Here is a 54347-nt window from a genome sequence, read left to right as displayed (position 1 = left end):
TCGCCAGATCGACCGGCGCGTAGAGATCGGGGTAGGCAAATTCCTCGACCACGTCGGAACCGACGATGCCAAGCTGTGCCGCGCCGTGCGCAACGAAGGTCGCCACATCGAAAGCGCGGACGCGGATCAGCCGCATGTCGCTGCCTTCGCAGGCGAAGGACAGGGCGCGGTTGCCCTTGTCATGAAAGCCCGCTTCGGGAACCACCCCGGCGCGGGCCATCAGCGGCAGCGCCTCATCGAGGATGCGGCCCTTGGGTACGGCGAAGGTCAGCGCGTCTGGCATAGCGCGCCGCCCTTACGGTGCGGGGCCAAAAAGGGCAAGGAGCCGTGCTGAATTTCCTTGTGCGGCGCAGCAAAAAAGCGCAGCAAGTTCGCATCTGCAGCAATAAGCAGGAGGAACCAGCGATGGCGGAGAAATACCAGTTCATCGACATCAACGCGAGCGGCGAGGGGATCGTCGCTGCGGCATTCGACAACCAGGTGGCCTATTGTACCGCCTCGGGCGCGGACCGGACCGCACGGATCTGCGCTGCGCTGCGTGACCTGATCGAGCGGGGCGAAGGCGGTGCGGTACTGGACCGGGTCCGCGCTTGGGAGGGGGCGCCGCTGGCTGATGCCCTGCCTTTGCGTGTGGCGGGCGGACTGCATTCGCTGCATCTGAAAGGGACCCAGCCAGCGCTTGCTGCGATCTATACCGGGCAGCGCGGGGTGGACGATGCCGCAATCGTCGCCGAAGCGCTTCACCGGCATGAGGCGGAATTGCTGCCCTGGCTCGATGGTCCGCCGCAGACCAATGAAGCGGGGCGCTCAGCCAATTTCATCGCCGCGATGCTGTGGCTGGCCGACAAGGGCCTGCCGCCGCGGTTCGAGTGCCTCGAGATTGGATCGAGCGCCGGGATCAACCTGATGCTCGATCGCTATCACTATGACCTGGGCGGGGTGCAGGTCGGGCCGGAGCCGGGGGCCATCCGGTTTGCGCCGGAATGGCAGGGCGATGCACCGCCTGCTCGCGAGATAGAGATCGTCTCGACCAAGGGCTGCGACGTCGCGCCGGTTGATCTGGCCGATCCCGAGAAGGCGCTTCGGCTCAAGGCCTACATCTGGCCCGAGCACACCGTCCGGTTCGAACGGATCGAGGCCGCAATTGCTGAAGCGACGAAACAACCGCCCGATCTCGCCCATATGAACGCGGCCGATTTTGTCGATGCCGAAATGGCGAAGCCGCAGGCCGAAGGCACAACACGGGTGCTGATGCATTCGATCGTCTGGCAATATGTGCCGGCCGATCAACAGGCCCGGGTCATCGCCGCGATGGAGGCCGCTGGCGCGCACGCCACGCCTGAGCGGCCGCTGGCCTGGATCGCGCTAGAAGCCAACCGTGTGTTGCACGTCCACGAAATGGTGGTGCGTTACTGGCCGGGCGGCGATGCGGGCGAGATCGTAACCCGCGCGCATCCCCACGGCGCGTGGATCGCATGGGGCGGCAGCGAGCGGACGGTTTAGGGCTGCGCCTGTTTCGCCGCCTCGCGGGCCAGACGACGGGCGCGGCGCACTTCCAGACGGTTGCGCAGAAACCGGCCCAGCCACCAGTTTCGCTGTTCCATCCGCTCCATCCAGCCGCCGTGGAAGCTGCCCCATTCCCAGACGGCGATCAACGCGAACATCAGAACGGTTGCGGCGTAGAACACCAGTCCTGGCGGGTGCGCCAGCCAGCCCCACAGCGCGATCGGCACCAATGCGCTCAAGCCATAAACGTGGGATGCCGGGTACCAGGGATTGCCGCTGGAGATGCGCTTGAACCCGGCCAGCCCCGCGATGAACAGCACGGTTCCCGACAGCACGATCGCCAGCAGCTCGCCATGAAGCGGTTCGAGCGGATGGGCGAGGACCAGTTCATCCGCGACGGCCAGGATCACGATCCCCGCCACGATCGGGATGTGCCAATAGGTAAAGGCCTGCCGTCCGATCAGGCCGGGGACGGCGTGGTTTTCGATGTGCCTTGCGCCGCGCCGCGCACCCATGTCGAAATAGAGCCACCACATCGCGAACGAGCCGACAAAGGCGGTCACGAGCGCCGCGTCGAGCCCCGGCTGGGGCGGGGCGGCGGAATAGGTCGCGCCCGAGATGATCAGCCCTTCGCCCAGCGCGATGATGATGAACAGCGCGCAGCGCTCCGACATGTGGGTGCCCGAAATCAGCCAGTCTGCGGCGCTCGACCGGCTCATCCCCGGGACCCAGAGGAAGGTCATCGGCGCCGCATATTCTATGCCCAGCGCAGCCAGCCACAGCCACAGCTGCAAGGTTGGGTCGCCGATCAGGGCTCCGCCAAGCCAGAACGGTGCTGCCGTCAGGAACCAGATCGCGGCGCGCAGCATGTTGCGGCCCTGGCCGGCAACTTCGCGCTCCATCGCCCAGGAGACGAACAGGCACCGGCCGATCTGGATCGTGCAATAGGATGCGGCGAACAGCAAAGCGCCATCGCCGAAACCGTGCGGGATCGCGGCCGACATTGCCATGCTGAGCAGCATCAACGCGCCGATCAGCAGGCGCACCTCGCCCTTGTCGGGATCGACCCAGTTGGTCGCCCAGGTGGTCCACATCCAGGCCCACCACACCGCCGCGAACATCACCGCAGTGCGCAGCGCGCCCAGCGGGGTCAGTTCGGCCAGCAGGTAGTGCGAGACCTGGGTGATCGCGAAGACGAAGATCAGATCGAAGAACAGCTCAAGATTGGTGACCGGAGCATGGCCGCCGCCGTGGTTGCGGAGCAGCGACCGGCGCTGCTTCGCTTCGGCAGCAGCAATCGCCGCGCCGATCCCGGGGCGGGGGCGGTCAGGCTGTGCGGCCAAGAAACTCCTCCATCGCGGCGTTGACTGCCTCGGGCGCTTCCCATTGGACGAAGTGGCCCGATCCCGGAACGCGGGTGACGGTGAGGTCATCGATCAGCTCGTCCATTCCGTCGAGGTTTTCGGGCGGCAAGGCATGATCGTCCATCGCCCAGATCACCAGCGTCGGAATTTTCAACTTGGGGATCGCTACCGGCTTCCACCCGTCTGGAATCACGTAAGGCGCGTCCATCTCCAACACTTCCATCGGGCTGGCCCGATACCAGTTGAGCATGGCAATCGCGGCTTCGCGGTTTTGCCAGTCCTCCAGCAGCGCGGCCCGCTCCTCGGGCTCCATCTTCGGGTTTTCGGGCGTTTCGCCAAAGGCCTTGAGCAAGACCCCGCCAAGCCCGAACTGCTCGACCAACGCGTCGCTGGCCGGATCGCGGAAAATCCGGAAATACTGGCTCGCCGCGCGCTGAACCGGGTTGGTGTAGAGCAGCCTGGGGAAGATCACTGGGTGCGGAGCATTGGCGATCACCGCGCGGGTGACCCGTCCGGTGCCCTGGCCCATCAAGGCCACGCCCCAGGCGATCGCGCCGCCCCAATCGTGGCCCACCACCGTGAAGTCCTTCACGTCAAGCGCGGCCGCGAGCAGGAAGATGTCGCCGATCAGCTTGTCGGGGGTGTAGTTCTCCACCCCCTGCGGCTTTGACGAACCGCGATAGCCGCGCTGATCGGGGGCGATGCAGCGGAACCGGTCCGAAAAATGCGCGATCTGGTGGCGCCAGGTGCGGTGGCTGTCGGGAAAGCCGTGGAGGAAGATCAGCACCGGCGCGTCGCGCGGGCCTTCGTCCTGCACGTCGAGCTCGATCCCGTTGCCGAGTTTTACGCGCCGCATCACTCAGCCCCTTCGTTCATCCGCTGGACGTAGCCAGCCGCCATGAACGCGCCAATCTGGTCAAGCAGAGCGTCGGGCGTGCGGCGCGCTTCGCCCATTGCTTTTTCGGCACCCTCGGCAACGATGATCTCGCGGTTGCCAGCCAGCATCTCGTCGATCATCTGGGCTACTGCAATTCCAGGCGGGATCCCGTTATCGATCGCCTTGTCCGAAACGCCGCGCTTCGATCCATCGCTGGTCAAGGCGTTGCGTGACACGTCGGTGGCGACCGAGCCGGGGTAGATGTTGTGGACCTGCAGGCCAAGGTGCGCGACCTCGGCGCGCAAGGCATCGGCATAGCCAGCGATCCCGAACTTGGCGGCGCAATAGGCAGTGCGCATCGGCACCCCGACCTTGCCGGCGATCGAGCTGATCATCGCGATCCGGCCCGAGCCACGCGCGACCATCCGCGGCAGCACCGCCTGGGTCAGCGCGATCGGCGCGAGCAGATCGACCCCGATAATCCGTTCGTAGACGTCAAAGGACGTATCCTGCGCCAGGCTTCGCTGCGAAATTCCGGCGTTGTTGACCAGCAGGTCGATCCCGCCGGACCAGGCCCAGGCCTTTTCGGCCGCTGGAGCAATTGCTGCAATGTCGGTGCTTTCAAATGGCAGGACCAGTGCTTCGCCGCAGTCCTTCGCAACTGCCTTCAGCGCCTCGACGTTGCGCCCTGACAGGACCAGCCGCGCGCCTTGCTTGGCCAATGCCCGCGCCAAAGCCGCGCCAATTCCCGATGACGCGCCGGTGATCCACGCGGCCTGTCCTGCAAAACTCATCATTCTCTCCCTGTATCGCTGTTGGTCAGCGGAACTTGCGGGAGCGGGATGAACTCATCCTCGTCCCCCGGTACTGTGGCGAAGCGCCCGGCCCGCCAATCGTCCTTGGCCTGGTTGATCCGCTCGCGGCTGGACGAGACGAAGTTCCACCACACATGGCGCGGGCTGTCCAGCGGCGCCCCGCCGAGCAGCATGACGCGCGCGCCGGTCCCGCTGGCCAGGCGCATCGCCTTGCCAGGGGCGAGCACGGCGAGTTCGTAAAGGCCCAGTGCCAGGCCATCGACACTGGCCTCGCCGCCGATCAGCATCAGCGCGCGTTCGTCGGCCTCGGGATCGATCGGGATCGTTCCGCCGGGGGCAAGGGTGATTTCGGCATAGATCGTCGGCGAATGCTGGGTGGTCGGCGCGGTCCGGCCCCACAGGTTGCCCAAAATCACTCGCGCCGAGGCGCAGCCGTCCTCGACCAGCGGCAGGTCGGTGACCGCCTCGAATGCCGGCGCGATTTCCTCTTTGCCGTCGGGCAGCGCCAGCCAGGTCTGCATTCCATAGATCGGCTTTTCGCGGACACGCTCCGAAGGCAGTCCGCGCTCGGAATGGACGATTCCACTTCCGGCGGTCATCAGGTTGACCTGCCCGGGGCGGATCGTGGCGAAAGTGCCCAGACTGTCACGGTGATCGATCGCCCCTTCGAGCAGCCAGGTCACCGTGGCGATCCCGATGTGCGGATGCGGCCGGACATCCATTGCCACGCCGGGAGGGAGCAGTGCCGGGCCAAACTGGTCGACGAACACGAATGGCCCGACCATAACCCTGCGCGGGCTGGGCAGTACCCGCCGGACCTGGAATGCGCCGAGGTCATGGGTGACCGGCTGGATGGTTTGGAGCAGGCTCATGCGGCGTCAACTTTTGCGAGTATGTCGAGAATCTCTTCCGGAAAAATGACTTCGTGCCAGCTGGCCAGCTCGTCGCGGGTGAACCATCGGTGCGTCTGCATTACGGCGAGTTCGTGCGCGGTATGACCGGCGGTGTCGATGAATTTGTCTGTTACCCGAATGGCGAAATAGGCCTCGTCAGCAGACACGGGCTCTCCGTCAAAGGTCAGGAAATCATTGCTGCGCCGCGCGATGATTGGACCTGGTTCAAGCGCCAGCCCGGTCTCTTCCAAAAGCTCGCGCCGCGCGGCAACCTCGAATTCCTCGTCGCCATCGCATTCTCCGCCGGGCGTGGCCCACAGTGGCGGACGGTCGCTCGGCGTGAAGCGGAACAGCAAGAGTGACTTGTCCTCAGCAAGCAGAAGGATTCGGGCCGCACGCCGGATCCGCCGGGAGGCCGCCGGCTCGCTCATTCGCCCGGTGCCTTTGCCTTGACCGCCAGGGCGTGGACCCGCTGGCCGGGGATGTCGCCCAGCGCGCGATTGACCATGCGCTGGCGTTCGAGCCGCGAGATTTCGGAAAAGGCAGCGCTTTCGATTTCGACGGTGAAGTGGCTTTCGCCCGAGCCGTCATCGCCGCTGTGGCCGCTGTGTTTGGCGCTGTCGTTGATCACGGCGAGGTGGGTGGGGGCGAAGGCGGCAGAAAGCAGACGCTCGATTTCGTCGGCGATTTTGGGGGCGGGGGATGTGGTCATGGGTTCCATTCTAGCCGAACAATCGCCATGTGGAAGCGGTGAAGAACGATCGCTTTCATGGACGGGTCGGCCGGGGCGACCGGCGCTGCGAGCGGCCCGGCTGCCCCGAGGTCGGGGAATTCCGCGCGCCCGGGCCGCGCGGATCGAGCTTTGACGGACCGGGAGACTATCACTGGTTCTGCCTCGACCACGTCCGCGAATTCAACTCCGGCTATGACTGGTTCGAAGGGATGAGCGCGGAAGAGATCATCCGCGCCCAGCACCCTATTCACGGCTGGGACCGTCAGACCCGGGCCTTTTCCCCCACCGCCGGGATTGACGCCGCACCACGCTGGGCCGATTTCACCGATCCGCTTGAAGCGATCAGCCAGCGCGCCCGGGTGCGCAAACCGGCGCAGCGCGAAGACGGCCGGGCAGTGACGCCTGACGAGCGCCGCGCCCTCGACGTACTGGGACTGGGGATTGATGCCAGCCGTCACGATCTGCGCAGTCGATACTCGCAACTGGTCCGCAAGTACCACCCCGATCGCAACGGCGGGGACCGCAGCTTCGAGACGCGGTTGCAGGAAGTGGTCGAGTCTTACCAGCTGCTAAGGCGCGCTGCAGCCTTCGCCTAAGCCCTTGCCATGTTCCGTCATCCAGGCGCTCTGACTCCCCTCCCCAGCGGGGAGGGGGATGCAGCCGCTGCTTGATGTGAAACGCGAACGACGCTCACCCGGCTTCGCACAGTTCCTTGAACTGATCGGCCATGATCCCCCAGCCTTCGTCAAAGCCCATCTCCTTGTGGTGGGCCATGCTCTCCGATGTCCAGTGCCGGGCCCGGCCGGTATAGCGGGTGCCGCTGCCTTCGGGCGCGATTTCCCAGATGCCGAGCATGAAGGGTCCGGCCGGCTTGAGATCACCTTCGATCGCGTCGGTCACCGCAATCCGGCGGCCTTCGTCCCAGGCAAGGATAAAGCCGGGATGTTCGTTCTTTTCGCCGTTGGGGCCGTGCATGGTGGTGTGGGTGCGCCCGCCCGGCGCACGGCTGCCCCAATCCACCTCGGCGCGCCACGGCTTGGGGCACCACCATTCGTTGGTCCGCTCGGTCAGGACCTTCCAGACCTTGTCGGGCGCGGCATCAATCAGGCGGGTGACGGACAGTTCGTACATGCAAAATCCTCTGTTCAATCGCGGTCGGGCGCACCGAGCGGGAAGTAGTGGCGGAACGGGCGGGCATCTTCAACACAGCGGGCGATGGGTGGCAAGGCCAGCAGATGAGCGCGCCAGGCGGTCAGCCGGGCGAGATCGGCCGGGATGCGATGGACCCAGTCGGCATAGAACAGGCTTGGCGCGGCGGCGCATTCGATCAGCGTGACGTGATCCGGGCGGTCATAGTTTTCCAGCCATGTGTCGAGCCAGCGATAGGACCGGTCGAGCCGCTGTTCCACGCTGCTGCGGGTTTCAGGACCCAGCGCGCCGAGCCGGATCGCCTCGGCGACGCTTTCCTGCATCACACCCATGACATAGTTGTCAAACACCCGGTCGAGCATCCGCACTTGCACGGCTTCCGCCGGGTCTTCCGGCAGGAGCGGGGAAGGGCCGGGTTGGTGGATCTGGAGATGCTCGATGATCGCGGTCGCCTCGAACACCTCTTTGTCACCATCGACCAACACCGGAAACTTGCCAGAGGGGCTTGCCGCCTGAACGAAGGCATCGTCATCGGCATTTACCCCGCCGACCTGCCGGAACTCGAACGGCGTGGCGTTGGCATAGAGTGGGATCAGCGCCTTCCAGGTGTAGCTGGAAAAGGGGTGGCCGTAGAGCTTGAGCACCGGCCTATCCTGCCCGCGCCGCTTCGATCGCAGCGTGGTCGATCTTGCCCATCGTCATCATCGCCTCGAACACGCGGGCGCGGACTGCGGGATCGGGATCGGCCATGCCCTGTGTGAGTACCTTGGGGGTGATCTGCCAGTTGAGGCCCCACTTGTCCTTGCACCAGCCACAGGCGCTTTCCGCGCCGCCATTGCCAACAATCGCGTCCCAGTAACGGTCGGTTTCCTCCTGACTGTCGGTGCCGACCTGAAAGCTGAAGGCTTCGGTATGAGGGAAGATCGGCCCGCCGTTCAGCCCGATGCATTTCAGGCTGAGCACGGTGAATTCGACTGTCAGCGGATCGCCTGCTTTGCCGCCCGGGAAATCGCCGGGCGCGCGGTGGATGGCGCCTAGGCTGCTGTCCGGGAAGGTGGCGGCATAAAACCGTGCCGCTTCCTCGGCAGCGCCGTCATACCACAGGCACAAGGTTACGTCGGTCATTTGCGCATCTCCTGGATCAGGTCGTTGTCGATCCCCTTGGCTTCCTTGTAGGCGTCGCGCGCCTGGAGCCGTTCGGCGTAGGCGACGAAGGCCTGGCGCGGCGGGATCGAGCCAAAGGTGAGGCCCCAGTCAATCTGACTGCCGACATAAACATCGGCCATGGTAAAGCGGTTCCCGCAGACGTACGCGTTGAGATCGAAATGGGCTTCAAGCGTATCGAGCACCCGATCGAAACTGCCGAAGCCGACCATGGCTTCGCGGTCTTTGGGCACTTCCCAGCCCATTGATCGACCTACGATTGCCTGCTCCAATGGACCGGCGGCGAAGAACATCCAGCGGTAGTAATCGGCCAGTTCAGCTTCGCTTGGCAGCAGCCCGGCTTCGGGATGAACCTCGCCGAGATAGGCGCAGATCGCCGCGCATTCAGTCACGATCCGCTCTCCGGATTCAGTGCGATGGATCAGCGTCGGCACCTTGCCCATCGGATTGGCGCGGACGAGCTCTGCCGGCTTTGATGTCCAGTCGACAAGTATTTGGTCATAAGCCGCACCGACTTCATGCAGCGCCCAGCGCGCAATCTGGCCGCGGCTCATTGGATTGGTGAAAAAGGTGTAGGCGGCCACGGCGATACTCCCGGTCGAATTGGAACAAATACGGAACTTGGCCGATCAATTTGCGCTGGTCAAGCTTGGCTACGCGCCGCCGACCAGGCTGAAAAACGCTCCTTGCGGATCGATCCCCTGGACGATCCAGCTGCCGCCGGGGACTTCCATCGGTCCGTTGATCACCTGTCCGCCGCCAGCCTCGATCAGCGGCCTGGCAGCAGCGATGCTGGGCACCCAGAAATAGTGATTCCAGAACGGGGCCGGGGTCTGCGGCATGGCCGGCATGATCGCTCCGACAGTCACGCCGTCATGCGCGATGAACTGGTATTTCCCCATCGGGCCCATATCCATCGGTTCGGGAAGCGACCAGCCGAACAGGCCGGTGTAAAACCCCAGTTCGCGCGGGGCATCGCCGGCCAGCAGTTCGTTCCAGCCGCAATGGCCGCAGTTGATCTCAGCCTGGAACGCAGTGCTTTCGCCGCCGCCAGGGGGCGGGGTAGGGGTTATGACATAGAACGGTGCGCCGCCCGGATCGGCGACCATTGCAATCCGCCCGGCCATCGGCACATCGTTCGGCGGCATCAGCGTCTTCCCGCCAGCGGCCTCGATCGCGGTGACTGTGGCATCGCAATCATCGACGCCGATATAACCGACCCAGCAAGGCCGCGCGCCGTGCGCGGTCATATCCTCGGTCAGCGCCAGAACGCCGCTGACCATTGCCTGGTCCGGTGCAGCGATGAAACCGTAGTTGCCGGTTTCGGGCGTACCAGGAGACATCGTCCAGCCAATGATCGGCTCGTAGAAAGCCTTGGCCGCTGCCGGGTCGGCGGTCATCAGTTCGTACCAGATCCAGCTGCCTTGAAGAGTGCTCGTCGCCTTGCTCCTTATGCCGTGATATCGACCAGTCCCGAAAAACCGCCGAAAATCATGTGCTTTCCGTCCATTGGTCCTTGGATTCCCTGCATGCGCGGATCGGTTTCCAGCCTCGCCCAACCGGCATCACGGGTCGCCTTGTCCGGCCATTCGACAATCCCGACGCAGACTGTACGGCCTTCTCCGGCAGCAACGGCGCGGTAAAGATCGGTGACCTTGCCGTGGGGGACGTCCTCACCCCAACCATCGATCAGGCGCAGCGCCCCGTATTCCAGAAAGATTTGATCGGCGCTGGTCGCAAAGTCGGTCAGGGCCTGCTTGTCGTCCGATGCGACCGTGTAGATTGCGATGTCGAAGAAGCTCATGGCGCAGTCTCCTCTGCAGCGCCGCCCACTGCGGACGGATCCATCCAGAACGGTTCCCAGATGTGACCATCGGGATCGGCGATGGTGCGCTGGTACATGAAGCCATGGTCCTCGGGCGGATTGACGTCCGCTGCGCCGCCGGCGGCCGCTCCAGCCTCGACCAGGCGGGTAACTTCGGCCTTTTCACCGCAGGTGATTGCCAGCGAAACCTCGCTCGAACCCGGCGGGCAGATCGGACGGGTGGTAAAGGTCCGCCATTTGGCGTGAGTCAGGATCATCACATGGATCGTCTCGGACAGAACCATGCAGGCCCCCTCTTCGTTGGAGAAGGCAGGGTTGTGGGTGAAACCCAGCGCTTCATAGAATGCACGGGCGCAGGGCAGATCGGCCACCGGCAGGTTGACGAAGATCATTTGAGTCATGGTTGGTCCGTCTTTCCGAACAGCATCGAGACATATCGCTTGAGATGGGCAACTGAGTCCCGCGCGCGCGCCGGATCGTTCTGGGCCTTGGCCAGAATGAAGGCGCCCTGCAGCACGGCCTGGACATGATAGGCCAGGCTCAGCGCGTCGATCTGCGCGCCATGTTGTTCAACCGCAGCCTGGATGTCCTCGGCCAGCCGTTCGGCATAGGCACCGATGCTGGCCTGGCAGGCCTTTCGGATCGGCTGGTTGGTCAGATAGGCTTCCTGCACCATCGTTCCGACGAAACAGGTGAAATCCTCGACCGGGCCCTCGATCATCGCCAGCCGGAAATCGATATGCGCCAGCAGCCGGTCAAGCGGATCGGGCAGCCGGGTCCATTCCGGCAGGGTGAAGATGTGTTCTTCGGCCCGCGCGGTCCAGGCATTGGCCGCGGCAACGCCCAATGCCTCCTTCGAAGGGAAGTGGTGAAAGAACGCGCCCTTGGTCACCCCGGCGGCTCCGCACAGCTCGTCAACCGAGGTGGCGGCATAGCCCTTGGCCCGCACAGTCTGGTGCGCGGCGGCGATCAACCGGTCACGGGCAGTGGTGCCCAGGGCAGGGCGACTCGTGGACATGGCATCATCATACCGACCAGTTGGTATGGTGCAAGTCCGCTTCACACGGCCGGTCCTTCAGCCTGCACCGCCCGACTGACTTAACCGCGCGGTTGAAATAGTCGCGGTTTGGCGCGCAAAGGCAGTTGCAGCCGTGCGCCCGCGCGTATAGTCGGTTCCCGCGATGACCGACAAAACAGCCCTGAGCGACACTTCGAACCAGACCGTCCTGCCCGCGCCCGACACCGAGGTGAGCGTGCGCGAGCTTTTCGGGATCGATATCGACATGAAGGTTCCGGCCTTTAGCCAGCCGGACGAGCGTACGCCCGATGTGGACGGCGCCTATGTGTTCGATCCGGATACGACGCTTGCGATTCTGGCTGGCTTTGCCTTCAACCGCCGGGTGATCGTCCAGGGCTATCACGGTACCGGCAAGTCGACACACATTGAGCAGGTCGCGGCCCGGCTCAACTGGCCGACTGTTCGCATCAACCTCGACGCCCATATCAGCCGGATCGATCTGGTCGGCCGCGATGCGATCGTGCTGCGCGACGGGCTACAGGTAACCGAATTCCGCGAAGGGCTGCTGCCCTGGGCGCTGCAGCACCCGGTCGCGCTGGTTTTCGACGAGTACGATGCCGGCCGCCCCGACGTGATGTTTGTGATCCAGCGCGTGCTGGAAACCGAAGGAAAGCTGACCCTGCTCGATCAGAACCGGGTGATCCGTCCGGACAAGAACTTCCGCCTGTTTGCCACCGCCAATACGGTCGGTCTCGGCGATACCAGCGGGCTCTATCACGGCACCCAGGCGATCAACCAGGCGCAGATGGACCGCTGGAACATAGTCGTTCAGCTCAACTACCTGCCCGCACAGGTCGAAAGCGAGATCGTGCTGGCCAAGACCGAAGGCGCCTCCGCCGAAATGGTCGCCAACATGGTCAAGGTCGCCGATCTGACCCGCCAGGGCTTCATCAACGGCGATATCAGCACCGTGATGAGCCCGCGCACCGTGATCACCTGGGCGCAGAACACCGCGATCTTCAAGGACCCCGGCTTCGCCTTCCGCCTCTCGTTCCTCAACAAGTGCGACGAGACCGAGCGGATGCTGGTGGCGGAGTACTACCAGCGCGTGTTCGGAACCGAACTGCCGGAAAGCGTTGTCGGGAAGGGGTAATTCCTCCCCGACGCTGCGCGTCAGGGAGGATATCTCGCTTACGGCGTGACCAGGTACTTCTCGCCCGTGCGCCGCGCGTTGTACATGCTCACTGCATCCTTTGTGAGCATGTCTTCGAGGTTGCCCTTCCTGGCATAATGGCTGGCGAAGGTGGTGGTCAGGTCCTTCATCACCCGCGCGCGCATCCGGCCGACCACTTCCATCCCGGCTTTCATCATGAACGGGGTCAGCAGCCAGCCGGCGAGGTCCCAGGTCAGGCCGAAGGCGCGGTTGAGGATCGTCGGGCCGAGATCGAGCGCGCCATAGATGTAGACCTTCTTCGGCTCCGATGAGCCATAGCGGCTGAAGGCGGCGCCGCGGCTGGCGGCGGCTTCCATCGCAGTCAGGATCTGCCCGGCGAGCGTGCCGCCGCCGATCGGATCGAACCCGATCATCGCCTTGGTCTCCGCAATTGCGTCGATCAGCCTGGGCATGAAATCGGCGTCGGTCATGTTGAGCACGTGGGTTGCGCCAAGGTCCTTGAGCAGCTTCACCTGCTCGTCGCTGCGGACGATGTTGACCAGCGGAATGTTGTCCTCAAGGCAGATCTTGACCAGCATCTGGCCGAGGTTCGATGCGGCGGCAGCGTGGACGATCCCGGTGAAGCCTTCCAGCTTCATCGTTTCGGTAAAACCCAGCGCGGTCATCGGGTTGACGAACGAACTTGCGGCCTGTTCCGCAGTTACGCTGTCATCGACGGCAAAAGCCATCTGCGCTTCGGCGATTGCGTAGCTGCCATAGGCGGTGCCGGGAACGCAGGCGATCCGCTTGCCCATCAGGTGTTCCGCGCCTGCGCCTGCCGCGACCACGGTGCCGGCTGCTTCGTTGCCTGCCGGCATCGCCATGCCGTGCCGCGCCTTCATCGCGCGGGTGGCGTTGTCGGGCATCTTCGCCACGACCTTGCCGGGCGAGTAAACCGCGTTTTCGGTATCGGCGCTGGCGAACAGCAGGCCGAGGTCCGAAGGATTGATCGGGCTGGCTTCAACCTTGATCAGCACCTGGCCGGTCTTGGGATCATCCCAGGTCTTGTCGTTGAGCTGGAGGGTCAGCGTGCCGTCCGCGTCGAGCTGGGTGGTGAGCTGCTTGCCGGTGAATGCCATTGGTTGTCTCCCGATTCTGTTTCGGAATGCAACCTAGTGCGTCATTCGCCGGGGTAAAGCGCGCGAACGAAATAAAGCCCTTCGCTGGGTGCATTGAGGCCCAATGCGGCGCGGTCGCGCGCGGCCAGCGCCTCGCCCACTTGCTCCTCGCGCCAGCGGCCCATACCGACCAGCGTGAGGCAGCCGACCATCGAACGGACCTGGTGATGCAGGAACGAACGCGCGGCGGCGCGGATGTGGACTTCCTCGCCCACGCGCTCGGCGCTCAGCAGGTCGAGCGTCTTTTCCGCGCTTTGTGCCTGGCAATGGACCGAGCGGAAGGTGGTGAAGTCGTGGTGCCCGACCAGCGCCTGTGCCGCGCGGTGCATCGCTTCGGCGTCGAGCGGCTGGGCAACCTGCCAGGCGCGATTGGCATCGAGTGTCAGCGGCGCGCGGCGATTTGCGATCCGGTACAGGTATTCGCGGCCGATGCACGAAAACCGCGCATGCCAGTCATCCGCCACGGCCTCGCAGGCCAGCACCGCGATCGGATCGGGGCGCAGGTGGTGGTTGAGCGCTTCCATCAGCCGGAACGCGTCGATTGCCTTCGTGATATCGACATGAACCCGCATCCCCAGCGCATGAACCCCGGCATCGGTCCGCCCGGCGGCGTGGAGCGTGACCGTCTCCCCCGTGGTGGCACGCACCGCTTCCTCCACCGCTTGTTGCACCGATGGCCCATGGGCTTGCCGCTGCAAGCCCATGAACGGTGTGCCGTCGAATTCGAGGGTAAGGGCAAAACGGGTCAAGCGAGTGCGGCCCCCGCGCCAATTGCCCAGCCGCGCAGCAGGTCCTGCGTCGCCATTGCCGGGCGGCCAGCCCGCTGCACCCAAGTGGGTCGGAGCGCGCCGATAGCGCAAGCGACGGTCAGCTGGTCATCCAGTACTTCACCTGGTTTGCCGCTGCCTGCGGCGATCTCGGCAGCAAGGACCTTGCAGCGCTCGCCTTCGAACTCGAACCAGGCCCCCGGCGCGGGGGCAAAGGCGCGAACCTGGCGTTCGGCCTGTCCGGCGCTCTGGCTCCAGTCGATCCGGGTCTCGGCCTTGTCGATCTTGTGGGCATAGGTGACGCCCTCTTCCGGCTGCACCTGCGGCGCATGGCCGGGCAGGTCGGCCAGGACTTCAACCATCAGGTTGCCGCCAAGCTCGGCCAGTTCCTCGGTCAATTCGCCCGTAGTCTTGCCGACCACCGGCGTCTTCACCTCGGCCAGCATCGGCCCGGTATCGAGGCCCTTTTCCATCTGCATGATGGTGACGCCGGTCCATTCATCGCCCGCCAGGATCGCCCGCTGGATCGGGGCCGCGCCGCGCCAGCGCGGGAGCAGGCTGGCATGCACATTAAGGCAGCCCAGGCGCGGCGCATCGAGCACCGTCTGAGGCAGGATCAGGCCATAGGCAGCGACGACTGCCACATCGGCGTTCAGCGTTGCAAATGCCTCCTGCTCGTCCGTGCCCTTCAGGCTGGCCGGATGGCGCACTTCGATCCCCAGCGCCACGGCTGCCTTGTGTACCGGGGTAGGGGTCAGTTCCTTGCCGCGGCGGCCGCCGGGGCGGGGGGGCTGGGTATAGGCGGCGACCACATCATGCCCCGCCGCGACCAGCGCCTTCAGCGCCGGAACGGCAAAATCAGGGGTTCCCATGAAGATCACGCGCAAAGTCAATTTCCGTCCGTCCTGAGCTTATCGAAGGACTGTCCTTACTTTCAACGTTGGAAAAGAAAAGGACAGGGCTTCGACAAGCTCAGCCTGAGCGGTTAGAGAGCGTTATGGCTTCCTCGGAAATCGAAGCACTGACCCAGGCGCTGTCGCGCTTGCCGGGCCTTGGCCCGCGTTCGGCGCGGCGCGCGGTGCTGTGGCTGATCAAGCGGCGCGAGACTTCGCTGGTTGGTTTGCTCGAGGCGCTGGAGGCGGTGCGGGCCGGGCTGGTCGAATGCCAGACCTGCGGCAATGTCGATACCACCAACCCTTGCGCGATCTGTGCCGATCCACGCCGCGATCCGCGCCAGCTTTGCGTGGTGGAGGACGTTTCGGACCTGTGGGCGCTCGATCGGGCGCGGCTGTTCACCGGCAGGTACCACGTGCTCGGCGGGCGGCTCTCGGCGCTGGAGGGCGTGCGGCCCGAAGACCTGTCGATCGGCAAGCTGCTCGAACGGGTCAGTCAGGGCGGGATCGACGAGGTCGTCCTGGCGATGAACGCCACGCTGGAGGGCCAGACCACCGCGCATTACATCGCCGAGCGGCTCGAAGGCTATCCGGTGCGGATCACCCAGCTGGCCCATGGCCTGCCGGTGGGGGGAGAGCTTGATTACCTCGACGAAGGGACTTTGGCCCAGGCGCTGCGCGCGCGGCGGCCGATGGGCTGATCGGGTTCACACGAAGACACGAAGAATTCCTATGGTTGAAGCCAGCGCAACCTCGCACTATGTGCCCCTTCATGGCTATCCGCGAAATCCTCGAAGTTCCCGATCCCGTGCTCAAGCAGGTCTCGGCCCCCGTCACCGCGTTCAATGATGAACTGCGCACCCTGGTCGATGACATGTTCGAAACCATGTACGACGCCCCCGGAATCGGGCTTGCCGCGATCCAGGTCGGGGTGCCGCTGCGCGTGCTGGTGATCGATCTCCAGCCCGACGATCCCGATGCCGAGCCGGTGCCGTGCAACCACGACGGCCATCATCACCACCACCAGCCGACGCTGAAGCAGCCGCAGGTCTTCATCAATCCGGAGATCCTCGATCCCTCGGACGATCACGCGGTCTATTCCGAAGGCTGCCTCTCGGTCCCGGAAATCTATGCCGAGGTCGAACGCCCGGCCCGGATCCGCGCCCGCTGGCAGGATCTCGACGGCAAGGTCCACGAGGAAGAGATGGAAGGGCTGATGGCGACCTGCCTGCAGCACGAGATGGACCACCTCGAAGGGATCCTGTTCATCGACCACCTCAGCCGCCTTAAGCGGCAGATGGCGCTGAAGAAGCTGGAAAAGCTGCGCAAGGCGGCTTGATCAGCGAGAGACAACTAACACTCGAATCCACCCCACAGCCGTCACCCTGAACTCGTTTCAGGGTCCATTCCACGGCACCACCGGTGCGCTGTGCCGCAACGAGGACGGGCCGTTGGATCGTTTTCGGCGTCTTCAGGGCTGGCGGCATCATGGACCCTGAAACAAGTTCAGGGTGACGAACGTGGATAGGGGCAAAGTGGGGGCTGGTGTTCTTGCTCCGTTCTGAGTAGGTTGCCGGAATGGACGGACAGATTATCGGCATCGTTTTATTGCTTCTGGGCTTGGCGCTGGGTGCGATGGGCGGCTGGTTCGCCGGTTCGCGGCCCGCTGCGCAGTTGCGCGAGCAATTGGCGGCGAGCGAGACGGAGGGGCGCGATCTGGACGCCCGATTCCGCAAGGCGGTGGCCGATCTTGGCAACGCCTCGATCGAACTCGCCACGCTCAAGGCCAATGCCGCGCATTTTGACGAGCAGAAGGCCGCGCTGCTGACTGCCCAGGAATCCCTAAAGAAGGAATTCGAAGCGGCCGGGGCGAAGATCCTGGCCCAGGCGCGCGAGCAGATGATGGCCGAGGCACAGCAGCGCTTTGCCCATTCGGAAGAGAAGAGCGCCGAGCGGCTGAAGGCGTTGCTGGCTCCGGTCGACCAGCGGCTCAAGTCCTATGAGGAACAGGTCCAGGCGCTCGAGAAGAACCGCGTCGACGCTTTCGGCCAGCTCGCCGGGCTGATCCAGTCGGTCCGCGAAGGGCAGGAAGCAGTCAAGACCGAGGCGGCGCGGCTCGGCAATTCGCTGACCAACGCCCCCAAGGCCCGCGGGCGCTGGGGTGAACGGGCGCTGCAGAACGTGCTTGAGCAATGCGGCCTTAGCGAACACACCGATTTCAATCTCGAACATTCGATGGACACCGACGAAGGCCGGCTCCGGCCCGATGCCATCGTCCATGTTCCGGGGCAGAAGAAGCTGGTGATCGACGCGAAGGTCTCGCTTAACGCTTACCAGGCCGCGTTCGAGTGTAGCGACGATGCCGAGCGCAAGCGCCACCTCGATCTTCATGCCCGCTCGATGCGCGGGCATATCCAGACGCTGGGGGCGAAGGGCTATCAAAGCCAGTTCGAGGAAGCGCCGGACTATGTCGTGATGTTCGTACCGGGTGAGCACTTTGTCGCCGCCGCGCTGGAGAACGATCCGGAGCTGTGGGACTTCGCCTTTCATAACAAGGTTCTGCTGGCCACTCCGACCAATCTGGTGGCGATCGCGCGGACTGTCGCGATGGTCTGGCGGCAGGATGCCCTCGCCAGCGAAGCGCGTGAGATCGGGCGGATCGGCACCGAGATATACGACCGCATCGCCACCGCGTCGGAACACCTGCGACGGGTCGGCGGCGGCCTCGAAAGCGCAGTCAACAACTACAACAAGTTCGTCGGCAGCTTTGAGCGCAACGTCGTCACCAGCGCCAAGCGGCTGCGCGACAAGGGGGTCGAGATCGGCAAACGCGAGATCGAGGATGTACCGCTGGTCGAAGCGGCTCCGCGCCATGCCGAGGGCGGGGCCCTGGCAATCGAGCAGGCCAGCGAGGACGCTGCCGACTAGCGCGGAATAACCTTGCGCAGTTCGGCGACGTGCTTGTCCGAACGGATGCCCAGACGGTTGCCCTCGATGAAGAAGGCCGGCGATGCGCCCAGCAGTTCGGCGACGGCGCGTTCTTGCTCCATCACGCCATCGCAATACATTTGCGTTGAGATCACCGGCCCGACGATCATCCGTCCAGGTTCCAGTTTGAGGTCGCCGCCAAGGCCGTTGCAGCCGACATTGGCGCCAATTCTGCCCGGTCTGATTGTCAGCGATGTCTTGTCCGAAACCGGTGCGCGGCCATCAATCGAAACGAAGGTCCAATCGCTGCCGGGACCTTCCGGCGCGGCATCGGCCACAGTGGTGCAGGCGGCCAGCAAGGGCAGGGCGATGAGCGATGCAAGCTTGATCATGGCTCCGGAAATGCCACCGCGATGCTGATCGCGAGCTGAACGGATTAATCGAGCGCGTCCAGCACTTCGTAAGCCAGCACCGCAGCCGCGACTGCGGCGTTGAGGCTGTCGGCCCGGCCTTTCATCGGCATGGTGACGCGCAGGTCACAGGCCATCTCATAGTCCTCGGGCAGGCCGCGGCTTTCGTTGCCGACCATCACGAAGCATGGTGCCTGATAAGCAGCACCGCGATAGGGCACGGCCTCACGCAAGCTCGCAGCCACAAGCTGGCCCGACCCGGAGCGCAGCCAAGGCAGGAACTCGCCCCACCGCGCCTGGGCGATCCGCTGGGTAAAGACCGCGCCCATGCTGGCCCGGACCGCTTCGGTGCTGAACGGATCGGCGCAATCGTCGATCAGGATCAGCCCGCCCGCGCCCACCGCGTCGCCAGTGCGCAGCATGGTGCCAAGATTGCCCGGATCGCGCAGTGCCTGGGCAACCAGCCAGATCTTCGCGCTGGAACGGTCGATTGCGGCCAGGCCGGTATCGAATTCGGCGAACACCCCGGCGACCGTCTGGGGATTGTCCTTGCCGGTGATCTTGCCGAGGATTTCCGCGCTGGTCTCGATCACTTCGCCTCCGGCGGCGAGCACATCGGCTTCCAGTGCGGCCAGCAGCGGATGGGGATCGCGCTCTTCGGCCATGACAAGCACTTCGGGCAAGTGCCCGCTCTCGCGCGCGTCGGTCAGGAGGCGCAGCCCTTCAGCGAGAAACTTGCCGGCCGCCTTGCGGTGCTTCTTCTCGCGCAAGCTGCGCAGGAACTTGACCGTGGGGTTGGAAAATCCGGTGATCTGGCGGCGTTCAGCCACGCATCAGTCCTCGCCGAAGCCGTCCTTGACCAGGCCGACCAGCTTGGTCAGCGCGGCATCGGCGCCTTCGCCCGAAACAATGATCTCGATCGAATCGCCCTTGGCCGCGCCCAGCATCATCAGCCCCAGGATCGAACCGCCGGCGGCATCGTTGCCATCCTTTTCGACCCGGACCTGGACGACATCACCCAACTTGGTCACCGCATTGACGAACTTGGCGCTGGCGCGGGCGTGCAATCCCCTGTTGTTGACGATTTCAACGCTTTCGCGAGCCTCGCTCATGTTCCCCCAATCCCCGTTGTACTTATGCGTCCTGGCCCAGGAACTCCGAAGCGACCGTAATGTAGTTACGGCCGGCATCGCGCGCCGCCGCGACAGCCTTTTCCAGCGGCATGCAGCCGCGCGCCTTGGCCAGGCGGATCAGCATCGGCAAGTTGATCCCGGCAATCACCTCAACCGTGTTGCGGCGCATCAGCGAAATCGCGAGGTTCGATGGTGTGCCGCCGAACAGGTCGGTCAGGATGATGACCCCCGCACCGGCATCGACCTCTTCGATCGCCGCAGCGATCTCGGCCCGGCGCGCTTCCATGTCGTCATTGGGGCCGATGCAGACGGTGCGAACCGCCTCCTGCCGCCCGACAACGTGCTGCATCGCCGCGACGAATTCCTCGGCGAGCTTGCCATGAGTGACCAGGATCATGCCGATCATGCTGGGTCGAAACTCCAAACGGGGCGGCCGTCGATTCGCGGCGGAAAGTGGCGCAGGGCCATGGCGCGGCTTGGCAGCATGGTCAATGCTTTCCTTCAACGCCATCGGCGGCGCGGGCGCTCAGGTTGCGGTGCACCAGCGAGGGTGAATAGCCCGCTGCGGTCAAGGCTTTGGCCATTTCTTCGGCGGTGAAGACCGAGCGGTGCCGACCGCCGGTGCAGCCGAATGCAATATTGACATAGGCCTTGCCCTGCGCGGCATAGCGCGGCAGCAGGAGCAGGATCAGGTCGCGGATCCGCTCAAACGCCTCGGCAAAGGCGGGATCCTTGCGAATATGCGCGGCGACGGGCGCATCCTGTCCGGTCTGGGGGCGGAGGACTTCGTCCCAGTGCGGATTGTCGAGGAACCGCATGTCGAACACCAGGTCTGCCAGCGGCGGTGTCCCGCGCGAAAAGCCGAAGCTGGTGATGCTCACGGTCGTCCCGCTTGAATCAGAACCCGCAAACCGCTCGCGGATCGCTTGTTGCAGATCGTTGCTGGTAAAACCGCTGGTCGAGATCACCATGTCGGCCCAGCGCCGCAGCGGTTCCATCAGTTCGCGCTCGGCAGCAATCCCACTGGCGGCGGGAAGGTCCTGTGCCATGGGATGGCGGCGGCGGGTTTCGTTGTAACGCCGCTCCAGCTCCTGGCCCGCGCAATCGAGGAACAGCGTGGTCAGTTCAAGGTCCGGGCGATCCGCCAGCTTCTTGACCCGCTCGATCACCTTGGTCGGATCAAACCCGCGGGTGCGCGAATCGAACCCGATGGCGAGCGGCGCCCGCAAGTCTCCCGCCGCGCCGTCGGGGCTGTCGATCAGCCGGCCAAGCAAGCGTATCGGAAAGTTGTCGATCGTCTCCCAGCCCAGATCTTCCAGCACTTTCAACGCGGTGGACTTGCCCGCACCAAGCAGGCCGGTGACCAGCAGCACGCGCTGGCGGGATGGGGCAGGGGATGGAGCAGGCTCAGCCATGATCGCCAAGACTAGATGGGGCTTGCCGAACAGAATGTGAAGGCTTGGCCTGCGCCTGTCCCCAAGCGGCACGGATGATCATGGCAAGCCAAACCGATGCAGCGCCAGTTCGGCCTTGAGCGCGAGCACTTCTCCCCCTGGCCACAAGCGTACCAGTGGGAGCGCGCTTCCGCCCAGGGCATAGTCCTCGGCTGCCTCGATGAACCGCGGTGCGTCGGGATCGAGCCGGAGCACGAGTGCAACCGGCGTGGCGTTGGCGACGGGAAATTCCAGCAACCCGAGATTGCGGACTTCGATCAGCCCAGCGATGTGGGGCGGAGGGCTGGCGATCAGATGGCCATCCACCGCTTCCAGCCGAACTCCGTCATCACCGACCAGCACCGCGCCGCGATCGATCAGCGCGAGCGCAAGACTGGATTTGCCGCTGCCCGGTGCCCCCTCGATCAGCACCGCGCGGCCCTGAATGGCAACGCAACTGGCCTGGTGCAGCAGGCTCACTCCTCGTCCTCGTCGGCCAGGGCTGGCAGTACCAGAACCAGGCACGCGCCGGTCAGGCCATCGGGGCGATCGGTCGCGGCAAGGCTGCCGTCATGGGCTTCGGCGATGGTGCGGGCGATTGCCAGGCCAAGTCCGGAGTGATTGCCGAAGTCTTCCTCGGCCGGGCGCAGCGAATGGAACCGGTCGAACACCTTGGTTCGCGCATCGAGCGGGATGCCCAGACCCTGGTCGATCACGCTCAGCACGATCCGGTCTTCGTCGCGCTCGAGCAGGATCCGCACCTCGCCATCCTCGGGCGAGAACGAGACCGCGTTGTCGAGCAGATTCTCCAGCACCCGCGCGAGCTGGGCCGCATCGCCGGGGACATCCCAAGGGCCGCCGCCGTGGCTGGCGAGGCGCAGGTTCCTTCCGCGATTTTCCCCGCGTTCGTCGCGGGCGCGGATCAGCGATTCCGCCAGGCCGTGAAGGTCGACTGGCTCGAACTGGGTCCGGCTAAGTTCTGCGTCGATCCGGCTGGCCTCGGCGATTTCGGTGACCAGCCGGTCGATCCGCCGCACATCGTGCGCGGCGATCTTGGTCAGTTCGGCCCGCAGGTTTTCGTCCTTGACCTTTTCAAGCGATTCCACCGCCGAGCGGAGCGAGGCCAGCGGATTCTTGATCTCGTGCGCGACATCGGCGGCAAAGCTTTCCACCGCGTCGATCCGGCGCCGCAGCGCGACGCTCATGTCGGACAGCGCGCGGGCCAGCAGCCCTATCTCGTCACCGCGTTCGGGGAGGCGCGGAACCTCGACCGCGCGGTCGCGGCCCAACCGCACCCGCACCGCCGCGCGGACCAGCGCGCGCAGCGGCTGGACGATCGTGCGAGCCAGGAACAGCGAAAGCTGGATCGAGATCAGCAGGGTTACCGCCAGGACAATCGCGAGGGTGCTGCGGGCGTCGCGGACCGCCTGGGTGATATCCGGCGCATTGCGGGTAGAGAGCAGCATGGTGCCGTCGCGCCCGACCGGAACCGCCGCGTTGATCATCGGGGTTTCGTCCGGCGCCGCGCGCTGGCGGATCACGCTGCCCCCCGATGCGCGCGCCTCGCCAAGTTCCGGCCAGGCGGAAGCGCTCTCGATGTTGGGGTCGCGATAGGGCGCAATCGGGTCGGAGCCGAGCACCCAGTTCATCGCCCGGTCGATCACCCGCGCCGCCTTGATCAGCGCGTCCTGCTGCCTGGGATCGGCGAGCGCGAAGCTGGGGCCGGAAGCAAAGCTGTCCGCCGCCAGTTGCCCATTGGGACCATAGAGCCGCAAGCGCAGCGTCCGGGCTTCGCCAATCCGGGCCATTAGCGCCGGACGTTGGCCCGGCGGGGTGACGGCCAGTCCCTCTGCCGCGATCTGCGCTTCGGCGCTGGCCAGGCGGAACCGCTCCGAAAGCAGCTGGTTGCGGTAGGAATCGAGGTAGAACAGGCTGCCGGCCATCAGCCCCAGCGCGATGATGTTTACCGCCAGGATCCGCACCGTCAGGCTGGTGCGGCGTTTCCAGCTTGGACGCGGACGGAACTCAACCATCGGCGAAGGAATACCCGGCGCCGTAAAGCGTCTCGATCGCTCCGAACTGCGGATCGACCGCACGGAACTTGCGGCGCAGACGTTTGATGTGGCTGTCGATCGTCCGATCGTCGACAAACACGTCGTCGCTGTAGGCCGCGTCCATCAACTGGTTGCGGCTCTTGATCACACCAGGGCGCAGCGCCAGCGCCTCGAGGATCAGGAATTCCGTGACGGTCAGCGATACTGGCTTGCCGCCCCAGTTCACCCGGTGGCGGGTCGGGTCCATCTCAAGCCGCCCGCGCTGGATCGTGGCGGCAGCTTCGGGCTCGGCCGGTTCGGCCTCGGCTTCGGAGCGAACCAGTTCGGCCCGGCGCAGGATCGCGCGAATCCGGGCGATCAGCAGGCGCTGGCTGAACGGCTTGGCGATATAATCGTCCGCGCCCATGGCCAGGCCCAGCGCTTCGTCCGGTTCCTCGTCCTTGCTGGTCAGGAAGATCAGCGGAAGGGCGCTTTTGGCACGAAGCTTCTGCAACAGTTCCAGCCCGTCCATCCGCGGCATCTTGATGTCGCACACCGCCAGATCCGGCGGGTTCTCCAGCAAGGCCTTCAGCGCGGTTTCGCCATCCGAATAGACCCGCGTTGCAAAGCCTTCTGCTTGCAGCGCGATCGAGACGGTTGTCAGGATATTGCGATCGTCATCGACCAGGGCGATGACTTGCTGCGGCGACACGGAAGAGGGAGCGGCGGGATCGGCCATGGCTGCGGGTCAGGAATCGCTTTCACCGGCTGCGGGGCGGGTCTGCGGGACTAGCCGCTTATGGCGAGCCGCACAATCGGCATGAAAGCGCAGCTCTGGGGGTGAATACATTAGGTTTTGCGCAAGGTGCGAAGGCTATTTGACGGAATCGGGCCGCACCGCTATGCGCGCCCCTGACCGCCTTTGCATTCGTATGCGGGGCCGCTGCCAGCCTATCGGGACACCACCCGGCAGCGTACTCGCATCATCATTCGGAGAAGATCTTGACCGCTCCCCTGTCGTTCTCGCTTGCCCAGCAGGGCCTGGAAACTCTGGCCACGATCCACGCCAATTTCGGCACTGCGGCGCTGGTCGAGCAGGCAATCGCGCGGGGCGAGGGCAAGCTGACCCGCCATGGCGCGCTGCTGGTCGATACCGGCAAGTTCACCGGGCGCAGCGTCAAGGACAAGTTCATCGTCCGCGATGCAGTGACCGAAAGCACGATCAACTGGGGCGCGATCAACCAGCCGATGGCCGAGGCCCACTGGGCCAACCTGAAAGCCGATTTCCTGGCCGCGCTGGCCGGTCAGCAGGAGCTGTTCGTGGCTGACCTGTTCGGAGGATCGCAGCCCGAATACCGGGTCAATGTCCGGGTCATCAACCAGATGGCCTGGCACAACCTGTTCATCCGCACGCTGCTGGTTCGCCCCACGGCGGACGAGCTGGCTGGCTTCGTTCCTGAATACACGATCATCAACCTGCCCAGCTTCAAGGCCGATCCCGAGCGTCATGGCTGCCGCAGCGACACGGTGATCGCGGTCAACTTTACTGAGAAACTCATCCTGATCGGCAACACCGAATATTCGGGAGAGATGAAGAAGGGCGTGTTCGGCCTGCTCAACTTCCTGCTGCCTGCGCAGGGCGTGATGCCGATGCACTGCAGTGCCAACATCGGGCCCGATGGCAAGAGCGCGATCTTCTTCGGCCTTTCGGGCACCGGCAAGACCACCCTTTCCGCAGACGCCAGCCGCACGCTGATCGGCGATGACGAGCATGGCTGGTCGGACCAGGCCGTGTTCAACTTCGAAGGCGGTTGTTATGCCAAGATGATCAACCTCTCGGCCGAGGGCGAGCCTGAGATCTACGCCACGACGAAGATGTTCGGCACGATCCTCGAAAATGTCACGATGGACGAGGACACCCGCGAGCTCGACTTCACCGACGGCAGCAAGACCGAGAATACCCGAGGGGCCTATCCGATCGAATTCATCCCGAACGTTTCGGAAAAGAACCTCGGCCCGGCGCCCTCGAACGTGATCATGCTGACCGCCGATGCCTTTGGCGTGCTGCCGCCGATCGCCCGGCTGACCGCCGACCAGGCGATGTATTATTTCCTTTCGGGCTACACCGCCAAGGTCGCCGGCACCGAAATCGGCGTGACCGAGCCCGAGGCCACTTTCTCGACCTGCTTCGGCGCCGCCTTCATGCCGCGCCATCCCAGCGTTTACGGCAACCTGCTGAAAGAGCGGATTGCCCGCGGCGGAGCGCAGTGCTGGCTGGTGAACACCGGCTGGTCGGGCGGTAAGGCAACGATGCCGGGGATCAAGCGCATGCCGATCAAGGCGACCCGCGCGCTGCTCAATGCCGCGCTCGACGGCAGCCTCAACGATGCGGAGTTCCGCAAGGATCCGAACTTCGGCTTCGAAGTTCCGGTCAACGTTCCCGGTGTCGATCCCCAGTTGCTCGACCCGCGCCAGACCTGGGCCGATCCGCAAGCCTATGATGCGACCGCGCAGGAACTGGTCGGCAAGTTCATCGAGAATTTCGCGCAATTTACCGATTACGTCGACCAGGGCGTGCTCGATTCGGCCCCAAAAGCCGCCTGATTGACCCGGAAGTTCCGGGTCGCCATAGACCCGGAGCTTCCGATCATAACCGACCATCCGATCCGATTTTTTGACAGCGAAGAGGCCATTCGCCGCGTGGGCGAAGGGCTGCTCGCTCGCACCTTGCCCAAAGCCGAGTGGACCCACGAGGCGCATCTGGCCGCGTGCCTGTGGCTGCTGCGCGACCGCCCCGATATCGTGCCCGAACGCGACCTGCCGGGGATCATCCGCAGCTACAACGAGGCCGTGGGCGGAGTGAACGATGATAGCCAAGGCTACCACGAGACCCTGACCCAGCTCTACATTCGCGGGATAAAGGCTTTCCTCTCTAGCACGAACGATACCGGCCTAATCGAGGCGGTCAATGCGCTGCTGGCCAGCGACATGGCGCCGCGTGGTTGGCCGCTGCGTTTTTACAGCCGCGAACGCCTGTTCTCGGTTGAAGCACGGCGCGGCTGGGTGGAGCCCGACCTGTCAGCGATTTCGGTTTGAAGAATCGGCGTAAAGGCGCAAGACTGCGTCCTTCACCATGCAAGGAGTCGCACGATGGGCATGCTTGACGGAATTTTGGGACAGCTTGGCGGATCGGACGTTGGCGGTCTGGCCGAGAAATTCGGACTGCCGCCGGAACTGGCGGAAAAGGCCGTGGCCGCGCTTGGCCAGAGCCACGCCGAACCGGGCGATACGATTGCCGGGGCAGCAGCCAAGACCGGGCTTGATCCGGCGACGCTCAGCCAGATGGCCCAGCAACTGGGCGGCGAAGGCGGCCTGGGCAAGCTATCCGAAATGCTTCAGGGCAATTCGGCGCTTTCGGGGCTGACTGGGATGCTCGATCGGGATGGCGACGGCAATCCACTCAACGATATCGCCGGGATGGCCAGCGGGCTGTTCGGCAAGAAGTAGCTACATCCTTCGCTTGTCATGCTGCGCCAATCCCCGCTATGGATTGATTGTGAACGTTCACATACATTGCATTGAGGGAATTGCGCAGCATGGCAGCGATCAGGTTTGGAATTGCGTTGGCGTTGAGCGCATTTGCCGCCGGGTGCGGTGACGACAGTAGCGCGAGCGGCATTGTTGAACCGGTGCCGACGCCTTTTCCTGCACCAAGCCCCAGTCCAACTCCCACACCGACGGCCACGTCCGGTATGCGGCTGGTTTTTGCTGACGAGTTCAACACGCCAGAGCTCAATCGAACACTATGGAATGTCGAGGGGCCTGACTTCTGGGTCAACAACGAAGTTCAGGCCTATGTCGACAGCGCTGAGACGATCAGTGTTACAACTCCGGTCGGAGCTGATGGCGGGGCGCTGACGCTGCGGCCAGTTTACAAGCCTGGGTTCTTGACGCCTACCGGACGAAAAACCGACTTCGTTTCGGGACGGATCAACACCAGCGAAAATTTCGATATCACCTACGGCAAGATTGAAGCACGGATCCGTATACCGGATGCTACCGGCGCTTGGCCGGCTTTCTGGATGCTCGGCTATGGCACTTGGCCCGATAGCGGCGAAATCGACATCATGGAAAATGTCGGAGACAAGGGCTGGACCAATGCGGCAATCCATGGCCCGGGTTATTCCGGCAATACGCCTTTGGTGCAGCGGCAGAATTTCCCAGCGGGCCAAGATGCAACCGGATGGCACGTCTACAGTGTGGAGCGTGGCATTGATACGATCGTTTTTTCGGTCGATGGCCGCGAATACTATCGCGTCACCCGCGCGATGGTTCAGGCGCATGGAGCCTGGCGCTTTGATCGGCGGCAGTATCTGATCCTGAATTTCGCTCTGGGGGGCGTCTATCCCAATGCTGTCAATGCCGTGACCACCCCCTATTTCGGCATGCCGCAAGCGACCGCTGATCGGATTGTCCGGGGCGAGATTTCAATGGAAGTGGACTGGGTCCGGGTTTGGGAAGCATCCTGATCCGAGCCTCGCCGGTGCAGCTTCTGCTGACCGCTTTGTTTAAGCAAAAAGGGCTCCGGACCGTTTGGTCCGGAGCCCTTTTTGTATAGGCTGGCCTGCTCAGTCGAGCATGCTCGCCGGAACCCGGCCGCCGTTTTCGGCCAGGCCCTTCATCACCGCCTTGTGCAGCGCGATGTTTTCCTCGGCGCTGCCCGAATAGTCGGCATCGCCGAGTTCGTGCGCCAGTGCCTTACGGTTTTCATAGCTGGCATCGATCCCGACCAGCTTCATCAGATCGACAATCGAGCTCTGCCAGTTAAGCCCGTCCGCCCCCGGCAAACCGCTCAGGACCGCTTCGACATCGACCGGCTCGGGTGCCGGAGCGGCTTCGGCCATTGGGATCGCCGGAGCATCGGCGGGCGGCGTGGCGGCTTCGGCCTTTTTGCCAAAGATCGCGTCCTTGATCTTGCTGAAGAACGACATGTCCAAACTCCTGTTTATGCGTTGCGACTCGCGGAACCGCAGTTCCCCTGCTGCCGCTCAGACTAGCACGATGTCAGCGGTAGCGAACCTGTATTTATCCTTTGGTCGACGTAATATAGCGATCAACGTTCTGGCCCAGCACATCGAGAGGAACGTTGCCGCCGCCGACCACTGCATCGTTGAAATCGCGCAGGTCGTACTTGCCGCCCAGCGCCCCGCGCGCCTTGTTGCGCAGGGCTAGGATTTCGCTGTGCCCCATCTTGTAGCCGCAGGCTTGCCCTGGCCACGAGCAATAGCGATCGACTTCGGACGATACTTCGGCACGGCCCGAGCCGTTGGTCGTGGCGAACCAGTCAATCGCCTGTTCGCGGGTCCAGCGCTTGGCGTGAAGCCCGGTGTCGACCACCAGTCGGCAGGCGCGAAAGGCGATCGACTGCAGATAGCCGAGCTGGCCAACCGGATCACCGTCATAGACCCCCAGTTCGTCGCCCAGTGTCTCCGCGTAGAGCGCCCAGCCTTCGGAATAGGCATTGAAGGCCAATAGCGTGCGGATCAGGGGCAGGCGGTTGGCATATTCGCCCTGCCAGACGTGGCCGAAGATGCCTTCATGGAAGGCCAGGGTCGGGATCGAATAGCGGCTGTGCAGTTCGGTAGTCGAAAGGTTGAGCCAGATTTTTCCGGGCACTGTGCCGTCGATCGAACCGGCCCCGCCATAGGCACCCGGCGCGCCGCTTTCCTCGGCCGGAGGCAGGCGGCGGATTTCCAGGTTGCCGCGGACCGGATTGCGGAAGGCCCGGGGGGCCTGGGCGCGCATGTAATCGACCTTTGCTTGCATCAGCGCGATGATTTCGGCCCGGCCTTTGTCATCGTTGCTGAACTGGAAGCGCGGGTCCTTGCCCAGCGCGGTCATCCGTTCACCCACGGTGCCATTGGTATAGCCAAGGCCGCGCAGGATCGGATCCATCCGGCCGTGCAGTTCCTTCAGCGCTTCGAGCCCAAGGGCGTGGACCTCATCGGGGCTGCGGCGCGTGGTGGTGCTTGCGCGCAGGGCCCACGCGTACCATTCATCGCCCTTGGGCCGCGCCCACATCCCGGCTGAAACGCTGGCCTTGGCGCGCTGGGCCTTTAGCTCGGCCAGCTGCCTGGCCAGTGCCGCTGCAACCCGGCCGGTCGCCAGCGTCCGGGCGCGGACGGCCCATTCGCCCGGGATCTTCGCGGTGCGCCGCGCCAGCGATTCGACGAGGCCACCGCCGCCCTGCGCGTCCTTCAAGGACAGTTCCATCTGACGGATTGCCTTGTCGAGCAGGAACGATGGCGCAATCGCACCGATCCGTCCGGCGGCGCCCAGCCGTTCGAGTTCTCCATCGAGTTGGATCGGAAATTGTTCGAGCCGGGAAAGATAAGCCTCGGCATCGGCGGCGTCGTTTACCGGATGGTCGCTGTCGAGGAAGCGCGGGACATCGAGGTAGGCCCCGACGTTCTGGATCACCACGTAAGGTGTATTGCGCCAGCCGCCGACCGCAACATCGCCATAGGGGAGGGCAAATCCGTCAAGCGAGACCGAGAACGCGCTCTTTACCACGGCCAGGCTGGTTCGCGTGGCGGGATCGAGGGGGACAGGGGCAATCCTGTCAATCTGGGCGAGACCTTCGCGCAGCAGGGCGGCAACTTTGGCCTGCCCGGCGCTTGATCGGTCACTCAGGCGGCCGCGCAGCCCGGCATGCTCGCCCTTGTCGATCCCCAACGAGGTTGCGCTTTCGGGGCTGAGCGCGATCATCTGCCAGGCCAGCCGGTCAAGATAGGCCGCTGCATCGATTTCGGGCGGCGTGCTGAGCGCGCGCTGGCATCCGCCAAGCGCTGCAGTGGCGGTACCGGCCCCGAGCAGGGCAAGGGTCTGGCGGCGGGAAAAGCTGATCTGGTTCATGCGGGCCAACCTGCGGCTGTGCGGCCTCCCTGTCAATTTGCTGGTCTGCGAACAACTTGACGCTAAGCTGGCGCACAAGCGAATCTTCTTGGAGAATCAACGATGGATATGATGGACATGCTCAATGCCAGTGGCGGGATCGAAGCGATTGCCGGTCAGCTAGGCATTTCCCCCGAAATGGCCCGCGCCGGGGCCGGGGCGCTGCTTCCGGCTGTGGTCGGCGGCTTCCAGAAGCAGACCGAAGCAGCCGGTGGCGGCGAAGGCGGGCTGGGCAGCCTGATCGGCATGCTTGGCGGGCTGGGCGGCGCGGGGCTGGCCGACAACGTCCTTGGTCCGGAACAGACCGACGTTGCCAAGGGCAACGATATCCTGGGCCAGATCTTCGGTTCGAAGGATGTCAGCCGCACCGTGGCTGGCCATGCCGCGGGACAGACCGGGATCGATCCCGAATTGCTCAAGAAGATGCTGCCGATTCTGGCGATGCTGGTTGGCGGTTACCTCTCGTCGCGCGCTGGCGGTCAGGGTGAAGCGCAGGGCGGGGCGGGCGGAATGCTCGGTTCGATCCTCGGCGCGGTGCTCGGAGGCGGTCAGCAGGCGGCTCCGGCATCGGGCGGCGGGATGCTTGGCGGGCTCGGTTCCTTGATCGACATGAATCACGACGGCAATCCGCTCGACGACATCATCGGCATGGCAGGAAAGCTGGCACGCTGATGGGCGTCGATACGATCCTGTCGATCCTGTCGCTGGCCGTCATCGCCCTGCTGCTCGGCGCTTTCGCGCTGTGGCGGCGGGGCGGACGGACCAAGCAGGTCGTGCTGATGCTGGTGCTGGCGGCGGTGGTCGCCGGCAACATCGCATTGTGGATCGTGCCCGATGCCAGCGGCGTCGCCCCGGTCGAGCGCGCGCCGGGTTAAGCCGCAATCAGCGAATCGGGCAGTCCGGCGAGAGCCGCATGTCGAGGTAGTTGTCGACCGAGCGCATCAGGTCCGGCATCTCGTTCTCAAAGAAATGGTTCGCGCGCGGGATTTCTTCGTGATGGATCGTGATGTGTTTTTGCGTGCGCAGCTTGTCGACCAGCTTCTGCACCGAGTTCGGGGTTACCACCGTATCGGCCGCGCCCTGGATGATGATGCCCGATGACGGGCAGGGCGCGAGGAAGCTGAAATCGTACATGTTGGCCGGCGGCGCAATCGAGATGAACCCGCGAATTTCCGGGCGGCGCATCAAAAGCTGCATCCCGATCAGCGCGCCAAAACTGCTGCCAGCGATCCAGGTTGTGCTGGCTTCGGGGTGGATCGACTGAACCCAGTCAAGCGCCGCAGCGGCATCGGACAGTTCGCCGATCCCGTTGTCGAAGCTACCCTGGCTGCGGCCGACCCCGCGGAAGTTGAAGCGCAGCGTGGCGAAGCCGCGATTGGCGAAGGTTTTGTAGAGGTGCTGGGTGATCCGCTCGTTCATCGTGCCCCCGGCCTGCGGGTGCGGATGAAGGATCATCGCCACCGGCGCGCGGCTGCGGCTGGCCGGCTGGAAACGGCCTTCAAGGCGGCCTTCGGGTCCAGGAAAGATCACTGCGGGCATTGCAATTCGCCTGTTCTTGCTTGGCCCATGGCGCGGCGTCCTGAATTATCGGGATGCCGGACCGCTTTGGGCTAGGATCGGGAAGCAGGCGCTATATAGAAACGAAGGTCCGAAAAGCAACGATTGCGAACATGCCCGCCGATTTCATTTATCTAGACCATCAGGCAACCACCCCGCTCGCGCCCGAAGCGCGCGCGGCGATGCTGCCGTGGCTGGCTGGGCCTGAGACTATGGGTTTCGCTAATCCGCACTCGATGCACAGGGCGGGCCGGGGCGCTGCGGCCGCGGTCGAGGTAGCGCGCGAGCAGGTGGCGAGCCTCCTGCCAAAGGGCGGCCGGGTGATCTTCACCAGCGGCGCGACTGAGGCGCTCAACCAGGCAATCCGCGCGGTTGTGCGCGGGCCGATCGCCTGTTCCGCGATCGAGCATTCCGCTGTGGTCAACGCCGCTCTGGCGACCGGCGCGCCGGTTCAGGAGCTGCCGGTCAGCCCTGCCGGCCTGGTCGATCCCGAGGTAGATATTGCGACAGGCACCGGACTGGTCGCGGTGATGCAGGTCAACAACGAGATCGGCACGGTGCAGCCGGTTCAGCGTCTGGCTGAGCGGGCGCACGAGATTGGCGCGGTATTCCTGTGCGACGCGGTGCAGGGAGCGGGCAAGCTTGCTCCGCCTGAAGGCGCGGACTTGATCGCGATCACCGCACACAAGCTCTACGGTCCCAAGGGGATCGGCGCGCTGTGGGTGCGCGACGGGGTCAAGATCGCCGCGCTGATCGAAGGCGGCGGGCAGGAGGGCGGCTTGCGCTCGGGTACGCTCAGCCCCGCGCTGTGCGCCGGTTTCGGCGCGGCGGCGGCGCTGGCGAAAGAGCGGATCGACACCGATTTTCAGCACCTGTCCGGCCTGGCCGCGCTGGCCCGGTCAATCCTGGCGCGCTGGACGGTCAACGGCAGCGAGACCACGCGTTGGCCCGGCAACCTCAACCTGCGCCTCGAAGGGCTCAATTTCCCGCGGCTGCTCAGCGATTGCCGCACTATTGCCTTCTCTGCCGGCTCGGCCTGCGGTAGCGGCACCGGAGCGCCCAGCCGCGTCTTGAGCGCGATCGGACTGGAGGCCAAGGAAGCGCGGAACTCGATCCGCCTTGGTTTCGGGCGCTATACAACTGCCGAAGAAGTCGAATTGGCCTGCCGCGCGATCGAAGCGGCGGCAGCGGCGCAGGGGGTATGATGGTCAAGGTCGTTTTCATCAGCACAAACGGCGATCGGATCGCGGCCGAGGGCAAGCCCGGCGACCGGCTGCTCGCGGTCGGCCAGGCGGCAGGCATGCCACTGGAAGGAACTTGCGAAGGGCAGATGGCCTGTTCGACCTGCCACGTGGTGGTGGCCAAGGAATGGTTCGACCGGCTCCCCCGCGCCAGCGAGGACGAGGAAGACATGCTCGACCTCGCCGCCGGGGTTACTCGAACCAGCCGGCTGTCCTGCCAGATCGAGCTGAGCGAGGCGCTCGATGGGCTAGAGGTGCGGATTCCGGGGGAAAGCCGGGATATGCAGCGGCGGTAACCCTTGGCGATTGGAATCGCGCCCTGCTAGGGCGGCGCCACAATGACCACCGACACGACTACAGAACCCGATCCGTTTGACGCCATTGTCGACGCGCCGTTCGATTCCGCGCTGTCGGAGCGCTATCTGGTCTATGCCCTGTCGACGATCACCGCGCGCTCGCTGCCCGATCTGCGCGACGGGCTGAAGCCGGTTCACCGCCGCCTGCTGTGGGCGATGCGGCAGTTGAAGCTCAGCCCAGGGGATGCTTTCAAGAAGAGCGCCCGCGTGGTCGGCGACGTGATCGGCAAGTATCACCCGCACGGCGACCAGTCGGTCTATGACGCGATGGTCCGCCTCGCCCAGGATTTCAGCCTGCGCTATCCGCTGGTCGAGGGTCAGGGCAATTTCGGCAATATCGACGGTGATAACGCCGCCGCCTATCGCTATACTGAAGCCCGGCTGACCAAGACCGCGATCCAGCTGATGGCCGGGCTGGATGAAGGCACGGTCGATTTCATCCCGACCTATAATGGCGAAGAAGAAGAGCCCGAGATCTTCCCGGGCCTGTTTCCGAACCTGCTCGCCAATGGTTCCAGCGGGATTGCGGTGGGCATGGCCACCAACATCCCCAGCCACAACGTGGCCGAGATCATCGATGCGACCCTGCTGCTGATCGACAATCCCACCGTCGAACATGCCGAACTGATGCAGCACTTCCGCGGCCCGGACTTTCCGACCGGCGGCGTGGTGGTAGAAAGCGCGGCAACGATCCGCGCGGCCTATGAGACCGGGCGGGGCGCGATGCGACTGCGCGGGCGCTTTTCGACCGGACGCGAGGCCGATGGCAGCTGGGAAGCGAGCGGGATCGAACGGCTGGGCGGGGGCCAGTGGCAGCTGGTAATCAGCGAGATCCCCTACATGCTGCAGAAGGGCAAGCTGATCGAGCAGGTCGCCCAGCTGATCGCCGACAAGAAGCTGCCGATCCTGGAGGATATCCGCGACGAAAGCGACGAGCAGATCCGGATCGTGTTCGTGCCCAAAAGCCGCAACGTCGATCCCGAATTGCTCAAGGAATCGCTGTTCAAGCTGACCGACCTCGAAACCCGCTTCAACCTTAACCTCAACGTGCTCGATTCAAAGCGCACGCCGGGCGTGATGGGGCTGAAGCTGCTGCTGCAGGAATGGGTGATCGCCCAGATCGACATCCTGCTGCGCCGTGCCCAGCACCGGCTGGAAAAGATCGCCAACCGGCTCGAGCTGCTCGACGGTTACATCATCGCCTACCTCAATCTCGACCGGATCATCGAGATCATCCGCACCGAGGATGAGCCCAAGCCGGTCATGATGGCCGAGTTCGGGCTGACCGACCGCCAGGCCGAGGCAATCCTCAACATGCGGCTGCGCAGCTTGCGGCGGCTGGAGGAAATGGAGCTGCGGCGCGAGCGGGATGATCTGCTGGCCGAGCAGGACGAGCTGCAGAAATTGCTCGACAGTCCGGCCCGCCAGCGCACCCGGCTCAAGCGCGACCTGGCCAATCTGCGCAAGGATTACGGCGAGGATACCGCGCTCGGCCGCCGCCGCACGACGATTGCCGAAGCTGCCCCGACGGTCGAATTCAGCATGGATGCAATGATCGAAAAGGCGCCGGTCACGGTGATCCTCTCGGCCAAGGGCTGGATCCGCGGGGCATCGGGCCACGAGGCGCTCGACAAGGAATTCAAGTTCAAGGAAGGCGACGGGCCGGCCTGGGCGCTGCATGCGCAGACCACCGACAAGCTGCTGGTCGCCTGCGACAATGGCCGTTTCTACACCATCGGTGCCGACAAGCTGCCCTCGGCGCGCGGCTTTGGCGAGCCGATCCGGACCATGGTCGATATCGACGCCGGGGCGGAGATCGTCGCGCTGCTGGTCTATCGGCCCAAGGCGCAGCTGCTGCTGGCCAGCAATATCGGCCGCGGCTTTGCCGCCGAGGCGGATGAATTGCTGGCCGAAACCCGCAAGGGCCGGGGAGTGATGACCACCAAACCCGGGGTCAAGCTGGCCGTGGTGCGTGAAATCCCGCCCGAGCACGATCACGTCGCCGTGGTGGGGGACAACCACAAGCTGGTAATCTTCAATCTGGAAGAGCTGCCGGTGCTGGCCAAGGGCCAGGGGGTGACGCTGCAACGCTATCGCGATGGCGGCTTGTCCGATGCGGTGACGCTCAAGCTTGACGAAGGGCTGAGCTGGAAGATGGGCGGAGAAAGCGGGCGGACCCGGACCGAACCCGATGTCCAGCTGTTCAAGGTGGCCCGCGGTGCCGCCGGGCGGATCGCGCCGCGCGGCTTCCCGCAGAGCAACAAGTTCTAGAACGAACCTTGCGGCTCGGTCGGCTGCGGATTCTTCGGCTCAAGGATCAGGGTTCGGCCCTCGACCTTCCAGCTTGCCAGCCGGCTCAGCAGGTTCATGCCGATCACATTGGTATCGCCCTTGCCGGGGGCGATTACCGCATCAAGATCGCGGGCCAGCACATTGCCAAAGCGCAGTTCGGCGATCGATGCAGTGCGCGCGGCAACTTCGCCATTGGCGGTTTTGAGCACAATCGCGCGGTCAAGCGTACCGGGTTCGATCCCGGCGGCGCTGGCAGTACTGGGCGAGATCGCGGTCAGCGTTGCCCCGGTATCGACCAGAAAGCGGCGCTCCTGCCCGTTGATCCGGGCAGTCACCCAGAAATGCCCGTCGGGCGATAGCGGAATGCGGGTCGCCTGCCCCGAAACTTCCTGCTTCTGCATGCCGGCCCAGATCAGCGCGGCATCGCTGCTGCCGCTCATCCGCGCGGCCTGCGCCACGGTGAGCAGGAGGGCTGCGACCAGCCCGAGCGTGCCCGCCCCGCGCAGCAGACGCCCCAGCCACGGGACCGCGTTCAGGATCATGCCGCCCAGCACCGAAACGAGGATTGCCGTGATGGCGAGCAGCAGCAGCGGCTGCTGGAGCAGGAAGGCGAACAGATCGGTCATCGGATCGCCATCCTGCTAGCCGTAGCCAGTTTGCTCAAGCCCGAAGCGATAAAGCGTCAATCGGACAGGTCGAAGGTTGCGATGCCATTGATGCAATAGGACGATGGCCGGGCATTGATCGGTTTGGCATAGATTTCCGCCAGCACCGCCGCAACCGGGCGTTCGGCATCGGCGGGGCAGGGCGATGGCGCGGGGAACGCGAACTGCGCGCTGCCGGGATTGCAGACCGCATGGTGCCGCGCCGCGACATGGCCCAGCCGGGTCCGGCGGGCGACAAGCTCCGGGCTGTAGATCGCCTCGGCCGCGACGTGGGCGGCGGAAAGGAACTCGAAGTAGATCACGCGGCGCAGCGTGCCTTGCCGCATTGGCGGAGAGGCATGGGCCAGCATCATGTCGTGGATCAGCATGTCGCCGGCCTGCATCGGCATTTCGATATGCGGTTCCTCGGCCAGTTCGCAAATGCCGCGCGGATCGCGGTGGCTTCCGGGAATGATCTGCAACGCGCCATCGCCGGCGGTCGAGGCATCGAGATAGATCCCTGCGGTGAAGCAGGTGCCGCTGCGGCGATGGACCATGTCCTTGTGCCACAGCACCGGCAATTGATCGCCGCCATGCTTGATCACCGCAAATTCCTGGATCAGGAAAAAGTCTTCGCCGCATAGCGCCCGGGCCAGTTCGAACAGCGGCGGATAGCCCAGCAGTTCGAGCGCGGCGAGATTGCCGCGCTGGCACAGCAGATCGACATTGCTGACCACTGGCCCGTCGCGGCCGGCGACGACAACCTTGTCCGGGGCCTCGTCGGGCACCAACAATTCGTCGAACAGCGCCCGCAGCCGCGCCAGCAGCGGCGGCGGGACGAACCCGGGGAAATGGGCAAAGCCTTGCTCGTCAAAGGACTGACGCTGCGCGGCTGACAATGCGTGGACGATCACCGTGTCAGGCCTGTTCGGCTAGGGCAGCGGTGAGCAGACGCGCTACTGCTTCGGCACCGGGGAAGCCCGCCGCAATCCAGCGGTCCTCCACGGTCCGCAGAACCCTTGCGACTTCCGGCCCTGCCTTCACGCCGCGCGCTACGATCTCCCCGCCCTTGAGCGGGAAAATCGGGATGTCCCAGTCCCGCAATGGCGCGGTGCTTGCGCCGGTGAGCAGCAGCCGGTCCAGCGCCGGCTCATGCCCAAGTCGATAGGCGAGGGCGCGCGGATCGGCGGGCGCTGCGTTGCGCCCAGCCGCCAGCGCCAGCCGCTTCTTCTGCGCGCCGGAGAGGCGAAAGCGGCTGGCCACCGCTTCGGCCAGTGCGGCATCGGGCGGGAGCAATGCGGCGAGCCGGCGCAGGGCTTCGGGCGCAGCGCCTTGGCGGCGCTCCTCACCGATCAGCGCGGTCAGGGCGGCGACATCGGCTTCGGGCAAGATCACCGCCAGCACGCCCAGCTCGGCCATCCGGGCGATCGTCGCGGCAGGGTCGGGCAAGCCGAGCAGGTTCATCATTTCCATGCCGACCCGTTCGCGTGACAAGCCTTTCAGCGTGGCCGCCAGCTCTGAAACGGCACTTTCCGCTTCTGCGTCTGCCGGTTGACTGCCAAACCTCGCCTGAAACCGGAAGTAGCGCAGGATCCGCAGGTGATCCTCGCGGATCCGCTGGCGGGCATCGCCGATGAAGCGGACGCGCCGTGCCGCCAAGTCGTCGAGGCCGCCGAAATAGTCGCTGACCGCGCCCGAATCCGGGTCGGCATAGAGCGCGTTGATGGTAAAATCGCGCCGGGCGGCGTCTTCTTGCCAGTCGCTGGCAAAAGCTACGGTGGCACGGCGGCCATCGGTGCTGACGTCGTGGCGCAGGGTGGTGATCTCGACCGGACCCTGCTTCAGCACGGCAGTGACCGTGCCGTGGTCGATCCCGGTCGGTATTACGGTAATCGCGTGCGCCTTCAGCCGCCGCATAACCTCTTTGGGTTCAAGCGGAATGGCAAGGTCGATGTCCTTGACCGGTAGCCCCAGCAATGTGTCGCGCACCGCCCCGCCGACATAGCGCACCTGCCCCGGGCCGAGCGCGGCGATCAGCGCGGCGAGATCATTGCGCTCGCGCCATGGGGCGGGGGGGAGCATCACTGCCACTTCAATACCCGCTCAGCCTGAGCCTGTCGAAGGCCCCGCGTTTGAAGCTGCCGTCGCCTGCTGGCTTCGACAGGCTCAGCCTGAGCGGGGTTGGGGTTGGACCAGCAAGGAAAACCCATCACCACGCGATCCGCTTCGCCAGGTTGGCGATGATCCCCGCGGTTACCCCCCAGATCCGGTGTTGCTCCCATAGGATCTCAATATAGCTTCTTGTCCGGCCCTGCCAAATCCCCGAATGGTGAGTGTGGTTGGCCGCGTCGAACACGAAGTCGACCGGGGCTTCGAACCACTGCGCCACTTCGGTCGGGCTGGGATTAAGCTCAAGGTCCGGCGGGACCACCGCAATCACCGGAGTGATCGCATAGCCCGATCCGGTGCGATAGGTATCGCTCGGGCCGATCACGGTTACATCGCGCTCGTGGATGCCCAGTTCCTCCCAGGCTTCGCGCAGTGCCGCCTCGACCGGGGTCTCACCCGGATCGATCTTGCCTCCGGGAAAGGCGACTTGGCCGGGGTGCGAGCGCATGTTGGAAGGGCGATGGATCAGCAGGAACCCCGGTCGCTCGCGCTCGGTCATCGCCGCCAGCACGGCAGCGGGGCGCAGTTCGCGATCGGCAAAGCCCTGCTCGTCATGATGGTCGATCGCTTGGGCGTGGCCCTCGGCGTGAAGCCGCGACAGGCGTTTGACCAGGCTCATCGCGGAACCAGCGAGAACGTGGCACCCTGGCTGCGGATAGTCAGGTCTTCGCCCGCCAGCTCCACCAGTTGCAGCCAGGTCGATCGGTTGATTCGCGCCTCGGTGCCGTTGCGGACCGCCAGATAGAGCGCCGGCGTATCGGCATCGCCGCGGGCACGCAGCGGATGATCGAGCCCGGCCACCACCACTTCGTCGGTATTGAGCCGAAAGGCGAGGGCGTCGCCGGTGCGCGACACGTCAGTGGCGATGAAGGCGGCGTCCTCTACCGCGATCGCCTGCTTCTCCTGTGGCGTGACCAGCCAGTGCTGACCTTCACTGTCGCGGCCCAGCAGTCCGGCGAAGGCGCGGATCATCGCCGGACGCCGGATTTCCCCGCCGTCATGAAACCAGCGCCCGTCGGCCTTGATCGTCATCAGACTGTCGCCGCTGACCGCGGGCTCCCATTGCTCGACCGGCGGCAACTTGCGCGCGGCATTGAGCTGGGCAATCTCCTCCAGCGAGAGCGCGGCAAGTTCGGGTGGCGGTTCGTATGGCACAGGTGCGCGATGCCAGATGGGCGGGCCGGGAACAACATGTGTTCACCCAAAGAACCAAAGAGGTTTGCTTTGCGCCGCAGGCCCTGTGGGATCAGTCAGCGCATATGGGATGAACGGCTTCGCCGCAAAGCGCGACAGCTTGGGTTCTTCGGGTGAGCCCTTTTACCCCACCCAGGGCCCCAGCGAACCGACCTTGGGCAAGACCGCCGGATTGTCGCAACGGGCCAGAAGCCGGCGCGGTTCCCATGGGCCGGGAAGCGTCCAGCCGGCAGTAGGGTCGGCGGAGAAGCCCCAGAAGCGGCCATAGTATTCGGGATCGCCGATCATCACTTGCGGCAAGGGGCTGCGTGGATCGAGCGCGCCGATTGCTGCGGTCATCAACGCCTTGCCATAGCCGGCACCCTGTTCCTCGGGCAGCACCGCCACCGGGCCGATCAGGATCATGGGATGGCGCCGGCCCTGCGGATCGGTCAGGGCCACCGGCCAGCACTGGATGGTTCCGACCAGGTGTTCTTCGGCGTCGATTGCCGCAAACGACAGGCCGGGCAGCCAGTCCACCCCGTCGCGGAGCTTGTAGGCGGTGCGCTGCTTTCGCTCCGGCTCAAACGCGCGGTCGAGCAGCGCTTCAATCAGCGCGGGGTCGACATTGTTGAGCGGGATAAGCGTTGCATCGGACATTGGCCGCGCGCGTTAGGGGCAGCGCGGTGCAATGTCGATGCTATTTGCGTGAAAGCCGCAGCAACCGGCCGCCCTGCTTGTCTTCCAGAACAAGCAAAGAGCCATCCCTGTCCTCTGCAATCGCGCGGATCCGCTTTGCCATGGGATAGCGGGTTTCTTCAGTGGCCTTTTCGCCGCTGATCTTCACGCGCACCACTGCAGTTGGGTTCATCGCTCCGATCAGCAGTTGACCTTTCCATTCAGGCCACATCTTGCCCGAATAGAAGATCATCCCTCCTGGCGCGATCACCGGGTTCCAGTAGAGCGCGGGGGCTGTAAATTCGGGCCGGGTATCGTGATGCGGGATGAATTCGCCGCTGTAGTGACGCCCTTCGGAAACCAGCGGCCAGCCGTAATTGGCCCCCGGCTTGACCAGATTGAGTTCGTCGCCGCCGGCCGGGCCATGTTCGAGGTCCCACAACCGACCATCGGGTGCGAAAGCCAAGCCCAAGATGTTGCGATGGCCCATACTTACCTGTTGCGGTGCGCCCCCCGGGCCGCCCGACGAAACCAGCGGCAGGCGGATCACCTTGCCCAGATCGCTCTTGGGGTCTTGCGCCGGTTGCATCTTCTGCCGCTCGCCCGAGGCGATGTAGAGGTGCTTGCGGTCCGGGCTAATTGCCAGGCGGTGCGAGTAGTGTCCCTTTCCGGTCACCTTGGGGTTCTGCCGCCAAATAACCGCGAAGTGCTCAAGCTTGGGCGCGGAACCCTCCAGTACCAATATGCCTGTACCGACCGCTGCGCCGCGGGTATCATTCTCACCGGCTTCGGCCCAGCTGAGGTAAATCCTCCCAGACTTGGCAAAGTCCGGTGCCGCGATCACATCGCCGAGCCCGCCCTGGCCGCCGAAATCAACCGTGAAAGGCAGGGCGACTTCGGCAACCATGCCGTCGGCGCTGCGCAGCTTGAGCTTTCCGGCCTTCTCCGTAACCAGCAGCCGGCCTTCCGGCAGGACGGCCATGGCCCAGGGAGCCTCAAACGTGCCGAGTTCCTGAATAGCGAACTGGCCCTCGATCTTGGTGATTTGGCGCGGGCTATCCCCAGCGGCAGGGCCTCCGCAGCTTGCAGCGATCAGGACGAGGGGCGAAAGAGCAATTAGGAGTTTGGTGCGCATGCTGTCGAATATCGACGACAAACCGGCCATTGCCAAGTGCCCCGATGGTCAGGTGATCATTGGCGTCGACGAAGCGGGGCGTGGGCCGCTCGCCGGCCCAGTGGTTGCGGCGGCCTGCGTGCTGGGCCTTGATGCGCCAGCGGGGCTCGACGATTCCAAGAAGCTTTCAGCCAAGCGCCGTGCCACGCTGGAACCGCTGGTTCAACAAAGCTGCGCTTGGGCGCTGGGGGTGGTGGAGGCGGACGAGATCGACCGGATCAACATCTTTGCCGCGACCATGCTGGCGATGACGCGAGCGGTAAGCGCGCTGGTGGAGGGCCTGTGCAGCGAACCGCACATGGTGCTGATCGACGGCAACAAGACTCCGGTCGGCCGCCATCCCAACTGGCGCTGGAGGGCCACCGCGATAGTTGGTGGCGACGCCCTGGAGCCTTGCATTTCTGCCGCTTCAATCCTGGCGAAAGAGCACCGCGACCGGCTGATGCGCGAACATGCCCGGGTGCACCCGCATTACGGGTGGGAGCGGAACATGGGATATGGCACGGCCGAGCACCTGGCCGCGCTGCGCCGGCACGGGCCGAGCCCGCTTCACCGGCGAAGCTTCGCTCCGGTTTCGCAATTGCAGCTGATTTGAGCGATCTGGCTGTTGCGGGCCGGATTTATTCGTGCCGAGTCCCACCGGTCACACCCACCACATCTTGAGTCCATCGGGAATCTGAGGACTCCATATGCTGTGCCGGTCTCGTTTCGTTCCGCCTTCTTCAATGTTTCCTTAACCATGAATCCCTAGGATTCCAGCGAGTTTCCGCTTGACGCGGACTCCGCAAGGACTCACCCTGTGGATAACTTTGAGAGGTTAGACGCGACGAAAATGGGTCAGATGCTGGTTGAAGAGAAGGCGCGGCTGCGCGCTGCGAAGGAGGTTGCACGGCCCGATTTGCCTTTGGGGCAGATCCTCGATGGCGATTGCGTGGAGGCGATGCGGAGGCTGCCGACCGACAGCGTCGACATGATTTTCGCCGATCCGCCTTACAATCTGCAGCTCGGTGGTGACCTCTCACGCCCCGATGGCAGCCATGTCGATGCGGTAACCGATCACTGGGACCAGTTCGACAGCTTCGCCGCCTATGACAAGTTCAGCCGCGAGTGGCTGACCGAAGCGCGCCGGGTGCTCAAGCCGAACGGCTCGATCTGGGTGATCGGATCGTACCACAACATCTTCCGGCTCGGCGCGCTGATGCAGGACATGGGCTTCTGGATCCTCAACGACGTAGTCTGGCGCAAGGCCAACCCGATGCCCAACTTCAAGGGCACCCGCTTCACCAACGCGCACGAAACGCTGATCTGGTGCTCGATGGGGGAGAAGGCCAAGTACACCTTCAACTACCGCCTGATGAAGACGCTGAACGACGAATTGCAGATGCGCTCGGACTGGGTGCTGCCGATCTGCGGTGGCCAGGAACGGCTCAAGAAGGGCGGCACCAAGGTCCACCCGACGCAGAAGCCCGAGGCGCTGCTTTACCGCGTGATGCTCGCGACCACCAACAAGGGTGACGTGGTGCTCGACCCGTTCTTCGGCACCGGCACCACCGGCGCGGTCGCCAAGCGCTTGGGCCGCGAATGGATCGGGTGTGAGCGGGAAAGCGTCTACCGCGAGGCTGCGCTGGAACGGATCGAACTGGCCCTGCCGCTCGACGAATCCGCGCTGACTACCATGCAAAGCCACAAGGCCCCGCCCAAGGTGGCCTTCGGGACCCTGATCGAAACCGGCTGGATTGCCGCCGGAGCCGTCATTTCCGACAAGAAGCGCCGCTTCAAGGCTACCGTGCGCGCAGATGGTTCGGTGATATGCGGGGCAGACAATGGCTCGATCCACGGCCTTGGCGCCAAGGTCCAGGGCGCGCCCAGCTGCAATGGCTGGACCTTTTGGCACATCGAGCACGAGGGTGAGCTGAAGCCGCTCGATGCGGTGCGGCAGCTGTATCTGCTGGCGACCGAGGATTAAGCAACGCTTCCCAACAAACCTCGTCAATCTGAACTCGTTCCAGGGTCTATCTGGCCGCCGAAGTGCCAAAGCTAACCGAACATTCAAGGTGTGAACCGATCTCCGGTTGGGCGGTGAAATGGATGCTGAAACAAGTTCAGCATGACGGATTTTGGGGCTAAGTCGGCTTATGAGTTCAAATTGCTATCTCCACCCCATCGCCCTCGCTGGATCTCCGCAGTCCGAGGAAGGTGAGGCGATCCGGCTGGCGGGCGGGCTGGTCTATGCCAGCCGGTTCGCGCTGATCGAGCGCAGCGGCGGCAAAGTCACCGCGCGCCGCCGTTTCTCGGTGCCGGAACTGCGCGCTGCGCTGTCCGACTTGCCCGATGGGGTGCGCGAACAGTGGGACAATCTTCAGCGCGTGCATCCGCCGCTGCAACTGGGCGCGCGAACCGTGCGGCTCGATCAGCCGCAGGCGATGGGCATCCTCAATGTCACGCCGGACAGCTTCTCCGATGGCGGGCAGTTCATGGATGATCCCGAAGTCGCCCATGCCCATGCCGCCGCCATGGTCGAGGGTGGGGCCGCGATCATCGATGTCGGCGGAGAAAGCACCCGGCCCGGCGCTGCGGCGGTCTGGGAAGGCGATGAACTAAAGCGCGTGATCCCGGCGATCGAGCGGCTGGCGGCGATGGGCGCGGCGATCAGCGTCGACACGCGCCGGCCTGCCATAATGGAGGCCGCGCTGGCGGCGGGTGCGCATCTGATCAACGATGTATCCGCGCTGCGCCACGATCCGCGCAGCCTCGATTTCGCCGCCCGCAGCGGCGCGCCGGTGGTGCTGATGCACGCCCCGGGCGAAGGCGAGGACCTTCACGCCGATGGCAAATATGACGCTGTCGTGCTCGACGTGTTCGACTGGCTGGCGGCGCGGCGCGATGCGGCCATGGCGGCAGGCATCCCGCGGGAGAAGATCGTGCTCGATCCCGGCATCGGTTTCGGCAAGTCGATCGCCGACAATCTGGCACTGCTCAACGCCCTGCCGCTGTTCCATGCGCTCGGCCAGCCGCTGCTGCTGGGGGTCAGCCGCAAGCGGATGATCGGCGCGCTCAGCAACGAGGCTCCGGCGCACCAGCGGCTCGGCGGCTCGGTCGCGCTGGCGATGAAGGGGCTCGAGGCCGGGATCCAGCTGCTGCGGGTCCACGACGTCGCCGAAACGGTCCAGGCCCGCAATGTCTGGCTAGGTCTGCGCGACGCCGCGCTTACCGATTTCAGCCAGTTGGTGGACTAGGCGCTGCCGCCACAGCCTGACCGCGCATCAGCCGCCAGGCAGCAAAGGCGAGGATTGCGGTACCAAGCAGCAGAGCGCCCCACAGCGCCATGCTGCGTGGATCGAACGGCGTTTCCGGCACCGCCGGAGCCAACTGGATCAGCGGTGCATCGCCGGCGATCGCCACTTCGGCGTCGCGCCGCCAGGCCCGAAGCAGCTCGCTGGTGGTGCCAAGGTCGGCCGGATCGAAGTAGGCTGGCTTGGCATCGGGATGGCCAACCGCGAGGTTGAACGGACCTTCGCCGTTGAACGCAGCGAACAGCGTGATCGGGGTAACCGCAAGGCTGACTTTCGGTTCCTTCGAGAAGCCGGCGCTGCGCTTGTCGGCGACGATCCGGTATTCGCGCGTCGTGCTCCCTGAGAGTTCCAGATTGAGCGGGCCTTCGCCCTGACGCAGCGTGCCGCGCGCCAGCAGGCCCCAGGGCTCGCTGCGGTCATTGCGGCCGAACAGCTCGACCGGGACCATTCCGTCGGGCCCGGCCAGTTCCAGCTCGACCGCTTCAATCGGCACCGCAAGCTGCGGAGCAAAGCGCAGTTCGTGGTCATTGCTGAGCTTGCCGCCGCTGGTTTCCAGCTCGACCCGGGCGGGCTGACGCTCGACCGCTTCAAACACCTTTGCACCGGTAACCGCGACATCGGGCGTGGCATCCCAGCTGACCCGAACATAGCGATCCCTGAGGTTTGCACCGGGCAGGGCAATGCGCCCGGTGCCGAGTACTTCGGGATCGTTTCCGGGGCGCAGCAGGACCTTTTCGGCCAGCGGTTCCCAGCTCTTGAGGTCGGCGCTGCTTTCAAGAGTGAAGGTGACCGGAACCTGTCTGGGCAGATTGGCGGCAAGCTCCATGCCGGCCACCGGCAGCGCCAGGGTGCGGGTGTCGAACAGTACCGAGACCCGCGCCTTGTCGGCATCGGCAGCGTCGGTTGCGGTAACTGCAACGGTGGCATCGCCGGCCTTGACCTCGACCGCAATCGGAACAGCGGCGCCATCGCCGTGGTTCGCAGCGATCGGGATTGCCGGCAGGTCGCTGCTCTTGAGCAGGCTTGACTGGCCCGAGCGGTCATAGCCGAGCGCGATCGACAGGGTCCGGCCCTTGGCATCGTAGATCCGCACGTCACCCAGGTCCGCGCGCTTGATCTCGGCAATCGCCGCGGCGGGCAGGACCACCCGGCCGAGCTTGCCTTCATCGGCCGGCGCGACCGCCAGGACCACGCCGAACTGGTCAGCCTTTTTCGGTTCGGGCCGCTCTTCGGTGCCGCAGGCGGCCAGACTTGCGGCAGCAAGGGCAAGGGTGGCCAGGCGGGCGTAACGGGCAATCATCAAGTCTTCTCCTCGCCGCGTTGCGACATCGAACCAGCTTCGCCCTTGCGTGGCGGTAACGGCACGAAATAGCCGATCAGCAGCATCAGTACACCCACCCCGATGAACGCGACGATACGGGCGATACCTTCGGCCTGTGACATGTCGACGAACAGCAGCTTGGCCACCACAACGCCGAGCAGCGTTGCCCCGGCCAGCCACGGCAGCCGCATCGCCTGGCGCTGGGCGAACAGCATCAGTCCCATTGCGATCAGGGTCCAGAGTATGGAAAAACCGGTCAATACGGTCGGGCTGGAGAGGGTTGAATAGTCCCACGGCACGCCCATGAAGTGGTGCGCGGTCCTCACCCAGATGCCGTTGATTGCGACAAAGCCGAGCAGCGCCAGCGCGCCGAGCCCGCCGTTTCCAGCGATCCATGCGGCAAGGCGCGGCTGCGGATCGGCAGTTTGGAGCAGTTGCCGGCGATAGGCCAGCGCGGCGATAGCCAGGCCGACCGCAAGATCGATCGGGTTGAGCAGCGGCACATAGGGCAGGGGGGCCGCATCGCCGGCTGCAAACCACCCGGCCGCGAGTGCCCCAAGGTAGGTCAAGGCAGCCAGCACCGTGGCTCCGCGCCACCAATAGGCCCGGGCATGGGGATGCAGCGGCCAGCCGTGCGGTTCGGTCCCACCGCTGGCGGCGCGGCCGGCCCAGCGGGTCAGCACGAACAGAACGGCGGTGGCGCTGATCAGGAACACCACTCCGGCCCAGGACGTGTCCCACAGGCTCGCGGCATCGACCAGCTGGAACAGGGCATCGGCCAGCATTCCGGTCAGCACCAGCACGCCCAGTGTATGCATCCCAGCGTCCCAGGCGCTGCGGCCGGGGAGTTTGGCCCTGTCGCGCAGTTGGAGCATCCTATAATGGATCCCGAAAGCGGCGACCCAGGCGATCAGATCGGGCAGGTCAGTTACATTGCGGCCCATGATCAGCATGCCCGGGAAGGCCAACGCGATCAGGATCATGCCGGCCCGGCCTGGCCAGGTCGCAACCGGCCAGTCGCGCTTGCGCCCGGTCCAGTTGGCCAGCGCCATCAGCAGGAGCACGGCGAGCAAGCCGACCAGCGTGGCCTGCCAGTCCGAGAATACCGGTTGCGGCCAGTCTTCGCTGGTTGGGGCGGGCAGGGCACGGTTGACTTCCTGCAATGCCGCCAGCGCAGCAAAGGCGAACCCGGCGAGGAACCAAGGTTTGCCGAGGCTTTGCTCAACCGGTTCCCAGTTCTCGGCCCAGCTTGATCCGCTGTGCGGCCAGGTCTGACGCAGCAGCCAGGCGGTGAACAGCAGCGGCGCGGCGATCAGCAGCGGGCCGAACACGCCGTTGTTGAAGATCGGCACGGCCGAGACATTGGCTTCCAGTGTTGCCAGGGTCAGGGCCGCACCGAATGCCTGCAGCAGCAGTCCAAAGGGCCGCGGCATCCACCGTGCCTGCCGTGTTCCGACCCAGAACGCGCCCGCGCCTTCCAGCGCCCAAGACGCGCCGACCCATTTGACGTCGAGCGCCAATGGGATCGCGAGGGTGACGAAGCCGACCCCGATCGCCAGCATGCATTCGCTGAGCAGGCCCATGCCTTGCTTGCGGCGCTGCATCGCCCACCAGGCGACGGCGAGGTAGACCGCGCCAAACACCAGCGCCGACCATGCGGCGGCATAAGGCCGGTCATGGACCAGCCCGGACTGCAGCCCGAAACCGGCCAGCGCGGTCCCGAACAGCAGCGTCGAATCCGCAACATTGCCGAGCTTACCCGGAGTATTGTGGGCATAGAGCAGCGCGGTGGCGAGATAGATCGCCACCGACAGCGCCAGGAACACTTCGCAGATCAGGAAATGGCGATCCTGGTAAGCGCCAAAGCCCCACAGCGTGGCGAGGCCGAAGGTTGCGAAGAAGCCGAGCAGGTTGAGCAGCCGCCAACTCTTCTTCCAGGCGATCCCCATCACCGCCAGGTTGAGAATGGTGATATAGCTGAACAGTCCGAGCGGGGTCTCCGCCTCGCCGCCGAGCATGACCGGCACGGCATAGCCGCCGAGGAAGCTGGCCAGCGCCATCACCCGCGAATCCTGCATCACCGCCAGGAAAGCCCCCAACGCCGCGATCAGGACCATGAAGCCAAAGGCAGCCAGGGGCGGCATCACCTCGTAAATTCGCGCTGCGGCGAAGACCGTCAGGTACATCACCGCGACGCCGCCCCCTTGCAGGTGCAGCGCGAAGTCGGGACGCTCGATCCGTTTGACGAAGCCGATGCCGAGCAGCGCCGCGCCGATCAGGCCGACTGTGGCCAGCCGCGCTTCCAGCGGGAACAGCCCGGCATTGGCGACCAGCCGGGCCAGGAACACCAGGCCCACGAACAGCACCACCAGCCCGACCCGGACGATGGTGTTGCCGCCGGTGAACCATTCGACCGTGTGATGGATCGCCTTTTCTGCAAGCGAGGGCTCGGCCGGTTCCTGTCGCACCACTTCCTGCCAGGCCGGGGCCTGCTCGGTCCAGGCCTGAACCATCGCGGGCTCGGGTACGGGCGCTGCGATCGGCGGAGCAACCGGTTCCGTTTCGGGCACTTGTGGGCGCGGCGGCTCGGCCGGCAGGACATTCGGCACGTGCGGTTCCTGCAAGCCATCAAGCTGCCGGCGCACTTCGCGCGCTACCTGAGCGGTGAATTCGTTCTGGAGCCACTTGCCCATCGCCGCGCCGAGCATGCCGCCCAGGATCGCTCCGATAGAGCCGTTGCCCCAGTCGGACACGGCCCAGCCGATCAGTGCCCCGGCGACGATCGCCCACAGGATCATAGCCCCTCCGTCCCGCTGTCCAATACCAGGGGCCAGCTTGGCAGAATTGGCGGCAATTGAAAGCGCTAGGGCCGATTTATCCCGGACTTGCCGCCGATCCGGCGAGCAGTCCGCCATCGATGTTCAGCTCGGCCCCGGTGATGTAGCCCGCTTCATCGGAAGCCAGCAGCACGGCCAGTGCGGCAACTTCGGAGATCCCTCCGAACCGCTTGAGCGGGGTATCGGCGACAAACGCCGCCATCCGCTCGGCGCGGTCTGGTCCGTCACCCAGCAGCGGTTCCCACATCTCGGTCAGGATCGCCGCCGGGTGAATCGAATTGCAGCGGATCGCCCAGCCGTTCTGCGCGCACCACAGCGCGACCGACTTGGTATGGTTGCGCACCGCCGCCTTGGAACTGGCATAGGCAGCAGCGCCGGGGATCCCGACAAGACCAGAGCGCGACGAGACATTGATGATCGAACCCGTCACCCGGTCCTTCATCGCCGCAATCGCATAACGGCAGCCAAGGAAGGTCCCGTCGAGGTTGGTGGCATGGACCGCGCGCCAGTCGGCCAGGCTGGCATGTTCCGGATCGTGCGGACCGGGCGAACTTTCGAAGCCCGTGATCCCGGCATTGTTGACCACCACGTCGGCCACCGGGACGGCGCGAGCCAGCGCGGCCCAGTCCGCCTCTTCGCGCACGTCGAGCGGCAGAAAGCGGCAGCCGATTTCGGCAGCGGCCGCCGCGCCGCCGGACTGGTCGATATCGGTGAGGATGACTTCGCCGCCTTCGGCATGGAAGGCATGGGCAATGCCGCGGCCGATGCCGCGCGCGGCGCCGGTTACGACGCAGACTTTTCCCGCAAGTCGGGGCATGGGAATTCCTTTCGGATGCAATTGGTCAGCGCAGACCGTTCAGGCTGCGAGGGTGATGAAATCCGCCGGGGCGGTGTCACTGGACCAAGTGCGGAAACTCCCTGCTGGTTATCGCAGGATAGCAAAATCAGGCCGCGTCGCCAATCCCCAACTCGGTGAGCTTGCGGTAAAGGGTCGAGCGGCCGATACCGAGGCGGCGGGCGACTTCGGTCATCCGCCCGCGGTAATGCCCGATCGCCAGCCGGATCACGTCGGCTTCGATATCTTCGAGCGGGCGCAGATTGCCATCGGGGGTGTAGAGCATCACCCCGACGCCTTCGTGCACCGGGGCCTGCTGTGCTCCATCGCTGCCGAGCAGGTCGGACAGCTGCGGGAAATCGTCGGCGGTCAGAGCATCGCCGTCGCAGAACACGGCGGCGCGGAACAATACGGCCTGAAGCTGGCGGACGTTGCCGGGCCAGTCATAGGCCGCAAGCAGCGACAGCGCTCCGTCGGTGATCCCCAGCGCGCGAAGCCCCGGCTGTTCGCCGATCCGGGCCAGGAAATGGCGGGCGAGGGCCGGGATATCGCCGGCACGCTCACGCAATGCCGGCAGGTGAACCGTCGTGGGTGAGAGGGCGGCGAGAAGTTCGTTCAGGAAGTGGCCGCCTTCGGCCATTTCCTTCAGCGGCAGATTGCTGGCCGCGATCAGGCGGACATCGACCCGAAACGAATGGCGCGCGCCGATCGGGCGGACATCGCCGCGCTGGATCGATTCGAGCAGGCGCTGCTGCACCGCCAGCGGCAAGCGGTCGACCTCGTCGAGGGCGAGAGTGCCGCCATCGGCATGCTGGATCGCGCCGATGTGGCGATCGAAGGCGCCGGGGAAGGCGCCCTTTTCATGGCCGAACAGCGCCGATTCAACCGAATTGGCGGGAACTGCGCCGACATTGAGCAAGCGGAACGGTAGCTTGGCGCGCGGGCTCGCGGCCTGCATCGCCCGGATTACCATTTCCTTGCCGGTCCCGCTTTCGCCTTCGATCAGCACCGGGCCGTGGCCGCGCGCGGCCTTGGCCGCAACCGCCAGGGCCGAGCGGAACGAGGGTGCTGCCCCGATCATCGCGTCGAAATCGGGGGTGGCCGGCATTTTCTCGGTCAGCGGCTGCAGCTCGTCGCGCGGAGCTTCGCGGGTGGTCGCCATCCGCAGTGCCTGCATCAGCCGGTCGGGCGCGACCGGCTTGACCAGATAGTCGGTCGCTCCGGCGCGCATCGCCTCGACCGCCAGCAGCGGTGAGGCGCTCGTGGTAAGCATCAGGATCGGCAAGGCCGGGCGACGGCTGCGCAATTCGGCGATCAGGGTGCAGGCCTCGTCGCCGGGAACCCACTGGTCGAGGATGATCGCGTTGAGCTGCATCCCCTGGCGGGTGCCGAGCGTGGCAATCGCGGTCTCGCTGTCATTGACGACCAGGGTCCGCCAGCCTTCACGCGCGGCAAGTGCGGCGATCAGCCGGCTTTGTGCCGGCTCATCGTCGATCAGCATCAACAGGCGCTGCTCGATCTCCGCCATGGTCCTTGTCACTTGCCCCCAACTCTTGTCACAGGACCGCATAGTCAATTTGGGTAAAGAGCCGATTAAGGCTGCCGATTGCACCGAATTGGCTGTCTGCCCACTTGAGCGGGGTCAATTTGCCCGATAGAGACCCACATCGTTATCAACACACTGCATTCCAGAGGTTCCAGAATGGCCAGCGGCAACGACATGAAGATGCATGAATCGACCTACTCCGGCTTCACGGGTCTGGTGAAGTGGGGCGCAATCGTGACCGTGCTGGTCACCGCCTTCGTCATTTACATGATCGCCAGCTGAGCGCGCCGCAGCGGATGCGGATCGCGGTCCTGAAGGAAACCGCGAGCGGGGAAACCCGTGTCGCGGCCAGCCCGGAAACGGTGAAGAGATTCATCGCGTTGGGGGCAAGCGTGGCGGTTCAGGCGGGGGCAGGGCTTTCCGCTGCGATTTCTGATGAAGAATACGCTGCCGCCGGGGCCGAAGTGGTGGGGGACGCCGCCAAGGGCGCGGACATCGTGCTGGGCGTGCAGGGCCCCGATCCCAAGGCGCTGAAGGGTGCCAACGCGGGCGCCTGGATCGTCGCCGGGCTCGATCCCTTCGGGCAGCGGGCACGGGTTGACGAATATGCCAAGGCCGGGTTCGAGGCGCTGGCGATGGAATTCATGCCGCGGATCACCCGCGCGCAGAGCATGGACATCCTGTCCAGCCAGTCCAACCTCGCTGGCTACAAGGCGGTGATCGAGGCGGCCAACGCCTATGGCCGCGCCTTTCCGATGATGATGACCGCAGCCGGCACGGTCAGTGCCGCCAAGGCCTTCGTGATGGGGGTGGGCGTCGCCGGGCTCCAGGCGATCGCCACCGCGCGGCGGCTCGGTGCGCAGGTTTCTGCCACCGATGTGCGCTCGGCCACCAAGGAGCAGATCCAGTCGCTCGGTGCCAAGCCGATCTTCGTTGAGAGCGTCAAAGGGATCGAAGGCGAAGGCGCGGGCGGCTATGCCACGGAAATGAGCGCGGAATACCAGAAGGCCCAGGCCGAACTGGTGAGCAGCCACATCGCCAAGCAGGACATCGTCATCACCACCGCGCTGATCCCGGGCCGCGCTGCCCCGCGCCTGATTTCAGACGCGCAGATTGCCAGCATGAAACCGGGCAGCGTGATCTTCGATCTGGCCGTGGCGCAGGGCGGAAATGTCGAAGGCAGCAAGCCGGACGAGACGGTTGTCAAGCACGGCGTCAAGATCATCGGCTTTTCCAACACACCGGCGCATCTGGCCGCAGACGCCTCGGCGCTGTTCGCCCGCAACCTCTACAATTTCCTCTCCGCCTTCTGGGACAAGGACGCAGGCCGCCCGGTCCTGGACGAGGAAATCGGCGATGCGATCCGGCTGACCAAGGATGGCAAGGTCGTGAATGAAAGGCTGCTCGGGTGAGACACAAACAGATCATTGACTTGCTGCGTCAGCATCGTTGGAAAGTCGCTTTTTTGTTAGTGATTTTCGCTGGTTATGCTGTCGGTAAGGATCGAGCGATGCGCGACAACGCTCAGGATGTCCGTACTGAGTACTCAAAGGCTCAATAGATGGATTTCATCTCGATCCTCTCGATCTTCGTGATGGCCTGCTTTGTGGGCTATTACGTCGTGTGGAGCGTCACCCCGGCTCTGCATACGCCGTTGATGGCGGTGACCAATGCGATCTCCTCGGTGATTATCGTCGGCGCGCTGATCGCTGCGGCGGCGGCGGGTAGCGCGGGCTCGAAGTGGCTCGGGCTGCTGGCGGTGGTGCTGGCCAGCGTCAACATCTTTGGCGGCTTCGCGGTGACTGCGCGGATGCTGGCGATGTACAAGAAGAAAGATCGGCCCGCGCCGAAGAGCGAGGGGCAGGTCTGATGGAACACATCGCCGTCCCCGCATGGGTCATGCTCGCTTACCTGGTTTCGGGGGTATGCTTCATCTTCGCCTTGCGCGGGCTGTCTTCGCCGTCGACCTCGCAGGGCGGCAACCGGATGGGCATGCTCGGCATGGCGATCGCCGTCGGGACGACCCTGCTGCTGCGCGCGCCGGTGCCCGAAGGTGGGTTCCTGCCGCAGCCGACGCCGGATGACCTGATCATCCTGCTCCAGATCATGGCCGCGATCGGCCTTGGCGCGGTGATCGGGCTGGTGACCGCGCGTCGCATCAAGATGACAGACATGCCGCAGCTCGTCGCGGCGTTCCACAGCCTTGTCGGCCTGGCGGCGGTGCTGGTCGGCTGGGCCGCCTACCTTAATCCCGAGGCTTTCGGAATTCTCGGCGCGAACGGCCAGATCAACCCGGTATCACGACTTGAGGCAGGCCTTGGTATTGCCATTGGCGCGATCACGTTCAGTGGCTCGGTAATCGCCTTCCTCAAGCTCGCGGGGAAGATGAGCGGCGCGCCGATCATGCTGCCAATGCGCCATGTGATCAACCTCGGCACGCTGATCGCAATAATCGGCCTGACCGGCTATTTCATGACCGACCAGAGCCTGTGGGTGATCGCCACGATCACCGCGCTGGCCTTCCTGATCGGGTTCCTGCTGATCATCCCGATCGGCGGGGCAGACATGCCGGTCGTCGTCTCGATGCTCAACTCGTACTCGGGCTGGGCCGCGGCGGCGATGGGCTTTACGCTGCACAACACCGCCATGATCATCACCGGGGCGCTGGTCGGCTCGTCGGGCGCGATCCTCTCCTACATCATGTGCAAGGCGATGAACCGCAGCTTCATCTCGGTGATCGCGGGCGGCTTCGGGGCAGAGGCCGGGGCGCAGGGCGAGGCGAAGGAGCAGCGCCCGTGGAAGCGCGGCAGCGCCGAGGACGCGGCCTACATGCTGGGCGAGGCGGAGAAGGTGATCATCATCCCCGGCTACGGCATGGCGGTGTCTCAGGCCCAGCACGCGCTGCGCGAAATGGCCGACCTGCTCAAGGCCAAGGGCGTGGAAGTGAAGTATGCGATCCACCCGGTTGCGGGGCGCATGCCCGGGCACATGAACGTGCTGCTGGC

At 64.8% G+C, this 54347-nt stretch carries 63 protein-coding genes (1 of these 63 cut by a window edge); 22 read left to right on the top strand and 41 right to left on the bottom strand.

The genetic code is table 11. The features are described 5' to 3' along the window. Positions 1-283: the start of an ATP phosphoribosyltransferase gene (gene hisG, locus B2V17_RS08890; RefSeq protein WP_292996983.1), read on the bottom strand. The gene continues 374 nt to the left of window position 1, outside the view; only the first 283 of its 657 coding nucleotides appear in the window; its start codon is at positions 281-283; its stop codon lies beyond the left edge, outside the window. Positions 284-405: 122 nt separating this feature from the next. On the opposite strand from hisG, the gene B2V17_RS08885 reads away from it, so the two are divergent. Beyond that, the gene (locus B2V17_RS08885) at positions 406-1503 is read left to right on the top strand and encodes a DUF2332 domain-containing protein (protein ID WP_292996982.1); all 1098 of its coding nucleotides are present in this window, start codon (positions 406-408) and stop codon (positions 1501-1503) included. Here the strand turns inward: B2V17_RS08885 and B2V17_RS08880 are convergent. Genes B2V17_RS08880 through B2V17_RS08855 form a run of 6 tightly spaced genes read right to left on the bottom strand, consistent with a single transcriptional unit; the run spans position 1500 to position 6176 of the window. Continuing rightward, positions 1500-2849: a low temperature requirement protein A gene (locus B2V17_RS08880; RefSeq protein WP_292996981.1), complete on the bottom strand. Its 1350-nt coding sequence runs from the start codon at positions 2847-2849 to the stop codon at positions 1500-1502. The two genes, B2V17_RS08885 and B2V17_RS08880, sit on opposite strands and share 4 nt — an antisense overlap. Beyond that, positions 2833-3726 (bottom strand): alpha/beta fold hydrolase, encoded by an 894-nt coding sequence (locus B2V17_RS08875; RefSeq protein WP_292996980.1) that lies wholly within the window; start codon positions 3724-3726, stop codon positions 2833-2835. The genes B2V17_RS08880 and B2V17_RS08875 overlap by 17 nt, the downstream gene beginning before the upstream one ends. Further along, positions 3726-4541 carry an SDR family NAD(P)-dependent oxidoreductase gene (locus B2V17_RS08870; protein ID WP_292996979.1) on the bottom strand — a complete coding sequence of 272 codons (816 nt, stop codon included), beginning with the start codon at positions 4539-4541 and terminating at the stop codon, positions 3726-3728. Before B2V17_RS08870 ends, B2V17_RS08875 begins: the two co-directional genes overlap by 1 nt. Continuing rightward, positions 4541-5434 (bottom strand): pirin family protein, encoded by an 894-nt coding sequence (locus tag B2V17_RS08865; RefSeq protein WP_292996978.1) that lies wholly within the window; start codon positions 5432-5434, stop codon positions 4541-4543. Before B2V17_RS08865 ends, B2V17_RS08870 begins: the two co-directional genes overlap by 1 nt. Then, positions 5431-5886 (bottom strand): NUDIX hydrolase, encoded by a 456-nt coding sequence (locus B2V17_RS08860; RefSeq protein WP_292996977.1) that lies wholly within the window; start codon positions 5884-5886, stop codon positions 5431-5433. The genes B2V17_RS08865 and B2V17_RS08860 overlap by 4 nt, the downstream gene beginning before the upstream one ends. Continuing rightward, positions 5883-6176, bottom strand: a complete 294-nt coding sequence (locus tag B2V17_RS08855; RefSeq protein ID WP_292996976.1) for a BolA family protein — start codon at positions 6174-6176, stop codon at positions 5883-5885. The genes B2V17_RS08860 and B2V17_RS08855 overlap by 4 nt, the downstream gene beginning before the upstream one ends. A gap of 29 nt (positions 6177-6205) precedes the next feature. Between B2V17_RS08855 and B2V17_RS08850 the strand changes: the two genes are divergently transcribed. Then, entirely contained in the window at positions 6206-6784 is a 579-nt protein-coding gene (locus tag B2V17_RS08850; RefSeq protein ID WP_292996975.1) for a J domain-containing protein, read from the top strand. 94 nt (positions 6785-6878) lie between these two features. Here the strand turns inward: B2V17_RS08850 and B2V17_RS08845 are convergent, their stop codons facing one another. The 8 genes from B2V17_RS08845 to B2V17_RS08810 form a co-directional block, all read right to left on the bottom strand. Beyond that, a complete protein-coding gene (locus B2V17_RS08845) occupies positions 6879-7319 on the bottom strand; it encodes an SRPBCC domain-containing protein (protein WP_292996974.1) in 441 nt (146 codons plus the stop codon). A gap of 14 nt (positions 7320-7333) precedes the next feature. Continuing rightward, complete coding sequence (locus B2V17_RS08840; RefSeq protein ID WP_292996973.1) at positions 7334-7981, bottom strand: glutathione S-transferase family protein; 648 nt, start codon at positions 7979-7981, stop codon at positions 7334-7336. A gap of 4 nt (positions 7982-7985) precedes the next feature. Beyond that, the gene (locus B2V17_RS08835; protein WP_292996972.1) at positions 7986-8462 is read right to left on the bottom strand and encodes a VOC family protein; all 477 of its coding nucleotides are present in this window, start codon (positions 8460-8462) and stop codon (positions 7986-7988) included. Next, the gene (locus B2V17_RS08830) at positions 8459-9085 is read right to left on the bottom strand and encodes a glutathione S-transferase family protein (RefSeq protein WP_292996971.1); all 627 of its coding nucleotides are present in this window, start codon (positions 9083-9085) and stop codon (positions 8459-8461) included. Before B2V17_RS08830 ends, B2V17_RS08835 begins: the two co-directional genes overlap by 4 nt. A gap of 69 nt (positions 9086-9154) precedes the next feature. Further along, a complete protein-coding gene (locus B2V17_RS08825) occupies positions 9155-9901 on the bottom strand; it encodes a VOC family protein (RefSeq protein WP_292996970.1) in 747 nt (248 codons plus the stop codon). Positions 9902-9951: 50 nt separating this feature from the next. Continuing rightward, positions 9952-10305 (bottom strand): DUF1428 domain-containing protein, encoded by a 354-nt coding sequence (locus tag B2V17_RS08820; RefSeq protein ID WP_292996969.1) that lies wholly within the window; start codon positions 10303-10305, stop codon positions 9952-9954. Then, positions 10302-10727: a VOC family protein gene (locus tag B2V17_RS08815; RefSeq protein WP_292996968.1), complete on the bottom strand. Its 426-nt coding sequence runs from the start codon at positions 10725-10727 to the stop codon at positions 10302-10304. The genes B2V17_RS08820 and B2V17_RS08815 overlap by 4 nt, the downstream gene beginning before the upstream one ends. After that, positions 10724-11344, bottom strand: coding sequence for a TetR/AcrR family transcriptional regulator (locus B2V17_RS08810; RefSeq protein WP_292996967.1), 621 nt, complete (start codon positions 11342-11344; stop codon positions 10724-10726). The genes B2V17_RS08815 and B2V17_RS08810 overlap by 4 nt, the downstream gene beginning before the upstream one ends. Before the next feature lie 163 nt (positions 11345-11507). Here B2V17_RS08810 and cobS point away from each other — a divergent pair, with 163 nt between their 5' ends. Next, complete coding sequence (gene cobS / locus B2V17_RS08805) at positions 11508-12497, top strand: cobaltochelatase subunit CobS (RefSeq protein ID WP_292996966.1); 990 nt, start codon at positions 11508-11510, stop codon at positions 12495-12497. A 38-nt stretch (positions 12498-12535) separates the two neighbouring features. On the opposite strand, the gene B2V17_RS08800 is transcribed toward cobS, so the two are convergent. Genes B2V17_RS08800 through fmt form a run of 3 tightly spaced genes read right to left on the bottom strand, consistent with a single transcriptional unit; the run spans position 12536 to position 15329 of the window. Continuing rightward, complete coding sequence (locus tag B2V17_RS08800; protein WP_292996965.1) at positions 12536-13636, bottom strand: alcohol dehydrogenase catalytic domain-containing protein; 1101 nt, start codon at positions 13634-13636, stop codon at positions 12536-12538. A gap of 41 nt (positions 13637-13677) precedes the next feature. Then, complete coding sequence (gene truA, locus B2V17_RS08795) at positions 13678-14424, bottom strand: tRNA pseudouridine(38-40) synthase TruA (protein WP_292996964.1); 747 nt, start codon at positions 14422-14424, stop codon at positions 13678-13680. After that, the gene (gene fmt / locus B2V17_RS08790; protein WP_292997003.1) at positions 14421-15329 is read right to left on the bottom strand and encodes a methionyl-tRNA formyltransferase; all 909 of its coding nucleotides are present in this window, start codon (positions 15327-15329) and stop codon (positions 14421-14423) included. The genes truA and fmt overlap by 4 nt, the downstream gene beginning before the upstream one ends. Before the next feature lie 110 nt (positions 15330-15439). Here fmt and recR point away from each other — a divergent pair, with 110 nt between their 5' ends. The 3 genes from recR (at position 15440) to B2V17_RS08775 (ending at position 18263) form a co-directional block, all read left to right on the top strand. Continuing rightward, on the top strand, positions 15440-16036 hold the full coding sequence (gene recR, locus B2V17_RS08785; protein ID WP_292996963.1) for a recombination mediator RecR: 597 nt from the start codon (positions 15440-15442) through the stop codon (positions 16034-16036). Between the two features lie 71 nt (positions 16037-16107). After that, on the top strand, positions 16108-16674 hold the full coding sequence (gene def, locus B2V17_RS08780) for a peptide deformylase (RefSeq protein WP_292996962.1): 567 nt from the start codon (positions 16108-16110) through the stop codon (positions 16672-16674). Between the two features lie 239 nt (positions 16675-16913). Continuing rightward, positions 16914-18263: a DNA recombination protein RmuC gene (locus B2V17_RS08775; RefSeq protein WP_292996961.1), complete on the top strand. Its 1350-nt coding sequence runs from the start codon at positions 16914-16916 to the stop codon at positions 18261-18263. On the opposite strand, the gene B2V17_RS08770 is transcribed toward B2V17_RS08775, so the two are convergent. The 8 genes from B2V17_RS08770 to B2V17_RS08735 all read right to left on the bottom strand — a co-directional run bounded on the left by B2V17_RS08770 (position 18260) and on the right by B2V17_RS08735 (position 24011). Further along, entirely contained in the window at positions 18260-18655 is a 396-nt protein-coding gene (locus B2V17_RS08770) for an META domain-containing protein (protein ID WP_292996960.1), read from the bottom strand. The genes B2V17_RS08775 and B2V17_RS08770 overlap by 4 nt on opposite strands. 44 nt (positions 18656-18699) lie before the next feature. Then, positions 18700-19503, bottom strand: a complete 804-nt coding sequence (locus B2V17_RS08765) for a TrmH family RNA methyltransferase (RefSeq protein ID WP_292996959.1) — start codon at positions 19501-19503, stop codon at positions 18700-18702. Between the two features lie 3 nt (positions 19504-19506). Next, the gene (locus B2V17_RS08760) at positions 19507-19785 is read right to left on the bottom strand and encodes an HPr family phosphocarrier protein (RefSeq protein ID WP_292996958.1); all 279 of its coding nucleotides are present in this window, start codon (positions 19783-19785) and stop codon (positions 19507-19509) included. A 22-nt stretch (positions 19786-19807) separates the two neighbouring features. Further along, on the bottom strand, positions 19808-20212 hold the full coding sequence (locus B2V17_RS08755; RefSeq protein ID WP_292996957.1) for a PTS sugar transporter subunit IIA: 405 nt from the start codon (positions 20210-20212) through the stop codon (positions 19808-19810). Between the two features lie 82 nt (positions 20213-20294). Beyond that, on the bottom strand, positions 20295-21221 hold the full coding sequence (rapZ, locus tag B2V17_RS08750) for an RNase adapter RapZ (protein ID WP_292996956.1): 927 nt from the start codon (positions 21219-21221) through the stop codon (positions 20295-20297). Positions 21222-21299: 78 nt separating this feature from the next. Continuing rightward, positions 21300-21719 (bottom strand): HPr kinase/phosphorylase, encoded by a 420-nt coding sequence (locus B2V17_RS08745; protein WP_292996955.1) that lies wholly within the window; start codon positions 21717-21719, stop codon positions 21300-21302. Further along, the gene (locus tag B2V17_RS08740; protein ID WP_292996954.1) at positions 21716-23272 is read right to left on the bottom strand and encodes a sensor histidine kinase; all 1557 of its coding nucleotides are present in this window, start codon (positions 23270-23272) and stop codon (positions 21716-21718) included. Before B2V17_RS08740 ends, B2V17_RS08745 begins: the two co-directional genes overlap by 4 nt. Further along, positions 23265-24011 carry a response regulator transcription factor gene (locus B2V17_RS08735; protein ID WP_292996953.1) on the bottom strand — a complete coding sequence of 249 codons (747 nt, stop codon included), beginning with the start codon at positions 24009-24011 and terminating at the stop codon, positions 23265-23267. The genes B2V17_RS08740 and B2V17_RS08735 overlap by 8 nt, the downstream gene beginning before the upstream one ends. A gap of 263 nt (positions 24012-24274) precedes the next feature. Between B2V17_RS08735 and B2V17_RS08730 the strand changes: the two genes are divergently transcribed. From B2V17_RS08730 to B2V17_RS08720, 3 genes are read left to right on the top strand one after another with little or no spacing between them, the layout of a single operon-like run. Next, positions 24275-25876 (top strand): phosphoenolpyruvate carboxykinase, encoded by a 1602-nt coding sequence (locus tag B2V17_RS08730; protein WP_292996952.1) that lies wholly within the window; start codon positions 24275-24277, stop codon positions 25874-25876. Next, entirely contained in the window at positions 25877-26368 is a 492-nt protein-coding gene (locus B2V17_RS08725) for a hypothetical protein (RefSeq protein WP_414690787.1), read from the top strand. Positions 26369-26422: 54 nt separating this feature from the next. After that, the gene (locus B2V17_RS08720; protein ID WP_292996951.1) at positions 26423-26779 is read left to right on the top strand and encodes a hypothetical protein; all 357 of its coding nucleotides are present in this window, start codon (positions 26423-26425) and stop codon (positions 26777-26779) included. Between the two features lie 16 nt (positions 26780-26795). On the opposite strand, the gene B2V17_RS08715 is transcribed toward B2V17_RS08720, so the two are convergent. Continuing rightward, complete coding sequence (locus B2V17_RS08715) at positions 26796-27017, bottom strand: hypothetical protein (RefSeq protein WP_292996950.1); 222 nt, start codon at positions 27015-27017, stop codon at positions 26796-26798. 7 nt (positions 27018-27024) lie between these two features. Between B2V17_RS08715 and B2V17_RS08710 the strand changes: the two genes are divergently transcribed. Continuing rightward, positions 27025-27801 (top strand): glycoside hydrolase family 16 protein, encoded by a 777-nt coding sequence (locus tag B2V17_RS08710; protein ID WP_292996949.1) that lies wholly within the window; start codon positions 27025-27027, stop codon positions 27799-27801. A 99-nt stretch (positions 27802-27900) separates the two neighbouring features. Here the strand turns inward: B2V17_RS08710 and B2V17_RS08705 are convergent, their stop codons facing one another. Further along, complete coding sequence (locus tag B2V17_RS08705; RefSeq protein ID WP_292996948.1) at positions 27901-28263, bottom strand: DUF3597 domain-containing protein; 363 nt, start codon at positions 28261-28263, stop codon at positions 27901-27903. A 94-nt stretch (positions 28264-28357) separates the two neighbouring features. Beyond that, positions 28358-30187 carry a DUF885 domain-containing protein gene (locus tag B2V17_RS08700; protein WP_292996947.1) on the bottom strand — a complete coding sequence of 610 codons (1830 nt, stop codon included), beginning with the start codon at positions 30185-30187 and terminating at the stop codon, positions 28358-28360. 102 nt (positions 30188-30289) lie between these two features. Between B2V17_RS08700 and B2V17_RS08695 the strand changes: the two genes are divergently transcribed. Next, positions 30290-30898: a DUF937 domain-containing protein gene (locus B2V17_RS08695; protein WP_292996946.1), complete on the top strand. Its 609-nt coding sequence runs from the start codon at positions 30290-30292 to the stop codon at positions 30896-30898. After that, positions 30898-31101 (top strand): hypothetical protein, encoded by a 204-nt coding sequence (locus tag B2V17_RS08690; protein WP_292996945.1) that lies wholly within the window; start codon positions 30898-30900, stop codon positions 31099-31101. Before B2V17_RS08695 ends, B2V17_RS08690 begins: the two co-directional genes overlap by 1 nt. A 7-nt stretch (positions 31102-31108) precedes the next feature. Here B2V17_RS08690 and B2V17_RS08685 read toward each other — a convergent pair whose 3' ends face one another. Further along, positions 31109-31765 (bottom strand): alpha/beta hydrolase, encoded by a 657-nt coding sequence (locus tag B2V17_RS08685; protein WP_292996944.1) that lies wholly within the window; start codon positions 31763-31765, stop codon positions 31109-31111. A 131-nt stretch (positions 31766-31896) separates the two neighbouring features. On the opposite strand from B2V17_RS08685, the gene B2V17_RS08680 reads away from it, so the two are divergent. From B2V17_RS08680 to parC, 3 genes are read left to right on the top strand one after another with little or no spacing between them, the layout of a single operon-like run. Beyond that, positions 31897-32988, top strand: a complete 1092-nt coding sequence (locus B2V17_RS08680; RefSeq protein WP_292996943.1) for a cysteine desulfurase family protein — start codon at positions 31897-31899, stop codon at positions 32986-32988. Beyond that, positions 32988-33320 carry a 2Fe-2S iron-sulfur cluster-binding protein gene (locus tag B2V17_RS08675; RefSeq protein WP_292996942.1) on the top strand — a complete coding sequence of 111 codons (333 nt, stop codon included), beginning with the start codon at positions 32988-32990 and terminating at the stop codon, positions 33318-33320. The genes B2V17_RS08680 and B2V17_RS08675 overlap by 1 nt, the downstream gene beginning before the upstream one ends. A gap of 42 nt (positions 33321-33362) precedes the next feature. Further along, a complete protein-coding gene (parC, locus tag B2V17_RS08670) occupies positions 33363-35651 on the top strand; it encodes a DNA topoisomerase IV subunit A (RefSeq protein WP_292996941.1) in 2289 nt (762 codons plus the stop codon). Here parC and B2V17_RS08665 read toward each other — a convergent pair. From B2V17_RS08665 to B2V17_RS08635, 7 genes are all read right to left on the bottom strand, one after another. Next, on the bottom strand, positions 35648-36298 hold the full coding sequence (locus tag B2V17_RS08665; RefSeq protein WP_292996940.1) for a retropepsin-like aspartic protease family protein: 651 nt from the start codon (positions 36296-36298) through the stop codon (positions 35648-35650). The genes parC and B2V17_RS08665 overlap by 4 nt on opposite strands. Before the next feature lie 56 nt (positions 36299-36354). Then, complete coding sequence (locus B2V17_RS08660; RefSeq protein ID WP_292996939.1) at positions 36355-37230, bottom strand: phytanoyl-CoA dioxygenase family protein; 876 nt, start codon at positions 37228-37230, stop codon at positions 36355-36357. Positions 37231-37234: 4 nt separating this feature from the next. Continuing rightward, positions 37235-38398 carry a CCA tRNA nucleotidyltransferase gene (locus B2V17_RS08655; protein WP_292997001.1) on the bottom strand — a complete coding sequence of 388 codons (1164 nt, stop codon included), beginning with the start codon at positions 38396-38398 and terminating at the stop codon, positions 37235-37237. A 127-nt stretch (positions 38399-38525) separates the two neighbouring features. Next, entirely contained in the window at positions 38526-39104 is a 579-nt protein-coding gene (locus tag B2V17_RS08650) for a CoA pyrophosphatase (RefSeq protein ID WP_292996938.1), read from the bottom strand. Continuing rightward, complete coding sequence (locus B2V17_RS08645; RefSeq protein ID WP_292996937.1) at positions 39101-39640, bottom strand: DUF1285 domain-containing protein; 540 nt, start codon at positions 39638-39640, stop codon at positions 39101-39103. Before B2V17_RS08645 ends, B2V17_RS08650 begins: the two co-directional genes overlap by 4 nt. 162 nt (positions 39641-39802) lie before the next feature. Further along, the gene (locus tag B2V17_RS08640; RefSeq protein ID WP_292996936.1) at positions 39803-40318 is read right to left on the bottom strand and encodes a GNAT family N-acetyltransferase; all 516 of its coding nucleotides are present in this window, start codon (positions 40316-40318) and stop codon (positions 39803-39805) included. Positions 40319-40358: 40 nt separating this feature from the next. Further along, positions 40359-41471: a PQQ-dependent sugar dehydrogenase gene (locus tag B2V17_RS08635; RefSeq protein WP_292996935.1), complete on the bottom strand. Its 1113-nt coding sequence runs from the start codon at positions 41469-41471 to the stop codon at positions 40359-40361. Here B2V17_RS08635 and B2V17_RS08630 point away from each other — a divergent pair. From B2V17_RS08630 to folP, 3 genes are all read left to right on the top strand, one after another. Further along, entirely contained in the window at positions 41470-42105 is a 636-nt protein-coding gene (locus B2V17_RS08630; protein ID WP_292996934.1) for a ribonuclease HII, read from the top strand. The two genes, B2V17_RS08635 and B2V17_RS08630, sit on opposite strands and share 2 nt — an antisense overlap. Before the next feature lie 237 nt (positions 42106-42342). Next, positions 42343-43476, top strand: coding sequence for a site-specific DNA-methyltransferase (locus B2V17_RS08625; protein WP_292996933.1), 1134 nt, complete (start codon positions 42343-42345; stop codon positions 43474-43476). 169 nt (positions 43477-43645) lie between these two features. Further along, a complete protein-coding gene (folP, locus tag B2V17_RS08620) occupies positions 43646-44746 on the top strand; it encodes a dihydropteroate synthase (RefSeq protein ID WP_292996932.1) in 1101 nt (366 codons plus the stop codon). On the opposite strand, the gene B2V17_RS08615 is transcribed toward folP, so the two are convergent. The 4 genes from B2V17_RS08615 to B2V17_RS08600 form a co-directional block, all read right to left on the bottom strand. Further along, positions 44727-46103: a DUF3999 family protein gene (locus B2V17_RS08615; RefSeq protein ID WP_292996931.1), complete on the bottom strand. Its 1377-nt coding sequence runs from the start codon at positions 46101-46103 to the stop codon at positions 44727-44729. The genes folP and B2V17_RS08615 overlap by 20 nt on opposite strands. Then, complete coding sequence (locus B2V17_RS08610; RefSeq protein WP_292996930.1) at positions 46103-48922, bottom strand: DUF2339 domain-containing protein; 2820 nt, start codon at positions 48920-48922, stop codon at positions 46103-46105. The genes B2V17_RS08615 and B2V17_RS08610 overlap by 1 nt, the downstream gene beginning before the upstream one ends. A gap of 76 nt (positions 48923-48998) precedes the next feature. Then, complete coding sequence (locus tag B2V17_RS08605) at positions 48999-49778, bottom strand: SDR family NAD(P)-dependent oxidoreductase (RefSeq protein WP_292996929.1); 780 nt, start codon at positions 49776-49778, stop codon at positions 48999-49001. Between the two features lie 127 nt (positions 49779-49905). Continuing rightward, positions 49906-51324, bottom strand: a complete 1419-nt coding sequence (locus B2V17_RS08600) for a sigma-54-dependent transcriptional regulator (protein WP_292997000.1) — start codon at positions 51322-51324, stop codon at positions 49906-49908. A gap of 117 nt (positions 51325-51441) precedes the next feature. Between B2V17_RS08600 and B2V17_RS08595 the strand changes: the two genes are divergently transcribed. The 4 genes from B2V17_RS08595 to B2V17_RS08580 form a co-directional block, all read left to right on the top strand. Continuing rightward, entirely contained in the window at positions 51442-51624 is a 183-nt protein-coding gene (locus B2V17_RS08595) for an aa3-type cytochrome c oxidase subunit IV (RefSeq protein WP_324475596.1), read from the top strand. A gap of 14 nt (positions 51625-51638) precedes the next feature. Further along, a complete protein-coding gene (locus B2V17_RS08590; RefSeq protein WP_292996928.1) occupies positions 51639-52754 on the top strand; it encodes an NAD(P) transhydrogenase subunit alpha in 1116 nt (371 codons plus the stop codon). A 149-nt stretch (positions 52755-52903) separates the two neighbouring features. Continuing rightward, positions 52904-53212 carry an NAD(P) transhydrogenase subunit alpha gene (locus B2V17_RS08585; protein ID WP_292996927.1) on the top strand — a complete coding sequence of 103 codons (309 nt, stop codon included), beginning with the start codon at positions 52904-52906 and terminating at the stop codon, positions 53210-53212. Then, the coding region (locus B2V17_RS08580; RefSeq protein ID WP_292996926.1) for an NAD(P)(+) transhydrogenase (Re/Si-specific) subunit beta at positions 53212-54347 on the top strand (1136 nt) is incomplete at its 3' end. The genes B2V17_RS08585 and B2V17_RS08580, both read left to right, overlap by 1 nt.

This window comes from Novosphingobium sp. UBA6272 (assembly GCF_002440635.1).
In the GTDB taxonomy this organism is placed as follows: Bacteria; Pseudomonadota; Alphaproteobacteria; order Sphingomonadales; family Sphingomonadaceae; genus Novosphingobium.
The sequence above is the reverse complement of the archived record's forward strand: the minus strand, read 5'-3'. Positions and strand labels throughout refer to the sequence as shown.

Coding starts and splice junctions, on each gene's coding strand:
- B2V17_RS08695 (WP_292996946.1), top strand. CDS start 30,290: ATGGATATGATGGACATGCTCAATGCCAGTGGCGGGATCGAAGCGATT.
- B2V17_RS08825 (WP_292996970.1), bottom strand. CDS start 9,901: ATGACCGCCGACCCGGCAGCGGCCAAGGCTTTCTACGAGCCGATCATT.
- B2V17_RS08760 (WP_292996958.1), bottom strand. CDS start 19,785: ATGAGCGAGGCTCGCGAAAGCGTTGAAATCGTCAACAACAGGGGATTG.
- B2V17_RS08885 (WP_292996982.1), top strand. CDS start 406: ATGGCGGAGAAATACCAGTTCATCGACATCAACGCGAGCGGCGAGGGG.
- B2V17_RS08615 (WP_292996931.1), bottom strand. CDS start 46,103: ATGATTGCCCGTTACGCCCGCCTGGCCACCCTTGCCCTTGCTGCCGCA.
- B2V17_RS08675 (WP_292996942.1), top strand. CDS start 32,988: ATGGTCAAGGTCGTTTTCATCAGCACAAACGGCGATCGGATCGCGGCC.
- recR (WP_292996963.1), top strand. CDS start 15,440: ATGGCTTCCTCGGAAATCGAAGCACTGACCCAGGCGCTGTCGCGCTTG.
- B2V17_RS08625 (WP_292996933.1), top strand. CDS start 42,343: ATGGGTCAGATGCTGGTTGAAGAGAAGGCGCGGCTGCGCGCTGCGAAG.
- B2V17_RS08605 (WP_292996929.1), bottom strand. CDS start 49,778: ATGCCCCGACTTGCGGGAAAAGTCTGCGTCGTAACCGGCGCCGCGCGC.
- B2V17_RS08640 (WP_292996936.1), bottom strand. CDS start 40,318: ATGTCCGATGCAACGCTTATCCCGCTCAACAATGTCGACCCCGCGCTG.
- B2V17_RS08610 (WP_292996930.1), bottom strand. CDS start 48,922: ATGATCCTGTGGGCGATCGTCGCCGGGGCACTGATCGGCTGGGCCGTG.
- B2V17_RS08690 (WP_292996945.1), top strand. CDS start 30,898: ATGGGCGTCGATACGATCCTGTCGATCCTGTCGCTGGCCGTCATCGCC.
- B2V17_RS08865 (WP_292996978.1), bottom strand. CDS start 5,434: ATGAGCCTGCTCCAAACCATCCAGCCGGTCACCCATGACCTCGGCGCA.
- B2V17_RS08650 (WP_292996938.1), bottom strand. CDS start 39,104: ATGAGCCTGGTCAAACGCCTGTCGCGGCTTCACGCCGAGGGCCACGCC.
- B2V17_RS08585 (WP_292996927.1), top strand. CDS start 52,904: ATGGATTTCATCTCGATCCTCTCGATCTTCGTGATGGCCTGCTTTGTG.
- cobS (WP_292996966.1), top strand. CDS start 11,508: ATGACCGACAAAACAGCCCTGAGCGACACTTCGAACCAGACCGTCCTG.
- rapZ (WP_292996956.1), bottom strand. CDS start 21,221: ATGGCTGAGCCTGCTCCATCCCCTGCCCCATCCCGCCAGCGCGTGCTG.
- B2V17_RS08770 (WP_292996960.1), bottom strand. CDS start 18,655: ATGATCAAGCTTGCATCGCTCATCGCCCTGCCCTTGCTGGCCGCCTGC.
- B2V17_RS08845 (WP_292996974.1), bottom strand. CDS start 7,319: ATGTACGAACTGTCCGTCACCCGCCTGATTGATGCCGCGCCCGACAAG.
- B2V17_RS08630 (WP_292996934.1), top strand. CDS start 41,470: ATGCTGTCGAATATCGACGACAAACCGGCCATTGCCAAGTGCCCCGAT.
- B2V17_RS08680 (WP_292996943.1), top strand. CDS start 31,897: ATGCCCGCCGATTTCATTTATCTAGACCATCAGGCAACCACCCCGCTC.
- B2V17_RS08665 (WP_292996940.1), bottom strand. CDS start 36,298: ATGACCGATCTGTTCGCCTTCCTGCTCCAGCAGCCGCTGCTGCTGCTC.
- B2V17_RS08860 (WP_292996977.1), bottom strand. CDS start 5,886: ATGAGCGAGCCGGCGGCCTCCCGGCGGATCCGGCGTGCGGCCCGAATC.
- B2V17_RS08855 (WP_292996976.1), bottom strand. CDS start 6,176: ATGGAACCCATGACCACATCCCCCGCCCCCAAAATCGCCGACGAAATC.
- B2V17_RS08800 (WP_292996965.1), bottom strand. CDS start 13,636: ATGGCATTCACCGGCAAGCAGCTCACCACCCAGCTCGACGCGGACGGC.
- B2V17_RS08755 (WP_292996957.1), bottom strand. CDS start 20,212: ATGATCGGCATGATCCTGGTCACTCATGGCAAGCTCGCCGAGGAATTC.
- B2V17_RS08775 (WP_292996961.1), top strand. CDS start 16,914: ATGGACGGACAGATTATCGGCATCGTTTTATTGCTTCTGGGCTTGGCG.
- B2V17_RS08700 (WP_292996947.1), bottom strand. CDS start 30,187: ATGAACCAGATCAGCTTTTCCCGCCGCCAGACCCTTGCCCTGCTCGGG.
- B2V17_RS08740 (WP_292996954.1), bottom strand. CDS start 23,272: ATGGTTGAGTTCCGTCCGCGTCCAAGCTGGAAACGCCGCACCAGCCTG.
- B2V17_RS08600 (WP_292997000.1), bottom strand. CDS start 51,324: ATGGCGGAGATCGAGCAGCGCCTGTTGATGCTGATCGACGATGAGCCG.
- B2V17_RS08815 (WP_292996968.1), bottom strand. CDS start 10,727: ATGACTCAAATGATCTTCGTCAACCTGCCGGTGGCCGATCTGCCCTGC.
- B2V17_RS08635 (WP_292996935.1), bottom strand. CDS start 41,471: ATGCGCACCAAACTCCTAATTGCTCTTTCGCCCCTCGTCCTGATCGCT.
- B2V17_RS08655 (WP_292997001.1), bottom strand. CDS start 38,398: ATGCTCCCCCCCGCCCCATGGCGCGAGCGCAATGATCTCGCCGCGCTG.
- B2V17_RS08590 (WP_292996928.1), top strand. CDS start 51,639: ATGCGGATCGCGGTCCTGAAGGAAACCGCGAGCGGGGAAACCCGTGTC.
- B2V17_RS08810 (WP_292996967.1), bottom strand. CDS start 11,344: ATGTCCACGAGTCGCCCTGCCCTGGGCACCACTGCCCGTGACCGGTTG.
- B2V17_RS08710 (WP_292996949.1), top strand. CDS start 27,025: ATGCGGCTGGTTTTTGCTGACGAGTTCAACACGCCAGAGCTCAATCGA.
- B2V17_RS08835 (WP_292996972.1), bottom strand. CDS start 8,462: ATGACCGACGTAACCTTGTGCCTGTGGTATGACGGCGCTGCCGAGGAA.
- B2V17_RS08720 (WP_292996951.1), top strand. CDS start 26,423: ATGGGCATGCTTGACGGAATTTTGGGACAGCTTGGCGGATCGGACGTT.
- B2V17_RS08820 (WP_292996969.1), bottom strand. CDS start 10,305: ATGAGCTTCTTCGACATCGCAATCTACACGGTCGCATCGGACGACAAG.
- folP (WP_292996932.1), top strand. CDS start 43,646: ATGAGTTCAAATTGCTATCTCCACCCCATCGCCCTCGCTGGATCTCCG.
- B2V17_RS08870 (WP_292996979.1), bottom strand. CDS start 4,541: ATGAGTTTTGCAGGACAGGCCGCGTGGATCACCGGCGCGTCATCGGGA.
- B2V17_RS08685 (WP_292996944.1), bottom strand. CDS start 31,765: ATGCCCGCAGTGATCTTTCCTGGACCCGAAGGCCGCCTTGAAGGCCGT.
- parC (WP_292996941.1), top strand. CDS start 33,363: ATGACCACCGACACGACTACAGAACCCGATCCGTTTGACGCCATTGTC.
- B2V17_RS08705 (WP_292996948.1), bottom strand. CDS start 28,263: ATGTCGTTCTTCAGCAAGATCAAGGACGCGATCTTTGGCAAAAAGGCC.
- B2V17_RS08735 (WP_292996953.1), bottom strand. CDS start 24,011: ATGGCCGATCCCGCCGCTCCCTCTTCCGTGTCGCCGCAGCAAGTCATC.
- B2V17_RS08875 (WP_292996980.1), bottom strand. CDS start 3,726: ATGCGGCGCGTAAAACTCGGCAACGGGATCGAGCTCGACGTGCAGGAC.
- def (WP_292996962.1), top strand. CDS start 16,108: ATGGCTATCCGCGAAATCCTCGAAGTTCCCGATCCCGTGCTCAAGCAG.